Source organism: Peribacillus sp. NJ11 (assembly GCF_030348405.1).
Classification (GTDB): Bacteria; Bacillota; Bacilli; order Bacillales; family DSM-1321; genus Peribacillus.
Map to the genome: position 1 here is coordinate 3,344,169 of NZ_JAUCFO010000001.1, position 57,671 is coordinate 3,401,839.

The 57,671-nt window shown below is 36.2% G+C and carries 61 protein-coding genes, 8 pseudogenes and 1 riboswitch (2 of these 70 cut by a window edge); of the genes and pseudogenes, 58 read left to right on the forward strand and 11 right to left on the reverse strand.

Going from position 1 to position 57,671, the window contains the following annotated elements:
- Nucleotides 1-63 carry the 5' end (the start) of an acetyl-CoA carboxylase, carboxyltransferase subunit beta gene (accD, locus tag QUF86_RS16525; protein ID WP_289334899.1) on the reverse strand. It extends 765 nt beyond the left edge of the window, so 63 of the gene's 828 nt are visible here — the first part of the coding sequence; the start codon lies at nt 61-63; its stop codon lies beyond the left edge, outside the window.
- Between the two features lie 846 nt (nt 64-909).
- On the opposite strand from accD, the gene QUF86_RS16530 reads away from it, so the two are divergent.
- On the forward strand, nt 910-2,154 hold the full coding sequence (locus QUF86_RS16530; RefSeq protein ID WP_289334901.1) for an MFS transporter: 1,245 nt from the start codon (nt 910-912) through the stop codon (nt 2,152-2,154).
- 707 nt (nt 2,155-2,861) lie between these two features.
- Nucleotides 2,862-3,491: a fumarylacetoacetate hydrolase family protein gene (locus tag QUF86_RS16535; RefSeq protein ID WP_289334902.1), complete on the forward strand. Its 630-nt coding sequence runs from the start codon at nt 2,862-2,864 to the stop codon at nt 3,489-3,491.
- Nucleotides 3,492-3,647: 156 nt separating this feature from the next.
- On the opposite strand, the gene QUF86_RS16540 is transcribed toward QUF86_RS16535, so the two are convergent.
- Together QUF86_RS16540 and QUF86_RS16545 are read right to left on the reverse strand one after the other, a co-directional pair.
- On the reverse strand, nt 3,648-4,445 hold the full coding sequence (locus QUF86_RS16540) for a carbon-nitrogen family hydrolase (RefSeq protein ID WP_353957667.1): 798 nt from the start codon (nt 4,443-4,445) through the stop codon (nt 3,648-3,650).
- Between the two features lie 15 nt (nt 4,446-4,460).
- Nucleotides 4,461-5,372, reverse strand: coding sequence for an MFS transporter (locus QUF86_RS16545; protein WP_289334903.1), 912 nt, complete (start codon nt 5,370-5,372; stop codon nt 4,461-4,463).
- Nucleotides 5,373-5,724: 352 nt separating this feature from the next.
- On the opposite strand from QUF86_RS16545, the gene QUF86_RS16550 reads away from it, so the two are divergent.
- From QUF86_RS16550 to QUF86_RS16590, 10 genes and pseudogenes are all read left to right on the forward strand, one after another.
- Nucleotides 5,725-5,898 carry a hypothetical protein gene (locus QUF86_RS16550; protein ID WP_289334904.1) on the forward strand — a complete coding sequence of 58 codons (174 nt, stop codon included), beginning with the start codon at nt 5,725-5,727 and terminating at the stop codon, nt 5,896-5,898.
- A 613-nt stretch (nt 5,899-6,511) separates the two neighbouring features.
- Nucleotides 6,512-6,590: riboswitch (ZMP/ZTP riboswitch) on the forward strand.
- Between the two features lie 56 nt (nt 6,591-6,646).
- Nucleotides 6,647-8,239, forward strand: coding sequence for a glutamate/serine transporter AimA (locus QUF86_RS16555; protein ID WP_289334905.1), 1,593 nt, complete (start codon nt 6,647-6,649; stop codon nt 8,237-8,239).
- Nucleotides 8,240-8,941: 702 nt separating this feature from the next.
- Nucleotides 8,942-9,109 carry an asparaginase domain-containing protein gene (locus QUF86_RS28925; protein ID WP_483313921.1) on the forward strand — a complete coding sequence of 56 codons (168 nt, stop codon included), beginning with the start codon at nt 8,942-8,944 and terminating at the stop codon, nt 9,107-9,109.
- Nucleotides 9,085-9,354 (forward strand): annotated as a pseudogene (locus QUF86_RS16560) (hypothetical protein); the annotation flags it as partial. The gene QUF86_RS28925 and the pseudogene QUF86_RS16560, both read left to right, overlap by 25 nt.
- A gap of 97 nt (nt 9,355-9,451) precedes the next feature.
- Entirely contained in the window at nt 9,452-10,885 is a 1,434-nt protein-coding gene (locus tag QUF86_RS16565; RefSeq protein WP_289334906.1) for an alanine/glycine:cation symporter family protein, read from the forward strand.
- A gap of 130 nt (nt 10,886-11,015) precedes the next feature.
- Complete coding sequence (locus QUF86_RS16570) at nt 11,016-11,813, forward strand: fumarylacetoacetate hydrolase family protein (protein WP_289334907.1); 798 nt, start codon at nt 11,016-11,018, stop codon at nt 11,811-11,813.
- A 449-nt stretch (nt 11,814-12,262) separates the two neighbouring features.
- On the forward strand, nt 12,263-12,820 hold the full coding sequence (locus QUF86_RS16575; protein ID WP_289334908.1) for an isochorismatase family protein: 558 nt from the start codon (nt 12,263-12,265) through the stop codon (nt 12,818-12,820).
- 246 nt (nt 12,821-13,066) lie between these two features.
- Nucleotides 13,067-13,600 (forward strand): DinB family protein, encoded by a 534-nt coding sequence (locus QUF86_RS16580; protein WP_289334909.1) that lies wholly within the window; start codon nt 13,067-13,069, stop codon nt 13,598-13,600.
- A gap of 396 nt (nt 13,601-13,996) precedes the next feature.
- Nucleotides 13,997-14,332: a TetR-like C-terminal domain-containing protein gene (locus QUF86_RS16585; RefSeq protein ID WP_289334910.1), complete on the forward strand. Its 336-nt coding sequence runs from the start codon at nt 13,997-13,999 to the stop codon at nt 14,330-14,332.
- A gap of 305 nt (nt 14,333-14,637) precedes the next feature.
- Nucleotides 14,638-14,790 (forward strand): YfhD family protein, encoded by a 153-nt coding sequence (locus QUF86_RS16590; protein WP_155726546.1) that lies wholly within the window; start codon nt 14,638-14,640, stop codon nt 14,788-14,790.
- Between the two features lie 321 nt (nt 14,791-15,111).
- Here the strand turns inward: QUF86_RS16590 and QUF86_RS16595 are convergent.
- Nucleotides 15,112-15,240 (reverse strand): annotated as a pseudogene (locus tag QUF86_RS16595) (YhjD/YihY/BrkB family envelope integrity protein); the annotation flags it as partial.
- A gap of 316 nt (nt 15,241-15,556) precedes the next feature.
- Between QUF86_RS16595 and QUF86_RS16600 the strand changes: the two are divergent.
- From QUF86_RS16600 to QUF86_RS16630, 7 genes and pseudogenes are all read left to right on the forward strand, one after another.
- Nucleotides 15,557-15,804: pseudogene (locus tag QUF86_RS16600) on the forward strand (VOC family protein); the annotation flags it as partial.
- A gap of 405 nt (nt 15,805-16,209) precedes the next feature.
- Nucleotides 16,210-16,674 (forward strand): hypothetical protein, encoded by a 465-nt coding sequence (locus QUF86_RS16605; RefSeq protein ID WP_289334911.1) that lies wholly within the window; start codon nt 16,210-16,212, stop codon nt 16,672-16,674.
- Between the two features lie 339 nt (nt 16,675-17,013).
- Nucleotides 17,014-17,433, forward strand: a complete 420-nt coding sequence (locus QUF86_RS16610; RefSeq protein ID WP_289334912.1) for a VOC family protein — start codon at nt 17,014-17,016, stop codon at nt 17,431-17,433.
- A 653-nt stretch (nt 17,434-18,086) separates the two neighbouring features.
- Entirely contained in the window at nt 18,087-19,541 is a 1,455-nt protein-coding gene (locus QUF86_RS16615; protein ID WP_289334913.1) for a S8 family serine peptidase, read from the forward strand.
- Between the two features lie 558 nt (nt 19,542-20,099).
- Nucleotides 20,100-20,558 carry an NUDIX hydrolase gene (locus tag QUF86_RS16620; protein WP_289334915.1) on the forward strand — a complete coding sequence of 153 codons (459 nt, stop codon included), beginning with the start codon at nt 20,100-20,102 and terminating at the stop codon, nt 20,556-20,558.
- 163 nt (nt 20,559-20,721) lie between these two features.
- On the forward strand, nt 20,722-21,759 hold the full coding sequence (locus tag QUF86_RS16625; RefSeq protein WP_289334916.1) for a serine hydrolase domain-containing protein: 1,038 nt from the start codon (nt 20,722-20,724) through the stop codon (nt 21,757-21,759).
- 458 nt (nt 21,760-22,217) lie between these two features.
- Nucleotides 22,218-22,955, forward strand: a complete 738-nt coding sequence (locus tag QUF86_RS16630) for a polysaccharide deacetylase family protein (protein ID WP_289334917.1) — start codon at nt 22,218-22,220, stop codon at nt 22,953-22,955.
- Between the two features lie 507 nt (nt 22,956-23,462).
- Here QUF86_RS16630 and QUF86_RS16635 read toward each other — a convergent pair.
- A complete protein-coding gene (locus tag QUF86_RS16635; RefSeq protein WP_289334918.1) occupies nt 23,463-24,077 on the reverse strand; it encodes a cell wall hydrolase in 615 nt (204 codons plus the stop codon).
- A gap of 534 nt (nt 24,078-24,611) precedes the next feature.
- Here QUF86_RS16635 and QUF86_RS16640 point away from each other — a divergent pair.
- Nucleotides 24,612-25,097, forward strand: coding sequence for an SRPBCC family protein (locus QUF86_RS16640; protein ID WP_289334919.1), 486 nt, complete (start codon nt 24,612-24,614; stop codon nt 25,095-25,097).
- Between the two features lie 280 nt (nt 25,098-25,377).
- Here QUF86_RS16640 and QUF86_RS16645 read toward each other — a convergent pair whose 3' ends face one another.
- The 4 genes from QUF86_RS16645 to QUF86_RS16660 form a co-directional block, all read right to left on the reverse strand.
- Nucleotides 25,378-25,629, reverse strand: a complete 252-nt coding sequence (locus tag QUF86_RS16645) for a twin-arginine translocase TatA/TatE family subunit (protein ID WP_289334920.1) — start codon at nt 25,627-25,629, stop codon at nt 25,378-25,380.
- A gap of 59 nt (nt 25,630-25,688) precedes the next feature.
- The gene (locus QUF86_RS16650; protein WP_063593270.1) at nt 25,689-25,910 is read right to left on the reverse strand and encodes a helix-turn-helix domain-containing protein; all 222 of its coding nucleotides are present in this window, start codon (nt 25,908-25,910) and stop codon (nt 25,689-25,691) included.
- Nucleotides 25,911-26,035: 125 nt separating this feature from the next.
- On the reverse strand, nt 26,036-27,205 hold the full coding sequence (locus QUF86_RS16655) for a ZIP family metal transporter (RefSeq protein WP_289315985.1): 1,170 nt from the start codon (nt 27,203-27,205) through the stop codon (nt 26,036-26,038).
- 15 nt (nt 27,206-27,220) lie between these two features.
- Complete coding sequence (locus QUF86_RS16660; RefSeq protein ID WP_289334921.1) at nt 27,221-28,237, reverse strand: multicopper oxidase domain-containing protein; 1,017 nt, start codon at nt 28,235-28,237, stop codon at nt 27,221-27,223.
- A gap of 346 nt (nt 28,238-28,583) precedes the next feature.
- Between QUF86_RS16660 and QUF86_RS16665 the strand changes: the two genes are divergently transcribed.
- From QUF86_RS16665 to QUF86_RS16745, 17 genes and pseudogenes are all read left to right on the forward strand, one after another.
- Nucleotides 28,584-28,925, forward strand: a complete 342-nt coding sequence (locus tag QUF86_RS16665) for a metal-sensitive transcriptional regulator (RefSeq protein ID WP_289336242.1) — start codon at nt 28,584-28,586, stop codon at nt 28,923-28,925.
- Nucleotides 28,926-28,942: 17 nt separating this feature from the next.
- Complete coding sequence (gene copZ / locus QUF86_RS16670) at nt 28,943-29,149, forward strand: copper chaperone CopZ (RefSeq protein WP_289334922.1); 207 nt, start codon at nt 28,943-28,945, stop codon at nt 29,147-29,149.
- 97 nt (nt 29,150-29,246) lie between these two features.
- Nucleotides 29,247-29,486, forward strand: a complete 240-nt coding sequence (gene copZ / locus QUF86_RS16675; protein ID WP_289315988.1) for a copper chaperone CopZ — start codon at nt 29,247-29,249, stop codon at nt 29,484-29,486.
- A gap of 92 nt (nt 29,487-29,578) precedes the next feature.
- Complete coding sequence (locus QUF86_RS16680; protein ID WP_289334923.1) at nt 29,579-31,999, forward strand: heavy metal translocating P-type ATPase; 2,421 nt, start codon at nt 29,579-29,581, stop codon at nt 31,997-31,999.
- A gap of 25 nt (nt 32,000-32,024) precedes the next feature.
- Nucleotides 32,025-32,906, forward strand: a complete 882-nt coding sequence (locus tag QUF86_RS16685; protein ID WP_289334924.1) for a hypothetical protein — start codon at nt 32,025-32,027, stop codon at nt 32,904-32,906.
- Between the two features lie 25 nt (nt 32,907-32,931).
- Complete coding sequence (locus QUF86_RS16690; protein ID WP_289334925.1) at nt 32,932-33,267, forward strand: (2Fe-2S) ferredoxin domain-containing protein; 336 nt, start codon at nt 32,932-32,934, stop codon at nt 33,265-33,267.
- Between the two features lie 279 nt (nt 33,268-33,546).
- Nucleotides 33,547-33,849 (forward strand): four-helix bundle copper-binding protein, encoded by a 303-nt coding sequence (locus QUF86_RS16695; protein ID WP_483313958.1) that lies wholly within the window; start codon nt 33,547-33,549, stop codon nt 33,847-33,849.
- Nucleotides 33,850-33,966: 117 nt separating this feature from the next.
- Nucleotides 33,967-34,264, forward strand: a pseudogene (locus QUF86_RS16700) (tyrosine-type recombinase/integrase); the annotation flags it as partial.
- Nucleotides 34,265-34,841: 577 nt separating this feature from the next.
- Nucleotides 34,842-35,450 carry a uridine kinase family protein gene (locus QUF86_RS16705; protein ID WP_289334926.1) on the forward strand — a complete coding sequence of 203 codons (609 nt, stop codon included), beginning with the start codon at nt 34,842-34,844 and terminating at the stop codon, nt 35,448-35,450.
- A gap of 117 nt (nt 35,451-35,567) precedes the next feature.
- Nucleotides 35,568-35,915 carry a VOC family protein gene (locus QUF86_RS16710; protein WP_098311049.1) on the forward strand — a complete coding sequence of 116 codons (348 nt, stop codon included), beginning with the start codon at nt 35,568-35,570 and terminating at the stop codon, nt 35,913-35,915.
- A 487-nt stretch (nt 35,916-36,402) separates the two neighbouring features.
- Nucleotides 36,403-37,356, forward strand: a complete 954-nt coding sequence (locus QUF86_RS16715; protein WP_289334927.1) for a beta-propeller fold lactonase family protein — start codon at nt 36,403-36,405, stop codon at nt 37,354-37,356.
- Nucleotides 37,349-37,498: a hypothetical protein gene (locus QUF86_RS16720; RefSeq protein WP_289334928.1), complete on the forward strand. Its 150-nt coding sequence runs from the start codon at nt 37,349-37,351 to the stop codon at nt 37,496-37,498. Before QUF86_RS16715 ends, QUF86_RS16720 begins: the two co-directional genes overlap by 8 nt.
- Nucleotides 37,499-37,905: 407 nt before the next feature.
- Nucleotides 37,906-38,193 (forward strand): GNAT family N-acetyltransferase, encoded by a 288-nt coding sequence (locus QUF86_RS16725; protein WP_289334929.1) that lies wholly within the window; start codon nt 37,906-37,908, stop codon nt 38,191-38,193.
- A gap of 563 nt (nt 38,194-38,756) precedes the next feature.
- Nucleotides 38,757-39,395 (forward strand): glycosyltransferase, encoded by a 639-nt coding sequence (locus QUF86_RS16730; protein ID WP_289334930.1) that lies wholly within the window; start codon nt 38,757-38,759, stop codon nt 39,393-39,395.
- 98 nt (nt 39,396-39,493) lie between these two features.
- Entirely contained in the window at nt 39,494-39,760 is a 267-nt protein-coding gene (locus QUF86_RS16735; RefSeq protein WP_289334931.1) for a hypothetical protein, read from the forward strand.
- Between the two features lie 839 nt (nt 39,761-40,599).
- Nucleotides 40,600-41,796 carry an FAD-dependent monooxygenase gene (locus QUF86_RS16740; protein WP_289334932.1) on the forward strand — a complete coding sequence of 399 codons (1,197 nt, stop codon included), beginning with the start codon at nt 40,600-40,602 and terminating at the stop codon, nt 41,794-41,796.
- Between the two features lie 532 nt (nt 41,797-42,328).
- On the forward strand, nt 42,329-42,889 hold the full coding sequence (locus tag QUF86_RS16745; RefSeq protein WP_289336244.1) for a histidine phosphatase family protein: 561 nt from the start codon (nt 42,329-42,331) through the stop codon (nt 42,887-42,889).
- 302 nt (nt 42,890-43,191) lie between these two features.
- On the opposite strand, the gene QUF86_RS16750 is transcribed toward QUF86_RS16745, so the two are convergent.
- Nucleotides 43,192-43,335 (reverse strand): hypothetical protein, encoded by a 144-nt coding sequence (locus QUF86_RS16750; RefSeq protein WP_289334933.1) that lies wholly within the window; start codon nt 43,333-43,335, stop codon nt 43,192-43,194.
- A 321-nt stretch (nt 43,336-43,656) separates the two neighbouring features.
- Here QUF86_RS16750 and QUF86_RS16755 point away from each other — a divergent pair, with 321 nt between their 5' ends.
- The 21 genes and pseudogenes from QUF86_RS16755 to QUF86_RS16845 all read left to right on the forward strand — a co-directional run bounded on the left by QUF86_RS16755 (nt 43,657) and on the right by QUF86_RS16845 (nt 56,317).
- Nucleotides 43,657-44,814: a trans-sulfuration enzyme family protein gene (locus QUF86_RS16755; protein WP_289315995.1), complete on the forward strand. Its 1,158-nt coding sequence runs from the start codon at nt 43,657-43,659 to the stop codon at nt 44,812-44,814.
- Nucleotides 44,815-45,066: 252 nt separating this feature from the next.
- Nucleotides 45,067-45,291 carry a sigma 54-interacting transcriptional regulator gene (locus QUF86_RS16765; RefSeq protein ID WP_289334934.1) on the forward strand — a complete coding sequence of 75 codons (225 nt, stop codon included), beginning with the start codon at nt 45,067-45,069 and terminating at the stop codon, nt 45,289-45,291.
- A gap of 2 nt (nt 45,292-45,293) precedes the next feature.
- A complete protein-coding gene (locus QUF86_RS16770; RefSeq protein ID WP_483313922.1) occupies nt 45,294-45,557 on the forward strand; it encodes an AAA-type ATPase lid domain-containing protein in 264 nt (87 codons plus the stop codon).
- Between the two features lie 14 nt (nt 45,558-45,571).
- Nucleotides 45,572-45,625, forward strand: a complete 54-nt coding sequence (locus QUF86_RS28630) for a hypothetical protein (RefSeq protein WP_353957696.1) — start codon at nt 45,572-45,574, stop codon at nt 45,623-45,625.
- Nucleotides 45,626-46,029: 404 nt separating this feature from the next.
- Nucleotides 46,030-46,707 (forward strand): annotated as a pseudogene (locus QUF86_RS16775) (IS4 family transposase); the annotation flags it as partial.
- A 156-nt stretch (nt 46,708-46,863) separates the two neighbouring features.
- Nucleotides 46,864-47,685 (forward strand): amino acid ABC transporter substrate-binding protein, encoded by an 822-nt coding sequence (locus QUF86_RS16780; protein ID WP_289334936.1) that lies wholly within the window; start codon nt 46,864-46,866, stop codon nt 47,683-47,685.
- Between the two features lie 12 nt (nt 47,686-47,697).
- On the forward strand, nt 47,698-48,381 hold the full coding sequence (locus QUF86_RS16785; RefSeq protein WP_076370548.1) for an amino acid ABC transporter permease: 684 nt from the start codon (nt 47,698-47,700) through the stop codon (nt 48,379-48,381).
- Between the two features lie 20 nt (nt 48,382-48,401).
- Nucleotides 48,402-49,145 (forward strand): amino acid ABC transporter ATP-binding protein, encoded by a 744-nt coding sequence (locus tag QUF86_RS16790; RefSeq protein ID WP_289334937.1) that lies wholly within the window; start codon nt 48,402-48,404, stop codon nt 49,143-49,145.
- Nucleotides 49,146-49,331: 186 nt separating this feature from the next.
- Entirely contained in the window at nt 49,332-49,763 is a 432-nt protein-coding gene (locus QUF86_RS16795) for an aminotransferase class I/II-fold pyridoxal phosphate-dependent enzyme (protein ID WP_289334938.1), read from the forward strand.
- Nucleotides 49,764-49,894: 131 nt separating this feature from the next.
- Nucleotides 49,895-50,077 (forward strand): hypothetical protein, encoded by a 183-nt coding sequence (locus tag QUF86_RS16800; RefSeq protein WP_098177525.1) that lies wholly within the window; start codon nt 49,895-49,897, stop codon nt 50,075-50,077.
- A 28-nt stretch (nt 50,078-50,105) separates the two neighbouring features.
- A complete protein-coding gene (locus QUF86_RS16805; protein ID WP_289334939.1) occupies nt 50,106-50,687 on the forward strand; it encodes a cysteine dioxygenase family protein in 582 nt (193 codons plus the stop codon).
- A 41-nt stretch (nt 50,688-50,728) separates the two neighbouring features.
- Nucleotides 50,729-50,995: a Na+/H+ antiporter NhaC family protein gene (locus QUF86_RS28635; protein ID WP_353957697.1), complete on the forward strand. Its 267-nt coding sequence runs from the start codon at nt 50,729-50,731 to the stop codon at nt 50,993-50,995.
- Nucleotides 50,996-51,036: 41 nt separating this feature from the next.
- Complete coding sequence (locus QUF86_RS16810; RefSeq protein WP_289334940.1) at nt 51,037-51,252, forward strand: hypothetical protein; 216 nt, start codon at nt 51,037-51,039, stop codon at nt 51,250-51,252.
- A 166-nt stretch (nt 51,253-51,418) separates the two neighbouring features.
- Entirely contained in the window at nt 51,419-52,396 is a 978-nt protein-coding gene (gene trxB, locus QUF86_RS16815) for a thioredoxin-disulfide reductase (RefSeq protein ID WP_289334941.1), read from the forward strand.
- Between the two features lie 2 nt (nt 52,397-52,398).
- A complete protein-coding gene (locus QUF86_RS16820; RefSeq protein ID WP_289334942.1) occupies nt 52,399-52,740 on the forward strand; it encodes a thioredoxin family protein in 342 nt (113 codons plus the stop codon).
- Between the two features lie 241 nt (nt 52,741-52,981).
- Nucleotides 52,982-53,062 (forward strand): annotated as a pseudogene (locus tag QUF86_RS28640) (aspartyl-phosphate phosphatase Spo0E family protein); the annotation flags it as partial.
- 49 nt (nt 53,063-53,111) lie between these two features.
- Nucleotides 53,112-53,312, forward strand: a pseudogene (locus QUF86_RS16825) (biotin carboxylase N-terminal domain-containing protein); the annotation flags it as partial.
- A 307-nt stretch (nt 53,313-53,619) separates the two neighbouring features.
- A complete protein-coding gene (locus tag QUF86_RS16830) occupies nt 53,620-54,312 on the forward strand; it encodes an aspartate/glutamate racemase family protein (protein ID WP_289334944.1) in 693 nt (230 codons plus the stop codon).
- Nucleotides 54,313-54,506: 194 nt separating this feature from the next.
- On the forward strand, nt 54,507-55,013 hold the full coding sequence (locus QUF86_RS16835) for a hypothetical protein (protein WP_289334945.1): 507 nt from the start codon (nt 54,507-54,509) through the stop codon (nt 55,011-55,013).
- 168 nt (nt 55,014-55,181) lie between these two features.
- On the forward strand, nt 55,182-55,670 hold the full coding sequence (locus QUF86_RS16840; RefSeq protein WP_289336245.1) for a dihydrofolate reductase: 489 nt from the start codon (nt 55,182-55,184) through the stop codon (nt 55,668-55,670).
- Nucleotides 55,671-55,856: 186 nt separating this feature from the next.
- Nucleotides 55,857-56,317, forward strand: a pseudogene (locus QUF86_RS16845) (NUDIX domain-containing protein).
- A gap of 1,095 nt (nt 56,318-57,412) precedes the next feature.
- Here QUF86_RS16845 and QUF86_RS16850 read toward each other — a convergent pair.
- On the reverse strand, nt 57,413-57,671 hold the final stretch of the coding sequence (locus QUF86_RS16850; protein ID WP_289334946.1) for a cytochrome P450. Its footprint extends 1,127 nt past the window's final position; only the last 259 of its 1,386 coding nucleotides appear in the window; the start codon falls outside the window, past its right edge; the stop codon is at nt 57,413-57,415.

Below are 57,671 nucleotides of genomic sequence, written 5' to 3' on the forward strand. Positions count from 1 at the left end.
ACACGATTTACAAGTAAAAGAGTCCGATTCGATATTTTCTCTCTTTATTGGATACACCTTCATCAATCCTCCTATAACAAGTTACGCTCCCATTTATGTAAAAAAAGGAGCGCGATATTTTTATAAAACTTTTTAAAATCATAGTAATTGTAGAGAATGAAACTTTATTGTCGGTCCTTCATTATGATTTTACTTTTCCTGTATTAATACATTTACTGGGAGGAGGAAAAAGGTATGAATGAATCAGAAACACAGGGTTATATTGACGGGAATTACATAGGCTTGTACTTATAAAAGTATTAAAGACTTCTTTCTCTTTCTGAAAAGAGGATAGAGGTATCATATGCAATTACTAAAGTAAAGGAATGGGTTACGAAGTTCATTACAATTAAATGGACATATGTACCTAGGTGTCATGAGGGGGAAAATCATATAATTGGAATAAACTCCTATCGTGTGATTCACTATATATGAATCGTAGGGATTAAAATCCCAGGAATTATCACCGCACCAAAAATAATCGTACATTTTGCTCCAAAAGTGGGTAAAACTAAAAAGATGGTATGTAGTATGTCTAATTTTCAAGATAAAGTTGTCTTTATTACGCCTCCAGAGGCAATGGAGAAGCCGCATCAAAGGAGCTTGCATCTAAGGGTGCGAAGCTGGTATCGGTAGCTCGTCGCGAAGTTTGTTTAGAAAACTACAAAAAGAAATTCTGAATTATGGCGGTCACGCTGTTTATAATGTGATGGATGTCACCTAATTTGAATAAATCGAAGAGCCCTATGTGGCATCCAGTGCTTGAATTAGATTAATTGGGGGTTTCATGTATGAGAGCGGTATGTGCTCACGCTGCATTGATTTTGTTTGTGGGGAGGTTGAGGTTTAGACGGGAGGCGATACATAAAGATGAATAAACAAGAAAGCGGTTATAGATGGGTGGTATTTGGCACCGTTTTATTTGCTTACTTTTTAATTGTGAGCCAAAGAACGGCTCCTGGTCTGATTACCGATCAATTGATGAAGGATTTTCATGTTTCCGCCTCTACCATAGGTCTTATGAGCGGCATTCAATTTTTAGCTTATGCAGGATTACAAATACCGGTTGGTCTTTTATCAGACAGATATGGCCCCAATCGATTTCTTATTATCGGCACACTCCTTAATGGGCTGGGAAGCCTAATATACAGCCTTTCTCCCAATGAATATATATTGATTTTCTCCCGGTTATTAGTTGGAATTGGAGATGCCACCATTTTTGTCAACTTGGTTTTAATATTAAGCCAATGGTTTAAGGCACAGGAATTTGTAAAATTATTAGGCCTGGTTGCCATGGTTGCGAGCCTTGGTTCGTTATCAGCTACCGTTCCTTTTTCCATGTGGATTTCATTCGCTGGTTGGAGAACCCCATTCCTTAGCATAGGAATTATTTTAGTGCTTTCATCATATCTTCTGTATGTCGTTCTTGTATCGAAACCAAAACAACTATTTAAAGATGATTCCAAAGCCAAGGAAGTTCTAATTAAAGAACGGGAAGGTGTTTGGACGATTCTACGCCGAATATTTTCTACCCGTCAAGCCTGGGCCACTTTCTTTTGCCACTTTGGAGTGGTTGGCACATATATAGGATTCATCGGTTCGTGGGGAGTTCCCTATGGAATTCATGTGTTTGAAATGTCTCGTTCAGGGGCAAGCCAGCTTATTATGTATGGTCTTTTTGGAGCCATCATAGGAGGCCCTTTAATTAGCTGGATTACAAGCCGGATGGGTTCTATCAAAAAAGTCTACACCTTTATCCATCTAATTGTCTTATGCAGTTGGAGTGGGTTGTTCTTCTCCGGCGTAAAACCTCCATTTATAATGGTGGTGGTTTTACTATTTATCATAGGTTTTGGAAATGGAGCTAGCTCTTTGACTTTTGCAGTGGTACGGGAATCATTTCCTATTCAACAAGTAGGTGTTGTTTCAGGATTTGCCAATATGGGTGGATTCTTAAGTGCCGTTTTGTTGCCTAGTGTTTTCGGAAATGTACTGGATCTATTTCCTCGGCATTCTATAGATGTGGGCTATCATTATGGCTTTCTCATTCCTGTCATATTTTCTTTGATGGGATTGTTAGGTGTCATTTTGATCAAAGAGAAAAAAACGTTTTAATATATATAACAGTTATAAAGGTCCGAATTGTAAACGTCCAAGTTCTAAAAAGTAAGTTTGTTATAAAATTACCAGATATAGTTTCCTTTACATAGTTAAAACAATATGTAAGGAGACTATGTCCTTTTCACTTATAACAAACGAGTTAGCTATATAGAACTTATCAAAATACTATAAACAAACTGGGAGAGATAAATGCACTTGATGCCTATTCAACAGATAGTGAATTGCAAAAATATCATCTTACAGTTGATATACATGTAATGGTGGTTAAATATTTTAAAAAGTACTTTCCTAGTGACATAATACGAGTTTCAAAAACAGAGGCTTTTCCAAAATAAAGTTCCTGTATTGAGTAGGATTATCGAAATTGAAAGTAAAGTAAAGTAAAGTAAAGTAACAACGACTCGTTAGGAAGTATGTGATCTTTTAGAGAATCACTGTTCATACGTGTGCTGGGTTTGTGAAGAATTAATAGTAAGGAAGGTTGAACTTGGCCAATCTAGCACACTTAATAATTATGAAATCGTTTGAGATTGAATTTTATGCGAAAAAACTATTAATATTAAAAAAGTAGTTAAAGAAAAAACAAGGGCGTTAGTTCCATTTACTATTGAATCATTACAAAGTAAGATTTAATAAAAAAGAAATCTGAAATTTTTGGTAACAAAAATTTTATTCTTTAAAAGAAAAGAGTGGGTTTAATAATGAAAGACATTAAAAATATCTATTGTGTAGGTCGAAATTATGCTTTGCATGCAAAAGAATTAAATAATGAAGTACCAACTTCCCCTTTTTTATTTTCAAAACCAACTCATTCGTTAGTTGAAGCGAATGGTCAGTCAATTACGTTGCCGAGTAATCAGGGTTCCATTCACTATGAAACAGAACTTGTCCTTCATATCGCAAAACCGTACGAAACAGGAATGAAAGTAGATGAAATAGTAGATGCCATAGCCCTTGGTTTGGATTTAACACTTAGAGATGTTCAAGCACAGTTAAAGCAAAAACAGCATCCTTGGCTTTTGGCTAAAGGATTTAAAAATTCGGCTGTTGTAAGTGATTTCATTCCGTTTCAAGGTGTCGAAGCATGTAAACAATTAGATTTTTCCCTTTTTAAAAACGGAGAGCGTGTACAAGTCGGAAATATTAAGGACTTACTTTTTGATTTGCAAACAATTATAGATTTTACAGCAGAGCATTTTGGGCTTGGGAAAGGAGATATTATTTTTACTGGTACTCCTAGTGGCGTCGGTCCTCTTGCAGATCAAGACAAGCTTTCACTAAACTGGGGTGGAAAGGAAATTGGATCCTGTTCTGTCACACTACATCCATGATAAAGAGTAGTCATTTCCTTTTCTTATGCAACTATCGGGACAGTAGTTGCATAAGAAAATAAAAATTATCAATGGATTTTACGTGAAACATATGCTTTGTTGAATTAAACGTAAAAGCTACTCCTAAAGATTGGTATCTCTGGAGTAGCTCCTATTTTATAACTTTCTATACTTTTCTGGTACTCTGGAATCGAATATGGGAACATCTTTTCTTATTTGGGGTACTTTCTCTAAATTTAAAGTTGCCTTTAATTCACCAACTTCTTGATCCAATTTTTGAACAATGTCTCCCCATGGATCTACAATTTGTGAGCAACCTGCAAATTCCACCCCTAGCTTTGTCCCCGCCACATTTGATGCAACAACATACATTTGGTTCTCAATTGCGCGCGCACGAAGTAACGTATTCCAATGTGTTTCCCTTGCAAGTGGCCATTCTGCGACGATATGTAACACTTGAATACCTTGTAATGCTAAGTCACGAATAATTTCTGGGAATCGTAAATCGTAACAAATAATAACCCCCATCTTCACACCTTCAAGTTCAAATATTTCAACTTGATTATGGCCGCCCGTTAAAAACTTAGGTTCATCTAACATCGGAACAAGGTGCATCTTGTCATATGTGTGAACAATCACACCCATTCGATTTACTATAATCGCACGATTAAAGATATCTTTACCTTCTAATACGGCAATCGAGCCACCCACCAAGTTTACATTAAACTTCTTAGCCAGTGATTGTAAAAATTCAATGGATTGCTTTCCATCCACTTTGCAGATTTCTTTCAATTCCTCCAACGCATAGCCCGTAGACCACATTTCAGGAAGTACAACAACATCTACATCATCACTATAGTTAGCTTCTAACCAGCGTTCAATGATTTTCCTATTCTCTACAGGATTTCCAACCACTAAATCCATTTGAAATACTAAATAATTCAAATCGGTCACTCCTCTTAATAGTATTTAGTTTAGTAATGATGTATCTGGTTTCACAAACAACCATAATATAGCTGCAATAAACACAGGGATTACAGTTACTCCTAATGTGATATTCCAACCAAAGTTTTCTGCTAACCAACCACATAATAACGGTGATACAAAAGCTCCTAGATTTCCCCACAAGTTCATCCAACCTGAAACGGAACCTGAAAAGTTTCTCCCTAAGTCTGTAGCGGAAGCCCAAGAACACACTACTGTAAATCCTAGTGAACCCAAGCATAATGATAACCATAAAACATTCATATAAGGAGATAATGTCATAACGGCAAGGTACATTGAAATAATAAATACTATTAAACCTGATATAGCTAAAGAGGATCTTGATATTTGCTTTGAAAAACCTTTACGTACTAAGTAGTCGGAAAGAATACCACCAGTCATTACTGTTATCAGTATTGCTAACCAAGGTAGGCTTGCAGCAAGTCCCATTTTACTTAATGAGAATCCTCGATCTTCCAGTAGATATGTAGGTAACCAAACTAAAAAGAAAGTGATAATATACAAAACAACGAAATATTGCAATCCTAACGCCCAAAATCGATAGCTTTTCAGAAAAGTACTCCAAGGGGCTCTAACTTTAGCATTATCAACAATTTCTCTGTCTTCTAGAATATATTCTTTTTCTTGTTCATTCACAAGTTTATGAATTTCAGGATAGTCTCGGGCTATAACATACCATACACCTGCAATGATTATTCCTATTAATCCAAAAATATAAAATACAGCTTGCCAACCAAAATATTGATAGATATAAACCGTGACGATAGGGGCGATAACTGGTCCAAAATATGAACCTGCCAATAATGCACTGGATGCTCTGGCTTTTTCATCACTTCTAAACCAGTTTGTATTAAATACGTCATTAGCTGGAAACATCGGTCCTTCACCTATCCAAGTAAGAATCAGACCGATACAATAGACCGTGAGATTTAACTAAACCCGTCAAACCCGTAAATACTGACCACCATACTAGAGAAAAAGCGATCATTTTTCTAGGACCAAATTTTTCTGCCATAAGTCTTGCCGGAATTTGAACTAACGCCTAACCTAAAGAGATTAATGATGCAAGCATACCAAAATTTATAATCATAATTTGTAGAAAAATGTCGTTATTTACGAATATCTTATCTCCATTTCTGAGATATTATTATATTGTATTCACTTTAACACATTGAAGTGGTAATGCAACGTTTATGTCGGTGCTCAACTTAGTGAGTGGGGAAAATAAATGAGTGTAATCGTCGAGAAGAAACGAGTGGAAAGCTATACTCATATGGAAGATGTAATGTTGGTTGGGAAAATCCAAAATGGTGATGAAGATGCACTGGACTTTTTAATCAAAAAATACAGATGTGTCCTCCAAACTAATGCATTTGAGGTATTTTTTAAGGGGTGGGGATAAAGTAGACGTCTTTCAGGAGGGTATGTTTGAACATTCTCCGATCCCTTACTTGTAGAATCATGTTTGAGGCTGGTTGTATAACAAGCGAAGCTTTGGCACTACATGGAGGACTAGGGGTACTGGGTAATTCCTTTAGCTTTTTATTAATAATATCCAAAATTTAATTTATTCAGATTAACCTAATCAATGAAAAGCCAGGAAGGCACATTTTACATAGCACTTGCTTCTATTAGTATATTTGGAAATCCAATCTACGTTCATCACTCTAGCTATGCCGAGTGTGTTTCATGTGCATGGCTTTTTTTTGAGGAAGAAAAGAACAGTTTATGTAAATGTTGTTGGATATAATTTGTAAAATATGAACGGTTTATTTTGCGAATATAAGCTCTTAAAGATTTTTAAGTATAATGTTAAAGAGAGATGATTTTATTGATGTAGCGTGTGTTCCGGAAATCGAATGTTTGTTTTTTGGACTTTAATTTACCTAATTTTTTCAAATTAAAATGAATATTGATAGGGAATTACGAAAAATAAATAAGAATATATATAAAATATAAATATTTTTCAAGTGTTGTGAAATTTAAAATAATCCTATATACTATAAAAAAACTATTTTCCTATATGTAACTGGCGCAACATGGAGAACCATGGGGGAGCATATAGAGTATAAGCCGCGCGCCTGGGCAAACACTTGATCTATAAATAGATCAAGTGTTTTTTATTTTCCTAGGAAGAGGTGTAGGTAGAGATGAGTAATATGCATAGAAAGATGGGGACTTTTGCTTTAACTATGACAGGTATTGGTTCTATTATCGGCTCAGGTTGGTTGTTCGGAGCGTGGAAAGCCGCCCAGATTGCTGGGCCAGCAGCTATTTTTTCTTGGATTATCGGTATGGTTGTAATTTTATCTATTGCATTATCTTACGCAGAGCTTGGGGCAATGTTTCCTGAAGCTGGAGGAATGGTTAAGTATCCTCAATATTCGCATGGTTCTTTTATTGGATTTTTAGCTGCGTGGGCGAACTGGATTTCGATCGCTTCGACTATTACCGTTGAGGCCATTGCTTCGGTACAATATATGAGTACGTGGCCTTGGGAATGGGCCAGATGGTCTCATTCCTTAGTTGATAACAATATCTTAACGACCAAAGGATTATTCATAGCTTCTTTACTATTATTGTTCTATTTCTTCGTCAACTATTGGACAGTTAACCTTTTTGCTAAGGCAAATTCATTTATTACTATTTTTAAATTAATTGTTCCAGGTGTAATGGCAGGATCGTTATTTTTTGCTGGATTTCATGGTGAAAACTTTACAAGTTCTCAAGGAATCGCACCATATGGTTGGGCAAGCGTTTTAACAGCAGTAGCTACTTCTGGTATCGTGTTTGCGTTTAACGGATTTCAAAGTCCCGTTAATATGGCAGGAGAAGCGAAGTCGCCGAATAAGTCTATACCAATTGCTGTTATTGGGTCTATTTTAATTGCAGGTTTTATATACGTTATTTTACAAGTTGTTTTTATCGGTGCTGTCGATCCGTCTATGATTGTGAACGGATGGAGTCAACTGAATTTTAATTCACCTTTTGCAGATTTGGCAATTGCTCTTAGCCTTAACTGGTTAGCGATTGTATTGTATGTAGATGCGTTTGTATCACCATCTGGTACAGGTGCCACTTATACAGCTACAACTTCGCGAATGCTTTATGGAATGCAGAAAAATGGGTACTTACCGAATATCTTTGGTACATTACATCCACTATATGGTGTTCCTCGTCCAGCGATGTTATTAAACTTAGGCGTATGTTTTATCTTTTTATTTTTATTCCGCGGATGGGGCGTACTTGCTGAAGTGATTTCAGTTGCTACACTTATTTCGTACATCATGGGGCCAGTTGCATTGACAACATTAAGACGTACAGCTTCTCATTTTAATCGTCCATTTCACTTAAAAGGCGCTTCTATTATTGCTCCTTGTGGATTTGTTTTTGCATCGCTGACTTTATACTGGGCGCGTTGGCCATTAACAGGAGAAGTCGTTTTCATCATTGCCATTGGACTACCTATTTACTTTTATTATCAAGCTAAAAATAAATGGAATGGATTCAAAAAACAATTTTTATCAGGTGTTTGGATGCTTCTTTACTTAGGTTGTATGATTTTGATTTCTTATATTGGAAGTGAGAAGTTCGGCGGAAAAAATATTCTTACATTTGGCTGGGATATGGTGGTCATCGCATGTCTGGCACTCTGCTTCTATTGGTGGGGAGTTAAGAGCGGGATTAAAACAGAATACTTGGCTGAGGCTGAAAAAATCAACAAAGAATTTATTAATAAATAACTCTTAGTGTAGACACAGCTATATGAGTAAAAAGAAAACATGGTTACTTTATGACCATGTTTTTTTATTTATTAAAAAGTGTTCGCAAATTGGAACACCTGACAATATTAATGAAAAATTTAAACTTTTACCACACGTTTATAACCAACCTCTCTGGATAATGGATTGGCAGGAAGTACAAACATTTCATCTCCCAAGTCTAGTCGTATCGGATGAGAGAAAATGACTCCGTTATATACGAATGAGTGATATTCACCAAACTCACCACATGGATCAACATCCTCTGGTAAATCTTCCATAAATTTTTGGTCCGCAGCCAGTAAGTACATCGGACTTCGACAAGGCTCCGAAATGGCAAAACTGGAGCTGAAAACGCTTCTGGCTAAATATGAACATATAAACACGTTGATGTATATGGTTTTTAGGCTTAAACATCTAAGCTGCAATTAAGTATCTTAATGAAATAATTATCTTTTTGATATTTATCATTGTAATAACTCAGCTCAGATTCAGGAAGCAAACACCATTCTGTGGATTCAAAAAGTGGATGAGGTGTACGAGAATTGAATATTTTTATCTTGAATTATTATATTTATGTTACTATAATTACATGGAAAGTACGCGAATCGAATAAACATACGCGAATTGAATACTTTCTTTTAAAAAACTTATTGTAAAAAAGAGATAGAGGAGCCATTATCATTGAAAAAATTAATGTTGTTTACGACTGGTGGAACAGTAGCCTCACTTGAAGGAGAAAACGGACTTGTACCTGAACTGCATGCCGATGATCTATTAAGTTACATACATGAATTAAATGTACGTTGCCGTATTGATACGAAAGAGTTGTCATTACGACTCAATGTCTAGAAGAAGGAGAAGACATGGGTATATATGAAGTCGGTCGGAAAGTTGACCATAATCGTGTAGTACGTTCTAAAAATATGAACACAGAAGCAATCGTGCCGAAATTGATGTGGGTGCTAGGAAAAACAACAGATCCTAAAAAGGTAAAAGAAATGATGGAAGCATCGATTGCAGCAGATATTACATATTTTTTTGAGATACTGCTATCAAGGCGATTAACTCAAATTTGGGGGCTATATAACTCCTGACTTTGGACAGAATTCATCAGTTGATGAAGTTGATCTTTTTACAGTGAAAAAACTAGGTATCTTCTAAGCTAGTAAATTTCTTATAAGAGGTGATAGAATGCAACAATTATTACATGATGTAGTTGGCGTATCAAATGAATTCCTTTGGTCAAAATTATTAGTTATTATGCTTGTTTCTTGTGGGATTTATTTCACATTTAAATTGAAATTTGTACAGGTTCGAATGTTAAGGGAAATGGTCCGTGTTTTAATGGAAGGGAGAACTAGTTCTAAAGACAGCGTTTCCCCATTTCAAGCTTTCTGTATTGGTATGGCCGCTCGCGTTGGAACAGGTAATATCACTGGAATTGCGATTGCGATTGCATTAGGCGGTCCTGGAGCGATATTCTGGATGTGGATAATTGCTATTATTAGCTCAGCAACCAGCTTTATTGAAAGTACGTTAGCGCAAGTATATAAAGTAAAAGATAAAACTGGTTTCCGAGGCGGTCCATCCTATTATATGGAAAAAGGATTGAACAAACGTTGGATGGGAGTATTATTCTCCATTTTAATTACGCTTTCTTTCGGTCTTGTATTCAATTCTGTACAATCAAATACCGTTACAATTGCTTTTGAGAACTCATTTGGTTCAGATCGTTTAACTGTAGGGATTCTCATGACATGTGCTTTCGCTGTGATTATCTTTGGCGGTGTGAATCGTATTGCAAAAATTGCTGAATACAAGGTTATGATTCTAGGTGTGTTATACCTTGGAATGGCATTATTTGTCGTAGCAATGAACATAACCAAAATGCCGGAAATTCTTTCTCTTATTATTAATAACGCGTTTGGCTTTGAACAAATAGCAGGCGGTTCACTAGGCGCTGCGTTCATGAATGGAGTTAAACGTGGTTTATTCTCGAATGAAGCTGGTATGGGGAGTGCGCCAAACGTTGCCGCAACGGCAAAAACAAGTCATCCGGTGAAACAAGGACTTATTCAAGCATTTGGCGTATTAACGGATACACTGATCATCTGTACAAGCACAGCATTTATTATTTTACTTTCTGATGCTTATAAACAACCAGGGCTAACTGGCATTGCACTTACACAAACATCATTAAGTGAACACATCGGTTCCTGGGCATCAGGTTGTCTTGCTATCTTTGTTTTCCTATTTGCATTCGGTTCGTTAATTGGTAACTATTATTATGGGGAAACAAATATTCGATTTTTACACAAAAGTAAAGTGTTGTTGATTCTATATCGAATAGGCGCGTTCGCCATGATTGTATTCGGTTCGATTGCAAAGGTCGAGCTTGTATGGGATTTAGCAGATTTATTTATGGGCTTGATGGTTATTATAAACTTAATTGCCGTTCTCTTATTATCAAAAGTAGCTTTTGCAGCATTAAGTGATTATATGAAACAGAAAAAAGCCGGTCAAGATCCAGTTTTTTATAAAGACAGCATTAAAGGTCTTGAAAATCTTGATTGTTGGGAGCACTCTCAAGATGCTACCACTTTAAAAAAGGAAAACACCATGTAATAAAAAAGATTTTTAGACATAAGGGTTTGGCATTATCACCTACAGGGGGCTTGTTTGCGATTATGAGAAGAGCCGAAATTTATATTATCTGAGGTAAGTATATCTTACTCATCAAAGGAGTTTATTCATCATGCATGTACTACAAAAAACACAAAAAATAGTTCGCTATCAGAATCAACAGGGCAAAATACATTACGGTATTGTTGAGGATGAGATAATATTACAACTGTCTAGCAGTTTTGCTGAACTTGTCAACAAGGAAATAAAGTATGACGGGGTAGAGCTGAAATATAGTGACGTGAAAATTTTGGAACCTGTAAAACCTTCTAAAGTGGTTAATTTCGGCTGGACATATGCAGGTCATGCGAAGGAAACGGGCGGAGAGGCAAACCTTGTAGAACCATTTCTATTTTTAAAGCCATTATCTTCGCTTATTCCAGACAAGGAGAAAATTATACTTCCTCCAAACCAGCTAACCAACCAAGTGGAGCTTGAAGGGGAAGTGGCCCTGGTCATTGGAAAGCGCGGAAAGAACATTAAAGAAGAAGATGCGCTTGATTATGTGTTTGGTTGCACGATATTTAATGACGTCACAGCAAGGGATCTTACAAAAAAAGATCCACAGTTTACGCGGGGCAAAGGATTTGATACGTTCGGGCCTTTGGGGCCGTGCATCGTTACCGGGATAGATCCTACAAATTTGCGGATTGTGACCACTTTAAACGGCCGCGTTGTACAAGACGGGAATACCAATCAAATGTCTCTGAGCATTCCGTATCTGATCAGCTGGCTTTCGCAGGTGATGACACTGGAGCCCGGTGACATTTTGGCCACTGGTTCACCATCTGGCAGCTGCCCGATCAAGTCGGGGGATGTGGTCGTTGTGGAAGTCGAGAAAATCGGTAAGTTGTGTAATGATGTCCAGTAGAATGAGGCTGCATTCTTAATAACCAAAAATGAAAATATTCATAAATAGATGAGCCGACTTTTTAAAATGTTACAGGGGACATCGCAATAAAAGAAAGAAGAGTTTCTTTGTACTTGCATTCGCATGTGGTGATGCTAGAGAAACGGCAGTATTAAAAAAGCTTGGTGTCAATTTATTTGAGATAAATGTTAAACCTGATGGTCAATGGCTAATTATAGTTGAGTATTGAATCATTCCTTAATAAACTAACAGGTGCGTTAGCTGAAGATCGGAGCTGTCTTTAAGGCAGCTTTTTCTTATGGAACTAAGGGGCAGGATAGTTCAAGCAGGTATTAGTAAAGCATTTGACGAAAATATAAAGAGCTTAGTAAGAAGTGCTTACATACTATCTGATATTTAATAAATAACAGGAAAAAACTAACTGCTAATAACTTTAGGGGGGGGAAATATTGAAACAAACATTACTGATAATCGATGCTCAACAGGAATTAATAGAAGGTAATAAAGAAGAACAAGGAGTCTTTGAGAAAGAAAAAATCGTTAATAACATTAATACTGTAATTGAAAAAGCGATAAATGAAAGTGTCTCCGTTGTTTTTATAAGAGATTTAGATGTTTCAAATGGTGAAGGACCTGGATTCCAGATACACAGGGATATTAAAGTACCATCAACTGCTATCATATTTGATAAAGCTGCCACAAATTCGTTTTATGGCACTCCATTACACGAACATTTAAGTAAAAACAATGTAGACCATATTGTAATAATGGGATGTAAGACGGAACATTGTATTGATACAGCCGTTAGAACAGCAACAATCAATCATTTTGATGTAACATTAGTTGGTGATGGACATTCTACTTCTGATTCCAAAAACTTATCTGCAAAACAAATAATCCTTCATCACAATGAAATCCTTCACGGTCACTATAATGTAGACAATTTTTCACTTGTTAGAAATACTAATGAAGAATTGTTTAAACCTGTTCACAATAATTACCGATAATAATCATCTTCAACTAACAAGTACGTTAGCTGAGATCAGAGCTGTCTAAAAGGCAGCTCTTTTCTTATGCAACTTTAGGGGCAGTTTAGTGGAAGAGTCCTGTTTAATCTTTGTTCAGCAATCGGGCCATTTTCTTGAATAAAAGAGAAGGAATTATTTGTAAGTGAATCGAAGTTAATTCAGAAGATGTTATTTAGTTTAGCATTGGGACGTACTAAGAAAATTATAAAGAAAGTGGGAGAACTATTGGATACAAAAGAGATATTGAAGCGATTCGAACAGGTGGCTACATACTATATTGAAGAGTTAAGTAAATATTCGCTAGCTGAGTTTGCGAGGAAGCCTTCTGAGGATGAATGGTCATTAGGACAAATGTACAATCATTTAATAAAGGGCACTCTTTATCTTCATTTGAAAGCCATTGAGCAATGTGCTAATGGCACTGCTTCCGATGATGGTAAAAAAACAGAAATAGGCGAATCGATTTTCAAAGAAGGAACGTTTCCTCCAATCAGAGTAAAAGGTCCGGATACACCGGATTTCACACCACCAAATCCTACAGGAAAAGAAGAAGTAAAGGAAGGACTGCTTCAAATCATTGAGAAAATGCGGGAGATAGAAAGAAAGCTCACTGACATTCCGGCCAGCCAGAAAGTTCAGCACCGGTCAATGGGATATTTAAATGCAGAGGAATATTTTCAGCTAATCGAAATGCATTTCCGGCACCACTTACGGCAAAAAGAACGTATCGATCAGTTTCTTTTAAAAGTAAGTAAGTAAGTAAGTAAGTAAGTAAGTAAGTAAGTAAGTAAGTAATTTATCTTTATTGTTGAAGCAGCTTATTGACCGTCGGAATATCAGGAGGAGCCCAGTTGGATTTTCTTCGTTAGATAAATACATCGATGCTGAGAGAAATAAATCGGTTAGATATGAATTGTTGTTATCTTGAAACCATATTTTTTTATAAAGATAGTTATTAATTAATAAACTTTCTTGTTGATCAGCTAATAGAAGTTACTCAGTTATTCCATTAAAGGGCGCGATTGTGGAACAACATAGGTAGAAAATGATCAAACTTTTTTTATAAAAACCAAACTTAAATCTGCTGGAGAAGAATCCATTTTGAAATCTTTTTTCAAAATGGATTCTTTTTATATATGGGTCTGCGAGGTATTTTTGATCAAACTTTATTTCAAAGCTACAGAAATTTTTATACTTAATGAACTTTTAAAATTGATACTTATAAATAAGGAGCTCTGTAAAATCATTTTTAATGAAAAAAATAGCGCCTATGTACTAAATACAGTTTTGAATTCTGCTCATGATATAACAATTGCAGAAATAAAAAAACAGTTACCAAATGCTAATGAGACTCATTTAGAATATTTTTTCACTTATTCGACAGGAGGAATCATTGAAGTAATTCGAAAATGGATAAATGATGATATGAAAATTCCAACTGAAGAAGTTGTACAAATCTTAGAAAGTATGAACGTCACCAATTCTCAATAAACAGTAATTTAATATTATGAATAATTATAATTAATAGGTACAGATTCACTTTTAAAAAAGACCTCTTTACCCTTAAGTAATTTGCTTATCATTCTATACCGAATTAGTTAAAGAGATGGTAAACTTTTCGAGAAAATGTGAAGAGTTTCACTTAAACTAACTGGTGCGTTTGTTGTAGGAGAAGGAGCTGTCCCCAAAAACTGTTTTTAAGTTAAAAATGTTCGTTCATGAGCAAATCTAAAGATATATAAATGTGATTCTTAGCCATACTAATAAAGATTAAAATTTCGTTAGGAGGCAATATTATGGGAAGATCAAAAAATCAAAAACCATCTAGCAGTAAAAATTCATTACCTCAAACTCCCAAAAACTTAAAAATAGAACCGGATCGTGTGGATGAAGAGTTTTCTCGTGAGCTAGGTGAAAGTGGGAAAATAAGAGCTACAAGACCTAAATGAAAATACAAAAAAAGTGAAAAGATACGGATTGATTACACTCCTCTTTAAATTTTAGTAAAACAGATACAAAAGGGGCCACCCATAAGTCATTTCATTGACTAACGTACAAAAGGGAGCCTAAAAGGCTCCCTTTTGTATGCAGCTTAACTTTTTAATGATAGCCATTCTGCCCATTTGCAGAACCTGATGTTTTATGGTTCCCCTTTTTACCCTTATGCTTTCCTTTCTTACTCATGAAAGAATTCCTCCCCAATACTAGATGTTATATCTTGATTAGTGTTCGTTGAAGAGCTTTCAGGTATTACAGGAACAGAAGGAAGCTCATTCACATTTTGGATGATTTTCATTTATGAAGGCATTGATTTCTCCCCCTATAATGATGATGAACCCAGATAAATAAAAACAGATCATTAACACAATGATGCCACCAAGACTGCCGTATGTAGCAGACTTAAAGAAGTATTCGCAGAGGATTTTGATATCATTAGTTTTAGGGGAATGAAAAAGATTACTCAACCAAGTGAATTTTTCGGAGAAGAATTTTTGTGGACAAGCTTAATGCAAATGAAATAGTTGTTGAACTAACATGTGCGATACTTCAATAACGAAGTGTCGGTTTTTTCTTATAGAGCTAAAGGGGCGGTTTAGTTGAAGAACAAAAGCTTTATAACCATAAGGAAGACTTATGGTTATAAATAATAACTTTGGCGTAAAATTGGAAATAGCAAAAGTAATATCCATTTGAAGTCAGAGGAGAAGGTTATAAATGCCCTTTATTTTTAAATCAATTGACCATATTCAGCTCGCTGCTCCTAAAGGTAGTGAGGACACTGCAAGAAATTTTTTTAAGAATATTTTAGGTTTTGACAAAGTTGAAAAACCTGAAGAATTAAAGAAACGTGGCGGGGTTTGGTTTGAATTTGGAAATTATCAAATACATATAGGAATCGTAGAAAATTTTATCCAGCCAAAAAGGCACATCCTGCTTTTGAAATAGTGGACCAAGAAAAGCTAATTAAATTTCTAATTCAAGTAACGGGTGCGTTAGCTGAAGATCGGAGCTGTCTTTAAGGCAGCTTTTTCTTTAGGAACTAACGGGACAGGATAGTTGAATAAAGGAATTTAGTTTTCAAAAAATATAGGTTTTTTGAATAAATTAACGGGCACGAGTGCTCAACAAAGGTAGTCGATTCTTGTGCTAACGAAGAAGTTTTAAGTCAGCAGATAAGGTTGTCATCTCGGTTGAAGGATTAAAATCCGTTAATGAGTTAGAAGAGCATAGAGGAAATTTTCTCTGTGCTTTTTTTGATAAAAAGTAAGAGCAATTTGATTTTAAATTTGATCAATTGACAACTTTTAGGGGCGAAAATATAAATAAAACATAGAATATTTTAGAATTTTTAAAAGTGGGTGAATGTATTGAACTATTTTTTTCCCTACCGGCAAGACTGGTCTTCTGTATTGGAGTATTTAAACTACAGTCTGAACGGCGAACAAATGGTTTGTTCAATGACGACGCAATTATTTCATATTCCTGCCACTAAAAATCTAAAAGGACATGCAGAAATGCATAATCATCTTATTCCAGCCTCCTATCACCGGGTTACAGCATTAGGCTGTGCAAAACGATTGCAGAGTGGTGAATACCATGAGTCCATTATTAAAGCTCTGGTTGCATGTGTTAATAATGGGTTAAAGCAAGACAAGGAAGTAACGATATGGTTAAGGGTTATGAGGGAAAATGCTCCAAGTGAATATAAAGAGTTTATGGATTCTGTTATCAGCTGGCAGCAGAAGACAGAGCAAAGTTTAGCTTATACCCAGCAGTTGCTAAGGGGAATGGGATTTGACACTGAAACTGAAACCGGAGAGCCAGCTTACTAAATTACTTATTATGCTAAAGGGTGCTTTACTTCAATAAGGGAGTTGCTTCGGCAGCTCTTTTTCTTATTGCTAGAGGCAAGTTAGTTCAACAGTGCTGTTTGATCTTTGTTCAATAATTGGGTCATTTTCTTGAATATGAGAAGGGATTATTCGTAAGAAAATCGAAGTTAATCAAAGGAATAAATGTTCAAAGCACTTTTGAAAAAATATTCTTCTCCACTGACATACTTGTCAGCATTAGACGTATACAATAGCAATTGGAACAGCAATTAGGAAATTACCCGGCGACCCTAAATATGAAGTATAGTAATTTACTCAACATTGAGGAGGAAATCGATTATGAGCGACACAAAGACATTACGAGGACTCACCACAGTCAGTTTTTGGGCGGCTGATCTAGTGGCGGCAAAGAAGTGGTACGCTGAGCTGTTGGGTATCGCCCCATACTTCGAACGCCCAGGATATGCCGAGTTTCGCCTCGGGGACTACCAGCACGAGCTGGGTCTGATCGATAGCCGCTACGCGCCCGATGGTTCGTCGACGGGCCCGGCCGGTGGTGCTGTCGTGTACTGGCACGTCGACGATGTGACAGCAACTTTCGAGAAGCTGCTGTCTATGGGAGCGAAAGAACACGAGGCACCCACAGTTCGCGGTCAGGGGTTCATTACTGCCTCCGTGGTTGATCCCTTTGGGAACATCCTAGGCATTATGTACAATCAACACTATTTGGAGGTTCTGGGTTCGACCAGAAAAGCGTGATCCGGGCCACTGTCGGCATTCAGCTTAAAGCATGTCCAGTTTGTACTACTCGCATCGCTGGTTTGTTTACACAATTTATTTTACAGAATCATTTACTCGAAAAAATGATGATAATTAATTAGTATTCCTTGAAAGGGAGGGATTCTTTAATAAGAATCCCTTTTCTAACGGGTGCGTTAGCTGAAGATTGGAGCTGTCTTTAAGGCAGCTTTTTCTTTTGGAACAAAAGGGGCAGTTTAGTTGAAGAAGGAAAATAGAATTTTTGTTAATACATAAAATCGATGACGAAGTATCTTTGAGGTTATTCAATGTGGGTGTCGCTGAATAGTTTTTTAATTTGATCATTAGTTCAAAACCTTATCTCAAATAATGGCTTGGATGGCTTGATTACGTAGAAAAAGTAGAGGATACTGTTGAGACCATAAAATCTCGACTACAGAGCTTATTTAATATTATCTAAATAATACTGCGTTCATCACAATAATAATGAGAGGAGTATTCCGAGCTTTATCACGGGACGCTGCGCTTTATTTATTAAAAAATATTTATTCTTTATTTCAATAATATGAGATTTATTAGAAAAACTTGGAATTTAAGTTGTTGTATATTAAGATAGTATATGATGAATATTTTCCATATATAGGAGGGGACATATGAAAAAGAAAATTCTACATACGGTACTTTCGATTGCAGTAGGAGCAGGGATACTGTCCGTTGGTGGTGTTCCTACCCAAGCTAAGAGTCAAAAACAGGAGATGAATGACACATACGCAATAGCTTTTAAAAGTGGATTACCAGAGAATTATCAAGAGGTAATACGGAAAGCTGGTGGTAAAGTAACTAAAGTTCTTCCCGAAGTTGGAGGACTAGAAGCTCAATCTGACGAGCCTTCTTTTCTTAAAAACCTAAAAGGTAATTCTTCAATAGAAGCTGCTAACAGAGAAATTCCCTTAACCTTAGACAAATCAGCAGTCAGCCCTTATAACTATGAGTCTAGTATCATCAGCCAGCAAAATTCAGAGAGTTATTGGGACTCCCAATGGGATATTCAAAGGGTGACCAACGACGGGAAATCATATGATTTAGAAACAGGCGGATATAAAAATAAAGATGGTAGTATTACTCATAAAGCAGTGGTGGGAGTGATTGATACTGGAATTGATGAGTCTCATCCTGACTTAAAGAATAATATAATAGGTGGACGTAATCTTGTTCCTGCTGGAATGGATGAATCTGAAACAGGTGATCCTACTGATATAAAAGATCGCAATGGGCACGGTACTCACGTTGCCGGGATCATTGGAGCAAATGGTAAAGTAAACGGTGTAGGACCAGATTTAGGAATCCGATCCTATCGGGTATTATACTCAGAGCAAGCCCTTGGATTACCAGCTTGGATTATAGATGGAATTATTGCAGCAACAAATGACAAGGTAGATGTTATTAATATGTCTCTGCGTTTCTATAATAATACCAAAATGACAATTGAGGGAGAAAGTTATAAATCAGTCGCTGAAACGTTACTTTGGAAGAGAGCAATTCAATATGCAGTAAAGAATGGAGTAACTGTAGTAGCCGGTAGTGGTAATGAAAGTTTAAATTTAGATGACAAGAAGGAAGTAAACGAATTTTTAAATAAAATGTATGAACCATATGGAATGAGCGTGAAAGGGCCTGCAACTGTAGTACCAGCACAAATGCCAGGAGTTATTAATGTGTCTGCCTCCACAAAATGGTCAACTCAACAGCTTGCTTTCTACTCTAATTTTGGAAACAGTATTGACGTGGCAGCTCCTGGAGGAGATTATGGGCCTAAATATGCAGAAACCAATGATCCTGCGGCGGCTGATCCCAGTAACTTAATCCTAAGTACTTGGCCTACCTATTTAGGTACTTCATATGAGTTTAATGCTGGTACTTCTATGGCCACTCCTCAAGTAGCTGGAATTGCAGGAGTTATTAAGGCAGCTCATCCGGAGTATAAACCTGCCCAAGTAACAGCACATATTAAGCAAACAGCTCTTGACTATGGAAAGAAAGGACAAGATGCTTTATTTGGTTCAGGAGAAGCAAATGCTTATAGAGCATTAGAAAATATAAAGAAGTAGCTTATGTTTCTAAATAAGATGAAATATTAAAAGTACAAGGAAAGTAAATCATCTTTTCAAAATAAATATAGAGGCTACTGATTAGGTGAGTGGCCTCCATATAACTACTTACATAGAAATTCTTTGATGCTAATTCTGCAACTGAAGAATAGCATGCAGCGACTGAACAGATTTCTGAAGGCGCTCAAGTACTAGCAACCTTGGCCGAGAGTCTTAAAATGGAAGTGAATCATTTTAAAATTTAAGATATAAGAAGAATTAGGAAAAGCGAAACAGCTGTAAGGAAAGGTATTAACAGTTCAATAATTGGTCAATTTCTTGAAAAGAAGTATGGAATTAAAGAAGATAAAAAGTCTTTTCTTGATGATGATTTAGATAATGATAAATAAAACGGATTTTTCAGCTAATGGGTGCGTTAGCTGAAGATTAGAGCTGTCTTAAAGGCAGCTTTTTCTTATGGAACTAAAGGGGCAGGATAGCGGTAGAAGAAGGTAATCAGGTGTTAAGTAGAGGAAAAGGTAGCAATAAATATAAAATTAAATAACTGAGGCGAAAAGGATGGCTCATAATGGGATGGTTTTAGTAGTTAGTGTATCAATATTCAGAGATGATGAAGTCTTAATAATTAGAGAAAATAAACCAACTGCTATTGATAAGTGGAACTTTCCGAGTGGACGCATTGAATATGGTGAAGACATTCTCTATTCAGCTCGTAGGGAGGTAAAAGAGGAAACTGGCTTTGATGTAAAACTTAATGGTACAACGGGTGTATATAATTTTATCAGTAGTACAAACAATCAAGTTATTCTATTTCATTTTACTGGTGAGGTTAATGGTGGTTCATTAAATCTTGAAGAAGATGAAATTTTAGACAGTAGATGGATTAAGGTGAATGACCTTGAGAAATTTGATAATGAAGAACTACGTGAACCAAGGGTACTAAAGCAAATAATAGATAACTTATTAAAAGAGAGGGTACATTCAATTAGTATTTATAATGAACAATTAAGTAAATAATTTTTTATTAAGCTAACAGTTCTTTACTTCTTTATCAGGAGCTGATCAGCAGCTCCTTTTCTTATGCAACTATAGTGGCAGGTTAGTTTAACAAAAATATCAATTAAAGAAGAACATACATGCGTAATAGTTTTATACTAATGTTACTAATGGGAGGTCTCATATGAACCTAAAAAATATAAACATTAACGAGCGTATGGAGCATTATAATGTATCTGGTTTAAGCATTGCAGTAATTGATAATGGCCAAATCAGTAAAACAGAATGCTTTGGTTTACTTGAAGCAGGAACAAATAAAAATGTGAAGAGTAGTTCTGTTTTTAATGCTTGTTCAATCAGTAAGTTTCTAACATCAATTCTAGTTATGATATTAACAGAACAAGGTATTCTTGATTTAGACGAAGATGTAAACAAGAGGCTTTCATCATGGAAGGTCCCCGAAAATGAACTAACTAAAAATAATAAAGTTACACTACGAAATTTACTTAGTCATCAATCTGGAATTATTGACCCTGAAGGTAGTTTTACTGAACTTAATTCGATTAAAGGTTTTCCTTCAATGGTTGAACTATTGGAGGGAAGAACATCCTATTGTAGCGTACCTATAGAAGTGAAGTATAAACCAGAGAGCGACTTTCAATATTCAGATGCAGGTTTTGTCATCATACAACAACTAATAGAAGATGTGACTGGAAAACCTTTCAAGGAAGTTATGAATGAACTTATATTTCAGCCATTAATAATGAACAATAGCACTTTAGAAATGACAATATCAGAAGAGAAAAAAGAAGATTTTTCTTGTGGTCATAACAAAAATAGAGAATTAGTAAACGGGAAATATCCGATCTATCCTTATCCAGCAGCATCTGGACTATGGACAACACCTTCAGATTTAGCCATTTTGGTTATTGAATTAATGAATTCTTTAAAAGGTGAAAGTAAGATTGGACTTTCTGTAAGTAAAGCAAAATCAATAATTAACCCACAAGGTTGTAAAGAGTGGACTGGACTTGGATTATTTTTAGATGGCTCAGAAAAAGAAATTGAAATTTCATCACTTGGTTGGGGTGTAGGCTTTCAATGTATGATGGTGGCGTATCCTTTTTTAGAAACTGGAGTAGTCATAATGACAAATACTGATTTAGATGTTCATCAATTGAAAGGGATTATTGGTGAAATATATAACTCCCTTACCTTTTAAGTGATCCTTAATGAACTACCATGAAAATAAGTTTCTTTAATAATGAAAAATGACAATACTTAAGAAGACCCTGCTCAATCGTTTAAAAAAAGAGGAGAGCGTTTATTAATTAGTCTATAGATTAGGGTTGACTGGATTAAGGTCAGTATCAGTATTGACACTTCCTAACCATTTTCATTCTTTGTGGTGAATCGCCGATTTTGGCGATTCATGGATGGCTAACGGGTGCTTTACTTCATTAAGGGAGTTGCTTTGGCAGCTCTTTTTCTTATAGAGCTATTGTGGCAGTTAGTCCGATTCCTTAGTGTTTTAAGAAATTAGTTTTTCATTTGGGATTATCAAAGTCACTATTGGTCAATGGGAGATAGAATCAAATATGGGAGAAATCATAATAGAACTATGTTTTTGAGGCACAATAAATTGAAAAGATATAAAAAAGATGCAAAGCGAGGAATTTTATGAAAAAAGTTGTAATGTTTTTCCTATGTCTTCTTATCTTAATTCTTCCATCACAAGTTTTTGCTCAACGAAAAGTACCTATTTTAATTTATCATTCGATTGACGAGTTTACGGGGCAGGGTTCTAAGGAGCTATATGTAACTCCTGATAATTTCCAGAAACAAATGATTTATTTAAAAGACCATGGCTACACATTATTAACTTTTGATCGTTGGCAAGACATTTATAAAGAAAATAAACCCATTTTCATTACCTTTGATGACGGATACAAAAACAATCTGAATGCATTTGCTATCTTTCAAAAACTTGAAAACGAACGTTTTAAACCAAGTGGTACCATTTTTGTTATTTCTGACTTTATCGGTCGTTCAAACCGATTATCGAAATCGGATTTAAAAATGATGGCTGATTCGGGTATAATCTCAATCCAGTCTCATACTGCTACACATCCTGATTTGACGGAAATAAAAAATTATGAATATGAACTGAAAGGGTCCAAAGATAAAATTCAAAAAATAACAGGCAAACCAGTTAATGCTCTTGCGTATCCATACGGAAATTTCAATGACAAAGTCGTAGAAGAAACGAAGAAATATTATTTATTTGGACTTACGACAACTCCTGAACTATTTTCTGAGAAGGGCATTAAAGACGAACTTTATCTTTTACCACGAATTTATATCAAGTATTCAACTACTCTTGATGACTTTGCAAAGATAGTTGAAGGCGGTTCCTAAACCAGGTAATCGCTTTTTCTTTTGGAACCAAGGGAAAAGTACTTAATATTATTTATAAGCAAATGGGTACGGAAAATAAGGAAAACATCAAATATAATTCAAAAGTTTAAGGAGATAGATATTGAATTAATTGGGTGATTTATGATTGAAGTTCTTTAAAAACAATGGAGTTGATGAATACCACCTTTGTGTGTCACCAAGTAACAAGCAAGCAATAGCTTTTTAAAAAAAAAGCAATGCTAGAACTTAAATCTGAGTTGGGTGTGAAAGTAATTAGAATGAAAGGTACAATTTAACTTTCACTCTTTTCAACTAACGGGTGCGTTGGCTGAAGCTCGGAGCTGTCTTTAAGGCAGTTTTTTCATATGGGGGTGCCGCCAAGGGTACCGCCAAAAAGGTCGGGCAACTACTGCTCGACCTTTCAACTATACCCCACTACATAGTTAATGGATATTTATAATACGAAACTATAAAAATATCATTCCTCAATATGTATGTAGATTAGTTTTACTTTGCAAATAAGTGGTTGCCTATTCTAATGACTGTTTCCCTAGTGAAAATCCATTCATCTGTTGCCGAGGACGGATTATAATAATAAACAGAACCATGAGTAGGATCCCAACCTTGTAATGCATCAATAACAGCTCGATAAGAATAGCTATTTGGGGTCAAATAATATTGCCCATCATGTACAGCTGTAAAAGCATTTGTCTGGAAAATAACATCGTAAGTATTTTTAGGAAAACCTGGCGTTGACATTCGGTTCAAAATTACTGCAGCGACAGCTACTTTTCCTTCATAAGTTTCTCCTCGAGCTTCTCCATGAACAACCCTGGCCATCATTTCAATACTATGTAATTTTTGTTGTGTTTGGAATCCAAAAACTCCATCTGGTAATAGTCCAGAATCTAGTTGAAGTTGATTCACTGCATGATTAGTAATTGAACCATAATACCCTGTTGGTTGACTGTTAAAGTAACCCATTTTCTTTAAATTTTCTTGTAAGTCATAAACTGCTTGTCCTTGACTTCCATTGTGTAAAATTTCTTGAGCAAAGATTGAATTTGGTATAAAAAACATGAAACAAATAAAAACAAACGACATTTTTTTTACATTTAACATCAAATAATACCACATCCTTCGATTCATTTTCCTACTATTCTACTTTAACATACAATAAAAATAGATTTATCTTACATTATTCCTATTTTAAACCAAAAATCGAAAAAATTTTTTAGGCGAATTTGTCTGTTTATTGGGGTACCGCCTATCGCCATCGAGCTAAGAAAAAGGATTATATCCAAAACGAAAAAATAAGCTATTCTTTCTGTAAATGCTGCTGAAGATAGCTTTTTTCGTTTTGGGGTATAAAGAAATTTTAACTTGATGGGCATGCGGCAAGACGCCTTATGGAACTAAGGGGCAGGATAGTTGAAGAGTGCTGTTTGAACCTTTTTCAACAATTGGGCCAGATTGTTGAAAAACACGAAAATGATTTTATTATTTTTTTTAGTTATATAAATGTTTGGTAAAATAATAGCATGAACACAATTATGAGTATTGTTGATGATTTTTCTGAGCCTATACAAACTTTAATTTTTTTTGAATTAGTGATGAATCGCAAGACTTTAAGGATAAAAGAAGGAGGATGAAATGATGAACGAATATGGTACACTACATGAGTCAAACGGTCGTTATGCTTTAAGATTTGAACGATTTTTTCCTCATAATCCAGAAGATGTTTTCCTTGTCATTACGAATCCTAGTTACTTCTCCCAATGGTACCCTTTCGCAACAGGGGAGATGGATCTCAGACTTGGTGGCAAGATTGCCTTCGATGACGGTGAAGGAACGACATATATTGGTACCATTTCAGAGTTAGAAAAGCCATATTTATTTGGTTTCCGTGAAGTTGATGATCTGATAAACATTTCATTACAGGAAGAGGATAAAGGGTGTCGAATGATCTTTACCCATACTTTTAACGATGATTCATGGGCAGTTAATACCGCGGCAGGATGGCATAGGTGTCTGGATGTATTGGTCCAAATCGTCAATGGTAAACCAATTAAGTGGCACGATAACTCAACTAAGCTGCGTAAAATCTATAGTGAAGCATTTAATATGGAACGTAGAATATAAAAAGTTATTCCATTATAGGGCGCGATTCTGGAAGAAGATTCGCTTTTCTTAATGAACTAACAGGTGCGTTAGTTCATAAAGAAAAAGTAAAAAAGTCGATTCCTTAACGTAAAGGAGATCGACTTTTTATGTTAGAATTCTTTTAGCGTATAAAATTTCAGAAATGGGCGGTATAGCTTGCTACTACCGTTTGTAAACGTATACTTTTTTGTTGATATTCTAAAAATCAAAAAGCAGGAACGATTTTAAATTCTTAGGCATCACCTCATCTTTTTTACAATTAAAGGTGATCTTTGGTTGAATCAAAAAGTGGATCACCTGATTTAACCTGCTTCTTTTCATCTGTTGTTAACTCAGGATTTTCCCAATCTTCTTTATCTTCATCAGATACTAATCCCTTGGTTGCACCCTTGAATTCAGTTAAAGTACGTCCAAAGGCTCTACCGATTTCCGGCAGCTTTTTAGGTCCAAAAATAATCAAGGCAATGACAAGTATTAAAATTAAACCTGGTATACCTATACTTTGAAACATAATACTTCCCCCAAGTAATTAAATTTTGTAATTCCTTTTAGATCATTTTTAGAATAACTTCAGTAAAAAAAATCGTTTAAATCCATATTCTTATCAAGTTTTTTTAAGCCCTGATTTATTTTAATTACCGTTGAAATTTTTGGTCGATAGTTCGGATCGCTACATAATTTTGAAATTGTACCTCTACTTATATTTGATGCTCTTTCTAACTCTAATTCATTTATGTCTTTTTGTTTATCCACCCATCTACCAAAATTACTTCTTTTTTTCCCAAGTCTCATCACCAATGACGCTCCTTTTAATTAGTTTTAGCAGCGTTGGTTAATTTTTAATTCAACAATCTTGAACCCACAGCTCTACCAAGTTCGGGAATTGTTTATGGGTCCAAACAAGATTAAGGCATTCCTTAAAATTTCACAAAAAATGCAGTAAAGTACATGATTAATAGTCCAATCGCGAAACCAGAAAGGTTTAACCATGAAACAGATGCTTCATTATGATTTCTATGATCTTCAATGAGCATTTTTGTTATTACATAAATTACTTGAAGAATGGCCCCTGCTCCAATACCTAGGAATAAAGCTCCCCAAATTGGTGAGAAGATGAATCCGCCCACCCATGTACCTGCAATGGCGGGTGCACCTGCGATAACTCCAAGTAATAGAAAGTCTCTAAATCGAGGTGTGGCCTTTAATAAAGGAGCAGCGATTCCAATCCCTTCCGTGATGTTGTGAAGGGTAAACCCTATGATTAAAAAGGTTCCTAAAGCAGCTTCACCTAGTGCAAAGGAAGAACCAATTGCCAAGCCTTCTCCAAAGTTATGAAGTCCTATTCCGGTAGCCATCAACAAAGCCAGACCAAAAGGAGAATATCCTTTCTTTTCTTGTTTTCTTTGTTGATACTGATCAAAACCAATCAATAATAAGAAGGTTAAGGAAGCCCCAATTATGACAACCATATTCCCCTGAAAGACAGAAGGTGCTTCTGCACCAATTTCAAATCCATCAGCCAGAGTCCCAACAAATAAGAATAAAAGGAGCCCAACGGTAAGGGCAAGAATCCCATTTATGGATTTTCGGGAGAAACGTTTCATAAATGGGTACCACAACAACCCCAATGTGATCGGGACAATTCCAACGTAAAATCCGATTAAGCCGTAATTAAGAAAGTTGCTCCAGGTGGTTTCTGGAGTGAGTGTGGCAGCTGCAACTTCACCTTCGGTGATAATGCCATTCTCTGTGATTAACTTAATGGTATGTGGATCACCTTCCACCCATGGGTAAGAGATGGTCACCTTTCCCTCATCAAATCGTTCAAGCTTTGCTTGAGGAGAGACATTGTAATTCCACACCGAATCATTAACCATCACTTGAGAAATCGTTAAGGGTTTGGGTCCGGTATTACTAACCGATAATTCGAAACCGATTTTAGTTACCTTGATGCGTTCAATGTTCAAGACTTCTATCGGTGCTGCAGGATCTTTTTCTACACCTGCTCCATTCTTCAGCACCCATCCTAGCACCCCTATAAGTAATACTAACGGTATTAATACAGTAATTAACCATTTGCCCTTCATATTATCCCTCCTTTTTTACTCGACCTCAAAGAATCCCATCCAGCCTAATTCAGCAAATTCACTTACATGGGCATGAAACATATATGTTCCCTTGTATGGAAACCGAACTTCAATAATTCCACGTTCTCCCTGACATTGCATGATGGTATCAGTGAACTGAGAGGGGTTATCGTTTCTCCCGGTTGGATAATACGTAAAGTAATTCGCATGCAAGTGAAACGAATTTAATAAGTCGAATTCTGTTAAATTACTTAGATAGATCCTTACGAGTTGATCTTTTTTGATTTTAATAGGGTGATTCATAAATGCGAAGGCATAGCCATTCACCGTATAAAACTCGTTTTCGCCGTCTAAATCCAAATCAAATCCATTCATAACCATGTTTAACTCTAATGCCGGCTCTCTAGGCTTCTTTGGATCAATAATAAAATTACCGTATAAGCCTTTATGGATATGGCGGGCTAGGGGGAGTACATGGCAATGGTAAATTTGTAATCCGTATGGCTTCGCTTCAAATTCGTACGTGAATTTTTGTCCAGGATAAATGGAAGTTAAACCATCCATCTCTGGAGGATGGATTCCGTGAAAATGAATAGAGTGGGGGTGGCTGCCCTTATTAATAAAGTGAAACCGCAAAAGGTCCCCCTCGGTACAACGAAAAGATGGTCCTGGAATTGTTCCATTATAAGTCCAGCCTGGAAATTTAATTCCTTTGGCAATTTCGATTTCTTTATCAATTGCCACGACTTCATATTCCCGGAGTGTTTGACCGTTGGGCAGCTTGGTAACGTTTCCATAATCAAACTCAGTAAGGAGCCGTTCTGCCATTTTATAACCTGTGGTTTTTGTTTTATCACTCATATTTTCATGGTTTGAATGATTGCCATTCTTATGAGACGAATTATTGGATGCCTGAGCCATAGTTGGAAATTGTGCCATTTTATTTAAGTAATAAGATCCAGCTACTCCAAACGCACCAGCTGTCCCCATCTTTAAAATATCTCTACGGGAAACCTTTTTCTCATCCGACATTACTTGACCCCCTTCTAAAAAGTTTCCTCAAGGAAACTTTTTGTTGTATAAGCTATACTTTAAGTTAGGTACAAGTTTAATGTCAACTCTTTTTTTCAGAATACTTCGTATTCGATGATAATCAAGTATGGATCTGGAAAGGTGGATGAACAAAGATCCATCCGGACGGTTACAGATGATATATTGCTGCAATGGATCTAGTCCTTTGCTTATCCATAGGGAATCATCCAAGAGTTATAAAAAATACTATGTCCACTAACTATTTTTTAAGTATAAATAAAATGGGGTTTACATACCATAGAGGGGTATAGTATTATTTCGTTAAAGGAGTTGAGAAAAATTGTCAATGGATTCAGATGGTCTTGATAATATTATTGAAATTAATTCATGTTGCTCATCAGAAAGTAAAAGGAAAAGTCACCATTCAGATAATGTGAAAAGTAATTTAGTAACAAGATTAAATCGAGTGGAAGGACAAATCCGAGGAATAAAAGGGTTAATTGAAAAAGATACGTACTGTGACGATGTAATTACACAAATAGCTGCGACCCAGTCAGCTTTAAATAGTGTTGCCCGAATTTTATTGGAGGGTCATTTGAAAAGCTGTGTTCTAGAAAGAATTCAAGAGGGAGATACAGAGGTTTTGGATGAGGTACTGGTTACATTTCAAAAATTAATGAAAAAATAGAAGGAGATTGAGTTAGTATGGAAAAAAACACATTAAATGTAAAGGGTATGTCTTGTGGGCATTGCATTAATTCGATTGAAGGTAGTGTAGGGAAATTATCTGGAGTTAACTCTGTGAAAGTAAACTTGGATTCAGGAACTGTTGAAGTGGAATTTAATCCAAATGACGTAACCCTTGATTCTATTAAGGAAACAATTGACGACCAGGGTTATGATGTACAATAAAGAACGTGCTGATTAAAGCACGATTTCTTTCTGAAATTCATATACTATACCAGGGTATGGTTTTAAAATAGGTCATCTAACAAAGGAGGACAAAAAAATGGAGAATGTAAAATTAGCAGTGAAAGGAATGTCATGTGGGCATTGTATTAATTCAATTGAGGGGAACGTAGGAAAAATGAAGGGAGTTCATTTTGTAAAGGTTCACTTAACTGAAGAAAAAGTAGATGTATCATTTGATTCAAAAGTAGTTTCTTTAAAGGGAATTACTGACATTATAGAGGACCAAGGTTATGATGTAGAGCTGAGTAAATTACCTAAAGATCAAAGTTGTCACTAAGGAATTGAAAAAACGTGCTGTCTCGTCTCGGCACGTTTTCTTCCCTAATAAATATACCCCACTGTAGTATGTGGTGATAGGAGTGTAAGGTTATGAGCGATAAAAAAGAAACAACACTTCAAATAGCTGGCATGACGTGTGCTGCCTGTGCAGTGAGAATAGAAAAAGGTCTCAAAAAAATAGATGGAGTAGAGGATGCAAGCGTGAATTTTGCTTTAGAAAAATCAAAAGTAACGTTTGATCCATCCAAATCAAGTGTTACCCAACTTAAAGATAAAGTTGAATCCTTAGGGTATAAAGTGGTTAGTGATAAAGCTGAATTTGATATATCTGGTATGACATGCGCAGCATGTGCTAACAGGATTGAAAAACGTTTAAACAAGTTAGATGGAGTACAAAATGCAACTGTAAACTTCGCCTTAGAGTCAGCCCTTGTAGAATATAATCCTGATGAAGTTTCGGTCCCAGATATGAAGGATGTTATTAAGAAATTGGGTTATCGTTTAGAACAAAAGCAAGATTCTACAGGCGAAAAGGTTGATCATAGACAGAAGGAAATTGAGAAACAAACAGGAAAATTCATATTCTCTTCTATTTTGTCCATCCCTTTACTTTGGGCGATGGTCAGTCATTTTGAATTTACATCTTTTATTTGGCTACCAGAGATGTTCATGAATCCATGGGTCCAACTCGCACTTGCGACTCCTGTTCAATTCTTCGTTGGCGGTCAGTTTTACGTAGGCGCCTTTAAAGCATTAAGGAATAAAAGTGCAAACATGGATGTTTTAGTTGCACTTGGAACCTCTGCAGCTTATTTCTATAGTGTTAACTTAAGCATTTTGTCAATAGGGTCCGATGCACACATGGTTGAATTATATTTTGAAACAAGTGCAGTGTTAATTACTCTCATTATATTAGGTAAGTTATTTGAAGCAAAAGCAAAAGGGCGTTCATCGGAAGCCATTAAAAAACTTATGGGTTTGCAAGCCAAAACAGCCACAGTTTTAAGAGACGGTCAAGAAATGAATTTACCTATCGAAGAGGTAATAGCTGGAGATATCGTTTATGTTAAACCAGGTGAAAAGGTACCTGTAGACGGAGAAATATTTGAAGGGAGATCTGCCCTGGATGAGTCAATGATTACAGGTGAAAGTATTCCTGTTGATAAAACAGTAGGAGATTTAGTAATTGGCTCAACCATTAACAAAAACGGGTTTCTGAAGGTTAAGGCAACAAAGGTAGGAAAGGATACCGCCTTAGCTCAAATTATCAAAGTAGTCGAAGAAGCACAAGGATCAAAAGCGCCTATTCAACGCTTAGCCGATGTCATCTCAGGAATATTTGTCCCTATTGTAGTGGGTATAGCGATTATTACGTTTCTTGTGTGGTACTTTATTGTAAGTCCGGGAGAGTTTGCAGTAGCTCTTGAAAAGTTAATTGCCGTATTAGTTATCGCCTGTCCATGTGCTCTAGGCCTAGCTACTCCTACGTCCATTATGGCAGGGTCAGGTCGAGCAGCTGAATATGGGATTTTGTTTAAAGGCGGAGAACATCTTGAAACCACTCATCGGGTGGATACAGTGATTCTTGATAAAACGGGAACTGTAACAAATGGAAAACCAACACTTACAGATGTTATTCTCTCAAATGGGTTTGAAGAAAAGGAATTTTTAAAGTTAGTCGGAGCTGCAGAGAGAAATTCTGAACATCCGTTGGCTGAGGCGATTGTTGAGGGTATTAAAGAAAAAGGTATTGAACTAGGCAGCTCAGAACACTTCGAAGCCATTCCTGGTTTTGGAATCGAGTCTAAAGTTGAAACCAAATCCTTGCTTATCGGAACGCGCCGACTTATGAAGAAAAACAACATTGATGTTGGAAACATATTACCTAAGATGGAAAACTTAGAAAAGCAAGGTAAGACCGCAATGCTAGTTGCAATTGATCATGAATTTGCCGGAGTGATTGCAGTTGCAGATACAATTAAAGATACTTCTCAAAAAGCAATTGAAAGGTTAAAAAATATGGGTCTTGAGGTTGTTATGATTACAGGAGATAACAAGCAGACAGCTCAAGCAATTGCAAATGAAGTCGGAATTGACCATGTTATAGCAGAAGTCCTGCCTGAAGGAAAGGCAGAAGAAGTTAAAAATCTTCAAAAATCTGGAAATATAGTGGCGATGGTCGGTGATGGAATTAACGATGCTCCAGCGTTAGCTACTGCTGATATTGGCATGGCAATCGGTACGGGTACGGATGTAGCAATGGAAGCTGCTGATATCACCTTAATCAGAGGAGACTTAAATAGTATTGCCGATGCCATCTTTATGAGTAAAATGACGATTCGAAATATCAAGCAAAATTTATTTTGGGCCTTTGCTTATAATGCTATAGGAGTTCCAATTGCAGCACTAGGTTTTCTGGCACCATGGCTGGCAGGAGTAGCAATGGCATTTAGTTCAGTTTCAGTTGTTTTAAACGCACTCAGATTACAAAGGATTAAGTTAAAAGGATAATCTATTTAAAAGAGAGGGTTTTTTCATGAAACAAAAAAACATGTTGACCTGGGCGGTTTCAGCCATTGTGTATCTTGGATTAGTAATTGGCGGATATTCCGTATATGCAAGCTTGAACGGTAATAACGATCACACTGATACCCATGATGAGGCAAAAACAAATGGTAACGAGGAAAAAGAATCTATTAATGAGCAAGCACATAACGATAATCATATTAGCCAAAGTAGTGATGGTAAGGATTCAGGGCATTCAGATCATGTAGATCAATTAGAAAGTAAAGTGGTCACAAACGTAAAATATGAAAAAGGTTTAATTATTATAGATGTGAAGGATAAAGATCAAAATTCACCTGAATTAGAAATTTCACATGAAAAGATTATGCATTTAATTATTGTAAGTGCCGACTTAGAAGATTATTATCATGTACATCCTGAGGAAAAAGGAAAGGGCGTTTATATTCTGAAATTTGACCTACCTGAAAACTCTTATAAAGCGTTTGTTGATATTAAACCTAAAAACCTTGCCTACCAGGTTAGTCCGATAGGGCTGCACGTAGGGAAAGGTCATAGTGAACATAAGGAAAACCCACTTAAGGTTGATACAAACTTAACAAAAACAATCAATGAAAAAACAGTTGAATTAACAACTACAGAGCTAGGAATAAACAAAGATGTGACATTAAGTTTTGATACCAAAGGGATTACTCCAGAACCCTATCTGGGTGCTCTAGGGCATGTTGTTATTTTGGATGATAAGGGTGAGAAATTTGTTCATGTGCACCCTACATCAGAAGAAAAGACACTATTTGAAACAAAATTTGATAAGCCTGGGATCTACAAAGTGTGGGGAGAATTTAAATTTGATGGTAAAGTCAATAGCTATCCATTTGTTATAGAGGTCAAATAAAAACGAAGAACAAAGGGGAATTTTTATGAACTTAGATGAGGTTAGCAAACATCTATTAATTTGCAACGGGAAAACATGCACGAAGAATGGAGCAGAAGAAGTAACAGAGACCATTAGAGAAGAATTGAAAAACTTAGAGCTGCAAAAGGAGATTCACACAACAAAAACATTATGTAACGGGCAATGCAAGCATGGTCCGATCGCTGTTCTATATCCACAAGGAACCTGGTATAAAGAAATGAATAAAACAAAAAGTGAAGAACTTATTCGTCAATTGAAAGAAAACGATAATGTTCATTTAGGTTCTGAACTTTATTACCATGATGGGAAAACATTTAAGAACCATGAGAGTGAACTGTAACATTATAACTTTATCAAAAAGTCGTTGCTGTAATAACAGGGCGCCTTTTCTGGAAGAAAAAAATGTACGTTATTCAATAATCTGGCGGTGGTGGGATAAGGAAATTTTTATGGACTGATCGTTTTTACCGATCAGTCCATTTTCTATTAATAGGGTTTACTCCACTTATGAGAGTTGTACAATACTAAGTAATGATAAAACGTAACTATTTAGGGAATTATGAAAAATGATTTGATAATGAAAGGAGCTACTTAGATGCATGAAAAGTATCAGGAGTGAATTCAAGAATGTTTGCGTTGCATGCAGGTTTGCAACCATTGTTATGATGCCTGCTTGAAGGAAGAGGACTTAAAAATGATGGCGGAGTGCATTCGCTTGGATCTTGAATGCGCAGATATATGTGCTTATGCGGCAGAATCAATGGCACGTAATAGCCCATTTGTCCAACAGATTTGCCGGATTTGTGTGAAAATTCGTGAAGCTTGTGGAAATGAATGTAAAAAACATGATCATGTTCATTGGCAGCAATGTGCAGAAGCTTGTCTCATTTGTGCAGAGACATGTCGTAAGATGGCTAGTTAATATTTTAATCCCTCAACACCCTATTGATACTATTATTGATAGGCTGTTTGTATTTGTTTTATTTTTTTGTTGAATCGAAAGGTTATCAACTTGTATGGATTTATGTAGTCATAGGGATGCTCAATAATGTTATTATATTACCGACAGGAGGAAGCACTCTTTGTGACAACACGCGCCCCCCATCGAATGAGTATTTCTCAAGCGAGAAACGTTATAAAACTGTTAGCAAAGAGAACGGACATTAGAGCATTCATCCTCATCAGCTTAGACATAGTTACGTCACAAATTTATTGAATAATGGAGCTCCTCTGGAAGTGATTCAAATTTAATGGGCCATGAAAAAAGTGAAACCACAAAAATTTATGCATATCTAAGTGGTGCAATGCGGAGAGACTTGTATAGAAAGTATTTTTAAGGGACCAGGGGTCCTTTTTTTTGTTTTTAATGAACTAACGGGGCAGGTTAATTTAATAAGAAGAAAAAATAAGGTAAATTATTCCAAGTGTTATGCTATTATGAAACTAAAACTATTAATAAACTATAAAAATAGTAGGATGTGTAAAATATGATTGAATATAAAGGTGGTAAAGAATATTGGAACAGAAGTGAGTGTGATTATAATTTTGTATTTCGTACATTAGCAGATAGTTACCCTCAAGATTATGAGCGATATATAAATGAATCAATGGAATTCATAAAAAAACATACAGTTCTACTCTGCTCGACTTGTCATTATAAGTGGGTACATAATGAAACCCATATATCTACCGCACAATGTCCTTCCTGTAAATCATTGGAGTATCAAATATTATAAGCCCATAATAAGAGTTGAATATGTACGTTAGTAATCGTGCAAGAGTCACAAATCAAACTGTCATTTTGGCAGCTTTTATTGTTTCACTAACGGGCAGTTTAGTTTAATAAGAAAAGGTTATTATATGACGGATAGAGAACTAACAAAATTAGTGAATAACTGAAGGTAGTGAATTAAGATGAATTTTAAAATAATTAAGGGCCAATTTAGTTCTTTCAAACAATTAGTAGATGGTATAAATGAAATCTCTAAAAAACAATCTACACTCCTGATCGGGATAGACGGTTGTGGAGGTTCTGGAAAAAGTACATTTGCTGATAAAATAAAAGAAGAATGTTCTAATGTAACGATTGTTCATAAGGATGATTTTTACCTTCCTTCCTCTCAAATTATAAATACACATCCAACAAAAAAACCTATTGGTGCTGATTTTGATTGGAAACGTCTTTTAAATCAGGTGCTGGAACCAATAAGGCATGAAAAAGAGGGACATTATCAACGGTACGATTGGGAAACGGATAGCTTAGCAGAATGGCATACTGTTCCTTTTGGTGGCATTGTAATAATCGAAGGCGTATATTCTATTCGAAAAGAAATAGCAGATAAATACGATTTCAAAATATGGGTTGATTGTCCAAGAGAAAAACGTCTTTCAAGAGGTGTCGATAGAGACGGTGAAGAAGCCCGTGAAATGTGGGAAAATAATTGGATGATTTCAGAAGATATTTATGTGGAAAAACACAAGCCTTATGAAAGGGCTGATATTGTTGCTGATGGAACTAAATAAATGAGAAGTTTTTCAACTAACGGGCAGTATAGTTGAAAAAGGAACTTAAATTTAAATCTCGAATATCTAATGTAATCGGATAGCTAAAAATTTGATGACAGACAGGAGTTAGATACGATGATAAAAGGCTTCGGAGGAATATTTTGGAGAACTAAGAATCTTGAAGTTATAAAAAAATGGTACAGTGAAGTGTTGAAGATTGAAATAGAAAATTGGAATGGGACTGTGATAAAACCCCAATTAGGAAATGAGACTATCTTTTCTTTCTTTACCGAGAATGACAGTTATTTTCCAACAGAACAACAAGTGATGTTAAATTTCCAAGTACATAATCTAAACGAGACTATTAAGCATCTTGAACATATTGGTGTACCTCTTGCAAAGAAAAAAGAGATTAGTGAATTTGGAAAGTTTATTTGGATTGAAGATCCTGAAGGTCGACTGATCGAGCTTTGGGAGAAATAACGAGTTGTAATTCATTTGCTATTGAGCTACCATGAAAATAAGTTTCTTTAAAAATGAAAAATGACAATACTTAAGAAGACCCTGCTCAATCGTTTTAAAAAAAAGAGGAGGCGTTAATTAATTAGTCTATAGATTAGGGTTGACTGGATTAAGGTCAGTATCAGTATTGACACTTCCTAACCATTTTCATTCTTTGTGGTGAATCGCCGATTTTTGCGATTCATGGATGGCTAACGGGTGCGTTAGCTGAAGATCGGAGCTGTCTTTAAGACAGCTTTTTCTTATGGAACTAAAGGGGCAGGTTAGCGAGTATTTGTGAGAAAATCGTATTAAACTGAGGGAGTTTATTAAGTAAAGGAGTCAAGAAAAACAAGAAATCCCTCTTAAACTGCATTTTTGAGGAATTGATTCACTTATGCTAGTCCCATACGATAATCATATGAATATATTATATTGAATCAAAAATTAGTTTAAGGGGGCTAAGGAATTGAAATCAGAATTACATCACTCCGATTCCAAGCTTGTTGCCTATGTTGTAAGCTTTTTTGGAATGACTATAACAGTGGTAGACCTCATTAAGGACGAAATTATTGCAACCATTCCTGTTGGCAGAATTGCATTTGACATTGCCATTACACCCGATGGAAAGTTTGCTTATGTTACGGTTGCTTCGACTAATTCGGTCGAAGTAATTGATACAAAATCAAATACTGTTGTTAAGACCATTCCTATGGGAGAGGATCCTACTGATATTACGATTACACCAGACGGAAGGCTTGCCTATGTTACGGATTTTATAGAAAATAACGTGTATGTGATTGATCTCAAAACCAATATCGTTATCGATATCATCGTATCAGCAACCTTTAATGATCCTCAAGGGGTTGCGGTTACGCCAGACGGAAAGCGTGTTTTTATAATAAACACCGGAAATGATCTAGTATCTGTAATTGATACAAAAACCAATACCGTAATTGGAACAGTTGCTGTGGGGAATATTCCTCTTGATGTTGCGATTACACCAGACGGAAATTTTGCTTATGTAACGAATTTTTTTAGTCGATCTGTATCCCTAATTAATACAAAAAAGATTACCGGTGTTGATACGATCCGTGTCGGAGATGGACCTGATGGGATTGCCATTACACCCAACGGAGAACGTGTGTATGTTGTTAATGAATTTGAAGATACAGTATCTGTGATTGATACCGACAAGAATAAAGTTATAGAAACAATTCAGGTAGGAGATGAACCCGTTGAAATTGACATAACTCCTGACGGAAAACTTGCTGTTGTTACAAATTTTAATGATGGCACCATATCTGTCATAGATACGGAAAAAAATAGAGTAATCAAGACACTTCCAGCAGGAGACTCCCCAGTCAGTGTGGCTATTTTAGCTAAGGGCAAAGAGGATGAGGAGGATGAAAGTGATGACTAAGGAAGAGTTGCTTTCGATCATTCGTACAGAGTTAAAAAACAATCCGAAAGAGTCTAGTTTAAATATTGCCAAAAAGAACAAAATCCCGATTAACATTGTTGAACTTTTTAAAAGAAGAATAACAAAGGAACAAAATCAGTAATCAAAAGTATGAAAATAAGGATTCATCTCCTTTCAGATTGATGTTGAAGATGGAGTCGGCTTAGCGACTCCATTTAAATTTTGTTGAGCTTTTAGGTAAGGGTTAACAAAAAATGACATGGTAATTCTGCTCCTATTGAGCTAACAGGTGCTTTACTTCATTACCAGGAGCCGATCAGCAGCTCCTTTTCTTATGCAACAAACGGGGCAGAATAGTTACAGAAGGAATACATAATTTTGCAGCGAAATTAAATGCTTATAAACTTTAATTAAGGGGGGAGAATTATTGAAATTCATACCAATTGATATAAGGAAGCATAAGGAGTATATAATTCCTTTTCGTAGGGATTCTTTCGTTGTTAGTTTTGGTACAGATAAAGATTTTGGAGATGAAAAAAATTATCTAGATTGGTTACAACAACAGTCAGCCAAAACCCTAAAGGCTTTATTGTACTAGAAAACGAGGAACCAATCGGTCAACTTGAACTAACTTTTAAGGAATATGAAGGAAGAGAAATTGGTTATATTAATCTTTATTACAGTATTCCAGAAAAACGGGGAATGGGGTTAGGTTCACTTTTACATGACTATGCAATTAATTTCTTTAAAGCCAGTTGCGTTAGTGAATACCATCTTCGTGCTTCCCCATCAAACGATCACGCAATAGCATTTTATAGGAAAAATGGAATGAAATAGATTAAATCTGAAATGGAGGGTAAAGTAATTAGAATGTCTGGAATTATTTAAAGACTGAGTTTTTCAACAATAAAGGTGCCTAATAACAACCTTTTTTATTTGGGAAAAGTTTGTGAAGAAATGTACTTAAACTACCATGAAAATAAGTTTCTTTTAAAATGGAAAAATGACAATACTTAAGAAGACCCTGCTCAATCGTTTAAAAAAAAGAGGAGAGCGTTAATTAATTAGTCTATGGATTAGGGTTGACTGGATTAAGGTCAGTATCAGTATTGACACTTCCTAACCATTTTCATTCTTTGTGGTGAATCGCCGATTTTTGCGATTCATGGATGGCTAACGGGTGCGTTAGCTGAAGTTCAGAGCTGTCTTTAAGGCAGCTTTTTCTTTATGCAACTATCGGGGCAGGATAGTTGCATAAGGAATAACTTGGTTTTTTTCTCCTTCATTTAAAAGCCACTTATTTACAGATCAACAGGGTATAGAACCATTATTATGAATATTAAAATTCCATATTATCAATAATAAAAAGGTGCTTTTTAACTTTGGAAGGAGATGGTTTTATGAAAAAAATATTATTGATGGGATTTATTTTATTATTTCCTCTAAACATGGTGGCTGGAACAACCAGTGCATATGCTAAACCGGAAGTACAACGTATTAGCCAATCTGAGGTAAAGTTCGAAAATGAATTCAGGAGACTTTGGATTGATCATGTATTGTGGACAAGTAATTATATTACAAGTGCAACAACAGCTGGAGCGGAGGATCAAAAACAGGTACTGGCTAGGCTTCTGAAGAATCAGGAGGATATTGGTAATGCTGTAAAGCCAGTATACGGAGAGAAATCTGGGAACAAACTTACGGATCTGCTTAAGGAGCATATTGTTATTGCGGGAAAGATTGTAGATGCGGCTAAAAGCGGAAATAATGCCTTGGTGCAACAGCTAAACAAAGAATGGTATAGAAATGCAGATGAAATAGCAGCTTTCCTTAGCAGTGCCAACCCCTATTTGAAAAATGAAGATCTAAAAAATTTGCTGTATATGCATCTGAAATTAGTGACAAATGATTTAACTGCAAGCTTAGCAAAAGATTGGAACGCAAGGATCGTTTCAATTGACGATGGGGTCACACATATAATCCAAATGGCAGATACTATCTCTGCGGGAGTTGTAAAACAGTTTCCGGATAAGTTTTAAAAAAATCTTAAGAATCCTCCAGCATTCTGTTGGAGATTCTTTCATTATGAGGGGCATTTGCTTATGTTTATACAACTGGTTCATACAAATAAACATTAATGCGTCATCTATCAACCTTAGCTCACTGGAAAAAAGAAAATAAATATGGAAAACCTAAATTTGAGAACGGAAATGTTCCTAATGCTGTTTTTCTAGTTAATGGTGCAGGTGGTTCAACATTGTGTAAAGCAGAAGCAATACCTGTAAAGGTTACAAAAGAAAAGGATCTACTGCCACATAGTATTGGATGTAAATGCAACTTATCTTTTTGCGGGAAACCAGAACGCTTACTAGATATGGATAAAGAAAAATATACTTTAAAGTAAACGTTTTTTTACTAAGTTGAGGCTTTAACTGAAGATAGGAGTTGACATTGTGGCAGCTCTTTTCTCATAGCACTAACGGAGCAGTTTAGTGAAAGAAGGAGATAACCCTAATTTGGATGTATTTATAAGTAATCAAAGTCGATCTCTTTTCACCCCTTTCACTTATATAACTCCTAGAATTTAATTACGTTACAAAAATATTTAAATATTTTACACTAGGCAATTATGTTATTTTCTCGATTACCAATCTCCAAATGATTCAGGATCAACATAATATATTTAATTTTCATCAAAATAAAAATAGGCATATTCAAAAGAATATACCTCATCCTTCTTTAACTTCTTCTATAATTTAAGCACAATATCATTACCAGAAGGATCAATTTTTCTTCAGATTCTTCCTCCATTAAATGGCCCTTTAACGGAATAACTTATTGTCACTCAACAGTTCCTTAATCTATCTTTCAATTCAGATGTTCTTTTCCTTTTCACTATAAAAACACCCCTTTAGATAACCATCTAAAGGGGTAGAGTATCGCAACAATTTTATAAACGTCGCGACTTTATTTTAAATCCACAACGGAGGCGTTAATTAAAGATTATTGAGTTGCATAGGCAGCTCTTTTTTTCTTTATTGAACTAACCTGGAGTTAGTTTAATAAGAACTATACTAACTCCAGGTTAGTTGAAGAGTGCTGTTTGATCTTTATTCAACAATTGGGCCATTTTGTTAAATAATTAAAGTCCTAATATTTTACTGTGGTAAATAAGTTAAATAGGCCGTGAATATACTGTGGATATGTTAAGACTTTAATTAGGATAGGAGTGAATAAGCTATTATGAAACAAACGATGCGCGTTCTTATTTCTGGTGCGAGCATTGCCGGTCCGGCACTTGCTTACTGGCTTCACCGCCACGGATTCGACGTGACTGTAATAGAACGTGCACCAGCATTGCGCACGGGTGGGTACGGGGTTGATATCCGTGGTGCAGCCATTACGGTGCTTGAGGGGATGGGTATACTCGATCAAGTTCGTGAAGCTGACACGAACATGACTGGTGTTTACTTCGTGAATAGCAAAGGCAAGATCGAAGGTCAAATAAGCGAAGCGAGTATGGGGAACCACCTGGGTCTGGACATCGAAATCATGCGTGACGATCTTTGTCACATTTTGTACGATTTAACTAAGGATACGGTCGAATACATTTGGGGCGATTCGATTACAGCAATACATGAGACTGAAGCTGGTGCAGAAGTTCAATTTATTAATTGCAAGCCGCAGACTTTCGATCTGGTAATCGGAGCGGACGGTCTCCATTCTAATGTGCGCACCTTGACTTTTGGCGACGAAGCACAGTTTAAACGTACGCTTGGCTGTTATATCTCAATTTTCACCCTTGAGAATTTCCTCAACCTCGACCACCGCCAGCTGTTTTATACGATACCAGGCAAAACTGTAGGTATGTATAGCGCCCGTAACAATACCGAAGCAAGGGGTATGTTCTTGTTCCAATCAGATACATTGAAATACGACCGCTATGATACAGAATCTCAAAAGAAACTTGTAGAAAGTGCCTTCGTAGGCCATACGGGTTGGGAGACCTCGAATCTACTCAAAACCATGAAAGATGCGAAAGACTTTTATTTTGACGAGATTTGCCAGATTCACATGCCGACATGGTCAAAAGGTCGGGTTGCATTGTTAGGAGATGCGGCGTATGGCCCATCACCCCTATCGGGTCAAGGGTCTAGCCTGGCGCTTGTCGGAGCTTTTGTATTAGCCGGTGAACTCAAAGCTGCAGATTGCGAGTACACCCGTGCCTTTGTTGCCTACGAACAAAAAATGAGAAAGTTTGTTGAGAAAAATCAAAAAATAGGACTAATGGCTGCTGGGAGTATGATTGAAAGATCAAGCTTCAAAATCTTTCTACGCAATTTAATGTTTCGCGTACCCATCCTTATGGTCGTATCGTTTAAGATGATTTCGAAAATGATAGCGAAAGCTGCCAACGGGATTGAACTGAAAGATTATTAATATGAGTTTCAACCAGTCTGTAAAAACTGATAATTTCTTTGCTTGTGTGTTATTATCACCACTTTTTATTATCAGTAACAATACAAAACCCGAATAAGTTTCTGCCTGCTCTTAAGTCTTTAATAATATTGTTGATTTTCCGCAATCGGGAGCGATTCTTTAATAAGGTTCGCTTTCCTTATAGAACTACCATGAAAATAAGTTTCTTTAATAATGAAAAATGACAATACTTAAGAAGACCCTGCTCAATCGTTTAAAAAAAGAGGAGAGCGTTAATTAATTAGTCTATAGATTAGGGTTGACTGGATTAAGGTCAGTATCAGTATTGACACTTCCTAACCATTTTCATTCTTTGTGGTGAATCGCCGATTTTTGCGATTCATGGATGGCTAACGGGTGCGTTACTTCAATAACAGGGGTTGCTGCGGCAACCTTTTTCTTACGGAACTAACGGGGCAGGTTAGTTAAACAAGGAAATTAAAGAGAATAGTAAAAATAAGTTTTTACTACTAAATTGGGGGATACTTATATGATAAAAAAGATTTATGTTGTGAGACATTGTGAAGCACAGGGTCAACCTTCGGAATCACAACTAACAGAAAAAGGATTGAAGCAAGCCAATTATTTATCTGAATTTTTCTCTAATACTAAAATTGACCGAATCATATCAAGTCCATTTTTACGTGCTATTCAATCAGTAGAATCACTAAGTGAGAAAATAAACTTAAAAATAGAGATTGATGAACGTTTGTCAGAACGTACACTAAGTACAACGGACTTACCTGACTGGTTTGAAAAACTTAAAGCAACGTTTAATGATATGGAGTTGAAATTTGAAGGAGGAGAGTCGAGTCAGGAAGCAATGAACCGAATAGTAAACGTTGTAGATGAAGTTTTTAAAAATAAAACTGAAAACACAATAATCGTTACTCACGGAAATTTAATGTCTTTACTGCTAAAGAATTATAATAATAACTTTGATTTTGAATGTTGGAAGAATCTTAGTAATCCTGACGTCTTTCAATTAACTTGTACAAAAAATGATGTAAATATGGAACGTATATGGCAAGAAGAAACAATAATAAATATTTGATTAGCCGTATTATTTTGTTCAACTAACAGGTGCTTTACTTCTATATGGGGCTGGAAACAGCTCCATTTCTTATGCAACTAAAGGGGCAGGATAGTTGAAGAGTACTGTTTGACCTTTGTTCAACATTTTGGCCAGATTGTTGAGGAAGAGCAGCAATTAACCATATATTAGATGCAGGTCAACCACTATATGTAGTGGTTTTGGGGTAAAAAATTAGCAAAAATCGGGCCGAAACGTGCATTTTCCGGCCCGATTTTTTGAGGCATTTTATAGATGACATTCGCTATCCTGCTATTTTAAGATCATTTTCTGTAAAGCCTGTTTTGTGTCTCATCAACGAGCGGCAGCATCTTTTTCAGCTTTAATTTTTTTTCTTCCGTAAGGCTATTGAGATAAGCTCTCATCTTTTCGACTAGCTCTGGTGTTAAATAATTACTTTCATTCATTTGGATCAACTCCATTATTTTTAATAATTGGTCTGCACTTATATTTTGGTTTAATGATATTAGTGTTTGTAGCTAAATTCTTCTCAATTTTAGAAAAATATTATCAATATTGCTAAATTGGTAATTTCGATAATTACTATGTTTTGCAGTGCACCTTGCCAAAAATGTAAATAAATAAAGAATTTTAATATTAAAACTGTAGATTTTATAAGGGTTTACAGAATTGGCATAATTTTTGCATATAAAGACTTGCATACAACTAATGGGAAGAAATAAAAACGGCAGCATTTCAGATTACTAAAATTAGGAGGCATAATAATAATGAACTATTCATCAAAGCTAGTAAAAGTAAATAAAGATCCAGGGCATGGCTCACACATCTCACCTGTTTATATGACTTCAACATTTGTTTTTGATAATGCAGAAGTAGGAGCACAACGCTTCGCAGGAGAAGATCCAGGATTTATGTATTCACGCCTGGGAAATCCAAATGTAAGAGAACTGGAAGAGAAGGTAACGGCATTGGAATTTGGTGAAGGTTGTTTGGCTTTCTCATCTGGAATGGCTGCCATAACTGGCTGCCTTTTGGGTGTTTTGCAGGCAGGAGATCACGTTGTTGCACACACAGCGTTGTATGGGGCGACGCACGCATTTCTATCCAAAACAGTAAAGAAATTTGGAATTGATGTAACATTTGTACCGTTTAAGACAGGGGAAGAGCTTGAACCACACATTACAGATAGAACGAAAGTGGTCTACTTTGAAACTCCTTCTAATCCCACGCTTTCCTTAGTGGATATGAAGAGTGTAGCGGCGATCGCTAAGCAAAAGGGTATCTTGACTATTGTTGATAATACGTTTTTGTCCCCATATTTACAAAATCCTATTCTATGCGGCATTGATATTGTTGTCCACAGTGCAACGAAATATTTGTCGGGTCATGGATATCTTATTGGCGGACTAGTGATTTCCAGCAAGGATATTATTGATCCGATGAGAAAAGAAGTGCAGAAGACTATGGGAGCAAATTTGGCCCCTATGGATGCCTGGCTTCTCTTTCAAGGGATTCGTACATTGCACATTCGCATGGACCGCTCACAAGAAAATGCACAAATTTTGGCTGAACGCTTGGAAAAACATAAGGCTATAGAGAAGGTTTATTTTCCAGGGCTAGCAAGTTTTGAAGATAAAAATATCATGGAGAAACAAATGAAAGGTCCTGGAGCAATGATTTCTTTTGTCTTGAAGGGGGGATACGAAACAGGTGTTAAAGTTATGAATTCTGTAAAACTGAGTACTTTAGCAGTTTCCCTAGGAGATGTAGGTACCTTAATTCAACATCCAGCTTCGATGACACATGCGATAATCCCTAAAGAAGAAAGAGAAAAAGCAGGTCTTTATGATGGACTCGTTCGTTTTTCGGTTGGAATTGAAGATGTAGAAGATATATGGAAAGATCTCGAAATGGCATTAGAATAACTGTACGGCTGGAGGATTTGTCAATTATATTGCGGTTAAAGGAATAATAATGCTGGCATGAATATGCAAATTAATATTCATATTTAAGAGATTATATACTGGGCGGTGAAAAAGTCAAGGTTGTGCCGAATGGGACAGACTTGATGAAAGAAATGCAACAAGTAGCGAAAGAGGTAACAGAAGAAGGACATATACCCTATATCCCTGCAGCCTAAACTTCTTAGGGTATTACAGGAAAAAGAGTTTGAAAGAGTGGGAGGAAACAAATCACTGCCTGTAAATGTTCGTGTGATAACAGCAACACATCGCAATTTAGAAGAAATGGTTCAAAACGGTACATTCCGTGAGGATTTATATTATCGAATCAATGTGATCCCGCTGTATACAAAGTTATTGAAGGAGAGGAGGGACGACATTCCCTTCTTTCTCCAGTACTTCATTTGTAAGTATTGTTCGAACTTAAGTCGTCGTAATTAACTATGGATCCACAATTAGAACAATGGCTAATTCAATATGATTGGCCCGGGAATATTAGACAGTTAGAAAATGTTGTGGAGTATATGGTGAATATGGCAGAATCGGATGTACTTGGCTTTCATGATCTTCCGGATTATTTGTACCGATTTCAACCACCTATTCATACCAGAGGGTTAAGTTTAGATGAGATGGTGGCCGAATATGAAAAATCCATTATCCAAAGTTTCTTTTTAGGTGGTCAGATCGAAAAGATAAGGAAAAAGTAGCGGAAGAATTAAAAATTAGTTTATCGACACTTTATCGTAAGCTAGAACGATACAATCTAAAAGTTTGATCCACATTACCTAAGATTGCAAATTTTATTTCCAATCCTTTTTCGTCTCCGTAGGGATATTTCGCATATTTGGAAATAATTTTTCCGAATTTGGGAACCGAAAAACAGTACGGAGCGGTAGGTTATCACTATATTCGTCGCGGAAATGGGAATTTTTCAACTAGTTCGATAGTAGGGATGTTGAATTAACAAGGATTTTATTATGGCACAACTCTTGCATAATATGATAACGAAAAGGAGGAGGTGGAGTCCATTTGGAAAATATAGACGAAATTTAAAGAATATTAGAATTATACAGAATAATGAAACTAGAAATCTTCAAATCATCCATTTTTTTAAAAATATAGGGGGGAACACTAGTGTTGTGTTAATTTAAATTAAATATTCAAAATATTCAATTTAATCATTTTGTGAAACTTGTGATGCCATTAAAAAACATCGATTAAAGCACTTTGCCACTCAATTTGACGAATCATAAATGGGCAGAAATCCGCAAAACAAAGGCGGGAGTGAAGTTGCATCTGTTTCTTGTGTTTATGGAAAAAGGAATTTCCTATCCTGAAAAAGCCGTTATGACAACTGCCAAAGAACATGACCGCGGCCAGCTTGAAATCATGGTAGATGACAAAAAATGCATGTATCTGTTTGACCGTGGTTACCTAGATTATGAACGTTTTGACCGAATGACCGATGATGGCTACTTCTTTCTTTCAAGGCTGCGGAAAAACCCTGTAATACGTGAAATTTACAACTTTAAACTTCCTAAAAATACGTCTGTTTTATCGGATCAAATGGTGTTGATTGGTACGACACAAAACCATGCTGAAAATTATTTTCGCCTATTAAAGGTCTTGGATTCAAAAGGTAATGAGCTCAATTTAATCACCAATCGGTTTGATTTAAGTGCAGACGAAATTTCAGAAATGTACAAATCACGCTGGGCCATTGAATTGTTTTTCAAATGGATTAAACAACATCTCAGCATCAAAAAGTTCTACGGTCAAAGTGAATTGAGGGCTGTATTATGGAAAAAACCAGCGTATATCTGGCTTCGAAAGATTGAAGGAAAAGCCGTCCCTTAATGAGCAATTCTGTTGTTGTCGCACAGGTTTATTTGTAAATGAATTTCCAAATGGACAGAACCACCTTTTATAAGGTATTTACCTTTTTGGCTCTAAACAGATAGAACAATTAAACTGAAAATTATGACACTATTTATACAGAGGGGGGAATTATTTATGAAAAAGAGTTTCATCATCATCGCTTTTTCGATACTTGTAGCACTTGTATTATCTGCATGCGGAAAGGCCGAAAATCAGGCAGCAAGTCAACCAGGCAAACAGGCCGATGAGAGCAGGGATATGCTAGAGCAAATTAAATCGAGCGGGACCATTAAAATTGGAACAGAAGGAACCTTTGCACCTTTTAGCTACCATGATTCTTCAGGCAAGTTAACCGGTTTTGATGTTGAAATCGCGGAGGAAGTAGCAAAAAGACTTGGTGTGAAACCAGAATTCATTGAAACCCAATGGGACGGTATTTTCGCAGGACTCGATTCAAAGCGGTTCGATATTATTGCTAATAATGTAGGAATTACTCCTGACCGCCAGAAAAAATACGATTTTTCAGTGCCGTATATTATGTCAAAACCTTTCTTAATTGTTCACAAGGACAATAATACGATTAAATCATTTGAAGATTTGAAAGGAAAAAAATCAGCTCAGACTTTAACTAGTAACTATAAAGATATAGCAGCATCTTATGGTGCTGAGATCGTTGGAGTAGAAGGTTTTAATCAATCCATTGATTTATTACTTTCAAAACGTGCGGATGCGGTTGTAAATGACGGACTATCCTACCTAGATTTCAAAAAGCAAAAACCTGATGCACCGGTTAAATCTATCGCAGAACTTGATGATCCGGCAAAAATGGGGGTCATGATGAGAAAAGGGAATAAAGAATTGGTAGAGGCCGTAAATAAAGCGCTTTCCGACATGATGAAGGATGGTAAATATTTAAGTATTTCACAAAAATATTTTGGAAAAGATGTTTCAAAATAGGGAGGGTTCTACATGTTTGCTGATGAAAGAATGGACCAAATTGTTGACATCATTGTAAATTCCTTTTTCCCGATGTTAAAAGCTGGGGTTGCGTTTACGGTTCCCTTGACATTAGTATCCTTTTTACTGGGACTCCTTCTTGCTTTACTTACGGCATTAGCTCGAATCTCGGGAATTAAACTCCTAGACGCTGTTGCAAGATTTTATGTATGGGTGATTAGGGGAACACCGCTGCTTGTTCAGTTGTTTATCATTTTCTATGGCCTTCCGAGTATAGGCATTACGATTAGCCCCCTTCCTGCTGCGATTATCGGTTTTACGCTTAGTGTTGGCGCCTACAACTCAGAGATTATTCGTGCGGCTATACTCTCCATTTCCAAAGGTCAATGGGAGGCGGCTTATTCTATTGGGATGAGCTATCCGCAGGCATTAAAAAGAATTATTCTCCCTCAGGCAACAAGGGTATCTGTCCCGCCTTTGGCAAACAGTTTTATTAGCTTGGTAAAGGATACATCGTTGGCTGCTACCATTACGGTGACTGAAATGTTTAGAGTTGCTCAGCAAATTACCGCAACAACCTATGAACCATTGGTACTCTATTGTCTAGCAGGATTTATTTATTTGATTTTCAGTACCGTTCTTTCGAATGCACAAGGACAGATGGAAAAACGACTCGATCGTTATGTGACGGGCTAATTTGATAGGGGGAAATATACATGATTGAAATAAAGAACCTGCATAAACAATTTGGACAAACAGAGGTTTTAAAGGGAATCGATCTAAAAATTGAGGAAGGCAATACAGTTTGTATTATTGGGCCATCGGGTTCAGGGAAAACAACCTTGTTACGTTGCCTGAATTTATTGGAAGCGCCTACAAAAGGGACCATTAAGCTTGGAAAGTTTTCTTTGGATTTTCAGGATAAAAAACCAGTTCCAAAAGATAAGGTGATTAAGTTCCGTCAACAAACGGGTATGGTTTTCCAAGGTTACAATTTGTTCCCTCATATGACTGCACTTGAAAATGTTATGGAAGGTCTTGTTTACGTTCGTAAACAAGACAAGGAAGCCTCTCGTACGAAGGCTCTTCAATTGCTGAAAAAGGTAGGATTATCGGAACGGGCGAACCACTATCCATCCCAGCTATCCGGTGGACAACAACAACGTGTAGGAATTGCACGGGCGATGGCTATGGAACCTGAAGTTCTGCTTTTTGATGAACCTACTTCCGCGTTAGATCCTGAGTTGGTTGGTGAGGTTCTAAAGGTCATGAAAGAACTTGCTAAAGAAGGAATGACCATGGTTGTAGTGACACATGAAATGAATTTTGCGCGTGAAGCAGCGGATAAAGTCGTATTTATTGATAACGGTGTAATCGTTGAAGAAGGAACACCTCAACAAATTTTTGAACATACAGGGCATGAACGGACATTACAATTTTTAAATAGACTTTGTTCATAGGTAAGGGCCGGTACCCCAAGCTGCGGAAGAATGGAAAACTCGTTACTCGGCACTTTCCCGCAGGTTAGAACGACAGAATCTTATAACTTACCATAGGATTGCAAATTTCAATTGCAATCTTTTTTTGAATAATTAAGAAAATATTTTCAAACTTGGGAATCGAAAAACAGTACGGAACGATACACGATGGATTTTGTAAATTTAGAGGCCCAGATTGATTCTTCCGTTAAAATGTTAATCCTTTGCAGCCCTCATAATCCGGTGGGAAGGGTCTGGACACGAGAAGAGCTCACACGTCTTGGGGAAATCTGTCTTAAAAATAATATTTTGATTGTTTCGGACGAAATTCATTTTGATCTCGTCTACAACGAATATAAACACATACCAATCGCCTCTATTTCAGAAGCTCTGGCTATACAAACCATCACCTGTTTTTCTCCAAGTAAGACTTTCAATATTTGGGGAGTACAAACATCTGTTGTTATTATTCCAAATCGTGATTTGAGAGAACGCTATAAACGTGAAATCAACAGTATGGCGATTGGCTGGGCAACCCCGTTTGGTATAGCAGCTTTGGAAAGTGCCTATCGATTCGGGGAAGAATGCTGGCTGGATTAGCTTATTGATTTTTTAAAAGGAAGTGTTGATTTTGTTCAATCATATTTGAAAAATCATATCCCTCAAATCAAACTTGTCGAACCGGAGGGACTTACCTGCTATGGCTGGATTTCCGGGAACTTGGATTTAGTATGGAAGAATTAGATCAGTTTATGCTGCAAAAAGCAAGATTGGCCTTGAATGAAGGTCACATTTTTGGTCTAGGGGGAGAAGGCTTTATGAGAGTGAATATCGCATGTCCCCGCTCTACTATGGAAAAAGCTCTACTTCAGTTAGAACAAGCAGTCAAGCAACTTTCCCATACAGGAAAGTAAAACATAAGAATATTGGGGAGGAATTAAAATGGAACACACGAATGAATATGATTTCAAAAATTTTGTTCAAGATATGACGGTTATGGTGGAACGGAGTCAGAATGATAACGAATGTGTTGTGGAAGCAGAAAGGTTAGTTGGTAAATTAATTCAATCCCAATCATGGCTACCTTCTGAGAAAAGAAGACCAAGTGAGGAAGGGTACTCGCGGCATCTGTTGTATTGTGACCCAGAGGATCGTTTCGAAGTGATTGCGCTAGTCTGGAAGCCCGGCCAGAAGACCACTCTTCATGATCATGATGATTCATGGGGAGCAGAAGGAGTTGTCGCGGGTAAGGTTAAAGTGACTAATTATATACGATTAGAGGAATTATCTGGGGGCAATATTGTTAAGTTACAGCATACTGATACCATCATTGTAAACGAGCAGAATACAGGAAAGCTACTGCCTCCAGCAGACTGTCATATCTTGGAGGGGGTAGGTAATAAACCAGCTATCACGATCCATGTTTATGGAAAGCAATTGAGAAAATTTCGGGTATTCACCCCTTTAGACGAAGAGGGGCTATATCTTGCAAAAGAAAAGCGGGTTGAATACTCCCCTGCTTAGAATCGATTAAATAGTGAAAGTGTGGTCCGGTCTGTCCTTACATCCTAAGCAGAGGCGGGCTCTACAGTTTAATGAGCTCATTCCTTGTTGTCCTTTTAGCCATATGTGTAACGGGAATTCTGGAACAATCTGGGATTCTCAGTTCTTTAGTGGAGCCATTAGTCAAACGAACCCTCGGCTCTACATTTAGAATAACACTAGCTACAATGGTAACCGCATTAATCACAAATATGATTGGCTCATCGATGTTATTAACTTCAATTGTAGCGGGTTCCCTTATGAAAAATGTCTTTAAAAATAATAATTAGGCCCAGAAAATCTTTCGCGTAATATCGAGGATGTTGGGATCATGGGCGCACCGGTTATTCCGTGGAAATCCAACGCAAGCTATTGTTCGCAGATGTATGCCTATTTCCCATATGTCTTTCTAGCCTTCTTTGTCCCATTATTCGATTTAGTTTATGGTGCCACTCGATTTGCAAATATTGTTCAAGTAGTTACAACAACTATCTTGTATCTTTCCTTTAAAACTTTCTTGGCTTTTAATCCACCGTTTGAAATTTGAGTTGGTACATGTTTTCTTGTTCTTGAAAAAATTTTTCTCAAACGTGATAGGAAATAGGAATGATTAACCTATAAGAGGCTGAAAAAATAGTGATTTTGCAAGGAATTAAAGATTGGCACGAATATTGCAAATTAATATTCATGACTAAGAGATAAGGAGGTAAGCGATGTATAAAGCCGTTATTCTAGGGACTGGACCTGCTGGGTTAACCGCAGCAATCTATTTAGCACGTGCTAACATAAGTCCTTTGGTCATTGAAGGGCCTGAACCAGGGGGGCAATTGACATTGACAACAGCTGTCGAGAATTTTCCTGGTTTTCCTGAAGGGATTATGGGACGAGAGTTGATGCAGAACATGCGAAAGCAAGCTGAGTTTTTTGGAGCAAAGTTTAAAAGAGGCTGGGTTAAAAAAGGCGACTTTTCCAATAACCCTTTTACCTTAACGGTGGAAGGAATAGGGGAGCTTAAAACGCAATCTTTAATCATTTCAACGGGAGCTTCAGCGAAACTTTTGGAGATTCCAGGGGAAAGAGAAAATATTGGGCGTGGGGTAAGCACCTGTGCAACATGCGATGGATTTTTCTTTAGAGGAAAGAAAATTATCGTTGTCGGGGGCGGAGATTCTGCTATGGAAGAGGCAAATTTTTTAACGAAGTTTGCTTCGGAGGTTCAGGTTGTCCACCGCAGAAAGGAGCTTCGCGCTTCCCAAATTATGCAAGACCGTGCCAAAAAGAATCCAAAAATTACCTGGAGCTTAAATTCCATTCCTGAAAAAGTGATCGCAGGGGATCGACACGTTACTGGTTTGAAAGTAAAAAACAGTGAAACAGGAAAAGAGGAAGTTCTGGAAACTGATGGTATTTTCATTGCCATTGGGCACAAACCAAACACAGCATTTTTAGACAATCAAATCAAAACGGACGATATGGGATATATCATGGTGAATCCTGGTACAACCGAAACGAATATCCCAGGTGTATTCGCCTGCGGGGATGTTCAAGATCATAAATACCGCCAAGCCATTACAGCTGCGGGAAGTGGTTGTATGGCTGCTCTGGATTGCGAAAAATATCTTGATGCAAGTGAATTATGTAGTGGAAACAATCAATCTATCAAAGAGAACCAAATATGGGGAGGATTTTAATAATGAAAGAGATTAAAACAAAACAAGAGTTTGAAGAGGCGATTTTATCAACAAAACCAGTTATGGCCAAATTCTATGCCGAATATTGCCCAGACTGTCAGCATACCGATTTATTTATGCCCATCTTGGAAGAAGCGTATAGAGAAAGAGTAGATATGATTGCATTAAATCGTGAACATTTTCCAGAGGTATTAGAGAAGCTGGATGTGTACGGAATCCCAAGCTTTATTGCTTTTAAAGAAGGGAAGGAACTGAACCGCTTTGTAAGTAAACTTGGAAAAAGTCAGGAAGAGGTTGAACAGTTTCTTAATCAAATTGTAGAGGCAAGTGGAAAACTAGGATAGAAAATCCTTGCCCGGAGCCAATAAATATTGAGCAGTCACTCAATATTTATTGGCCATCTTTTTATTCTCAACAATCTTATCAACTATTTTTTCATAGAAACTATACAGCTTTTAGAGTTCGAATAACACGCCGACTTTGTGCATTTAGTAGATGATTATTGTAAGACCTTTTTTGCTTCAAGGGGGATAAGAAATGGAACTTTTGAAATATGTGAAGTAATAAAATGATCTAAAATCCAAAATGGAGACATCAGCATTAAAGTATGGCCTATGTGATTCAAGAACGATTGAATATAGCCAGGAATTAGATCTATTACTTAATAAAGTTATGAAAATTAGATATACAGGATTAAAACAGTTTAAACGTCTTAATGGTTTGTCAGGAGGAACAGAGGAGGAAAACAACAAAACGATTCCAAAAAGTACTAGTCGCAAACCGTGGAGAAATAGCTGTCCGTATCTTCCAGGCATGCACGGAGTTGGGCATCAGGACAGTTGCCATATACTATGAACAAGATAGCGTATCCCTACACCGGTTTAAAGCGGATGAAGCATACCTCGTTGGAGAAGGAAATAATTGATTTTTGGATTGAGACCATATTTTAGTTATTCCATTATAGGGCGCTTTAATGAAGTAACGAAAAAAGCCCACTCAATCATAGCTGTAATCTGTTTGGGTATTTCTGGATTAATATACTTTGTATAATAATACTTTGCTCTTCAACTAATGGGTCTTTACTTCAATAAGGAAGGTTGCTGAGGCAGCCTTTTTCTTATGGCACTAACGGGGCAGGTTTATTTAATAAGAAAGATATTGTACTATGTCTATTAAATTTATATAAAATTTTTAGTATATTTCAAATGGAAAGGGGAATATTTATGAAAACTATTGGTCTTATTGGTGGAATGAGTTGGGAGTCATCGTTAGAATATTATCGTATTATTAACGAAGAAGTAAAAACCAAATTGGGAGGATTGCATTCAGCCAAGTGCATTTTATATAGCGTAGATTTTGAAGAGATCGAACGCTATCAAGCTGAAGGCGATTGGGAAAGTTCTGGTAAACTATTAGGGGATGTTGCTCAGTCTTTGCAAAAGGCTGGTGCAGAAATTATTGTAATTTGTACAAATACGATGCATAAAGTGATTAGATATATTGAAGAAAAAGTTAGCTTACCTATTTTACACATTGCTGATTCAACAGCAAATCAAATTCAAAAGTCCGAAATAAGTACGGTTGGTTTACTTGGTACTAAATATACGATGGAGCAAGACTTTTATAAAACACGAATAGAGTTTAATGGTATTAAGGTTTTGATACCAAATGATGAGGATAGAAAAGTTATAAATAAAGTAATTTATGAAGAGTTATGTTTAGGGGAAATCCAACAATCATCAAGGGATTATTACAAAAAGGTTATCAAGAGTTTAGTTGATGATGGAGCAGAAGGAATAATATTAGGTTGCACAGAAATTGGATTATTAGTAAAACCTGAGGATTCAGAAGTGCCATTATTTGATACAACAGAAATACATGCTATTGAATCTGTTAATATGGCATTAGAAAAATAATTTGATTAGACACTGTACTTCAATTCGAGGTAAATCTCTTTTTCCTTATTCATCTAACAGGTGCTTTACTTCAATACCAGGAGCTGATAAGCAGCTCCTTTTCTTAATGAACTAAAGGGGCGGGTTAGTTCACTAAGCATGGATACTTTTTCAATTTACATATATTGTAGAAGGAAGAAATGGAGGGATGGAATTTGAGATTTTTCAAGATGTTTACTATTTGCATGTTAATGATAATATTCTTAAATGCTTGTAGTTTAGAAACTACAAAAACGAAAAGTGAAGTTTTAGAAATACCTAATGAAGATGAATATACAACTTTATTAGTGCAAGGTGTTGATGAGGACGGTGTATCTTCCGAGTCAACTTCAAAGGTCATTACAGATATTAATGAAATACAAGCTTTTATAGAAAAAGTGAACAAAATGGAAGTTGTGCAACCTCCTAATAAGGAGTTATTGGAGAAGAGTAAAGAATTAAATAAAAAAGGGAATTACTTTTTTATATTATCCGATAAAGAAACCATGGATAACAAAGTATACACTATAAATTTTTTTAGTGATGGAAGGATTATGTTTCAAGAACCGAACGGAAAGAAGCAAGATGTAAATGGAGCAGGACAGAAAATGATGTATTTATCAAAAGAAAAACATTCTGATGTTCTTCTTGAAATGAAAGAATTATTAAACATTAAGTTTTAATTAACCATTCTCCAACTAAAAGGTCGATAGTTTAACCAAAGGGTTGCTGCGGCAACCTTTTTCTTATGGCACTAACGGGGCAGTTTAGTTGAACAAGTAATAAAGATTGTAGCAACAACAAACAAGATTTAAAATGGATTAAAACCGAGTATAAAGGCTGTGAAGATACTGATTATTTCTCTTATAGTAGCTATGGACAAAAATAGGGTTATTGGTAAAGATAATAAGCTTCCGTGGAAATTGCCAAAAGAATTGCAATATGTTAAGAAAACTACTATGGGACATTCGCTCATCATTGGCAGAAAAAACTTTGAATCAATTGGAAGAGCATTACCTAGAAGAAGAAACATCATCTTAACAAGAGATAAAAACTATTCAGTTGAAGGCTGCGAAATTGCTCATTCTACTGAAGATGTATTTAAATTCTGTGAAAATGAAGAAGAAATTTTCATTTTTGGTGGTGAACAAATTTATAAATTGTTCTTGCCATATGCTAATAAACTGTACGTTACAAAAATTGATTTTGAATTTGAGGGAGATACATTCTTCCCTGAATTAGATTTTGAAAAATGGAATGAGATTTATGTAAAAAAAGGGATTACTGATAAAGAAAATCCATACCTCTATTATTATCACATTTACGAAAAAAATGAGTAATTGTTGTTGAACTATCGGGTGCTTTACTTCAAAAAGGGAGTTGCTTTGGCAGCTCTTTTTCTTATGTAGCTAAAGGCAGGTTAGTTCAACAGTACTGTTAGATCCGTTCAACAATTGGGCCTGATAATTAAAAAAGATTTAAGTTATTTTATAGTAAAATGTAGGAGATATATAGGAGGGGTACATATGAGTATTAGAAACTCAGCAAAAGCTATTATAATTAGTGGAGATAAGATTTTATTAACAAAAAATCAAGATAATGAGGGGTATTTTTATCTTTTCCCTGGCGGTGGACAAGAACACGGCGAAACAATTCATGACGCATTATTAAGAGAGTGTATTGAAGAAGTTGGAAAAGAAGTAGAAATCGGAGAGCTGCTTCATATTCGTGAGTATATAGGAAAAAACCACGAGCATTCTTCATTCGATTTTAATGTTCACCAAGTCGAATATTATTTTGTCTGCAACCTAGTAAATGGGAATAATTATAAAACACCTACCAATCCAGATAGCCCCAAGTAGGGATAGAATGGATACATATTAATGATTTACTACAGTATAGGATATATCCCAAAGAACTAAGAAAATATATAATAAATCATCTTAATAATCAAAAGTCTCCAGTTTATTTAGGGGATATTAATTGAAACCTTGTTCAACAAACGGGCGCGATTGCTGAACAATGAGCAGTCGCTTTTTTACTTGGCGGATCCGAATAGTTCTATAAATAATTAGATGTAAATAATTAAGAAACCCAGCTAATCTTCTCATGTGAAGGTAGCTGGGTTTCTTAATTTACGTCCAATAACCTAATTTGATTGTCGTCAGCTGCCACCTTCTTCTTGGCTTCATCCTCTAACTTCTGATTCTGAGTACAAGCTACTTTTAATACTGTTATTGATATCTCCGTGATAAAGAACTATCTGAAACTGAAAAAAATAAAATTATTTCAGACTGTAAAGAAGTAACTAATGATAAATTATCGCATTTTTCTTTATATAAAAAGCCAGAGGGGAGTCCAGAACATATTGATATAGATAATTTTCCTCAAGCTTATGGTGGAATGGAAGAAGTAATAAAATACGGATATTCAAGTGAGTGGTTCTTTGCTAACGAAAATAAAAATTGGTACGCTTAGGTTGGATATAATGGTTCACAATCATTAGGAACGCTTTTTGCTATTCCTTATAGTTTTTTGATTATCTCTGCTATTCTAGGTCTATTAGTTTTTATAAAAACAAAATTCAAAGCGTAAAATGCTAAATATTTTTTTAAAAGATTAATCTACTATTCTTGTTCAACTAACGGGTGCTTTAGCTGAAGATCGGAGCTGTCTTTAAGGCAGCTTTTTCTTTATGCAACTATCAGGTGCGTTAGTTGAATTACAGGGCGAAAACGGGCTCCATAATATAAGGGAAGTTGTAAGAGGGTACGGTGATGTTTCTACAATTTTTTTACAAATCAAGATAACCAATAATTCACAATAATAGTAAGCTTCATTTTGTTATATACATCATTTTTCAAGGGATGGTGCAAGGGATACTTAAACGAATAATAACAAGGTACGAACACGAAGGTCTGACCCCGGAGGATATTGTGCATTTAAATACTATAAAAGGACAAAATCCTTATGGGATGCTAACTCTATTATAAGGTCTAGCATCCTTTATTTGGAACTAAAAGGGAGGGATCTTCCTTAGGTGTAGAGTGACAATTTTTTCATTAATACAACTTATATTCATTTAAATTTCAGAAGCTTCTGGTTGGAAACCTCCTATATTTCTATCTTCGACTACCATGCGCAATCCACGCTTCGGTCTGAGTGTAATAGACGGAAGTGGCTTTACTTCATGATGGTCAGGCGCCAGCCTTATCCGATATCGTTGAGCAATGCATGCTAGGACAAGCACAGCTTCCATCACTGCAAAATGATTACCGATACAAACTCTCGGACCTCCGCCAAATGGAAAGTAAGCGAACGGAGGTAAGGTTTTCATAAAG

What these genes read in the sequence shown, in the direction of transcription:
- copZ (WP_289334922.1), top strand. Translation starts at nt 28,943, where the DNA reads ATGGAAAAAAACACATTAAATGTAAAGGGTATGTCTTGTGGGCATTGC.
- QUF86_RS16550 (WP_289334904.1), top strand. Translation starts at nt 5,725, where the DNA reads ATGAGTGTAATCGTCGAGAAGAAACGAGTGGAAAGCTATACTCATATG.
- QUF86_RS16630 (WP_289334917.1), top strand. Translation starts at nt 22,218, where the DNA reads ATGAAAAAAGTTGTAATGTTTTTCCTATGTCTTCTTATCTTAATTCTT.
- QUF86_RS16665 (WP_289336242.1), top strand. Translation starts at nt 28,584, where the DNA reads ATGGATTCAGATGGTCTTGATAATATTATTGAAATTAATTCATGTTGC.
- QUF86_RS16530 (WP_289334901.1), top strand. Translation starts at nt 910, where the DNA reads ATGAATAAACAAGAAAGCGGTTATAGATGGGTGGTATTTGGCACCGTT.
- QUF86_RS16565 (WP_289334906.1), top strand. Translation starts at nt 9,452, where the DNA reads ATGCAACAATTATTACATGATGTAGTTGGCGTATCAAATGAATTCCTT.
- QUF86_RS16645 (WP_289334920.1), bottom strand. Translation starts at nt 25,629, where the DNA reads ATGTTTCAAAGTATAGGTATACCAGGTTTAATTTTAATACTTGTCATT.
- QUF86_RS16570 (WP_289334907.1), top strand. Translation starts at nt 11,016, where the DNA reads ATGCATGTACTACAAAAAACACAAAAAATAGTTCGCTATCAGAATCAA.
- QUF86_RS16810 (WP_289334940.1), top strand. Translation starts at nt 51,037, where the DNA reads ATGGGCGCACCGGTTATTCCGTGGAAATCCAACGCAAGCTATTGTTCG.
- QUF86_RS16680 (WP_289334923.1), top strand. Translation starts at nt 29,579, where the DNA reads ATGAGCGATAAAAAAGAAACAACACTTCAAATAGCTGGCATGACGTGT.
- copZ (WP_289315988.1), top strand. Translation starts at nt 29,247, where the DNA reads ATGGAGAATGTAAAATTAGCAGTGAAAGGAATGTCATGTGGGCATTGT.
- QUF86_RS16590 (WP_155726546.1), top strand. Translation starts at nt 14,638, where the DNA reads ATGGGAAGATCAAAAAATCAAAAACCATCTAGCAGTAAAAATTCATTA.
- QUF86_RS16640 (WP_289334919.1), top strand. Translation starts at nt 24,612, where the DNA reads ATGAACGAATATGGTACACTACATGAGTCAAACGGTCGTTATGCTTTA.
- QUF86_RS16650 (WP_063593270.1), bottom strand. Translation starts at nt 25,910, where the DNA reads ATGAGACTTGGGAAAAAAAGAAGTAATTTTGGTAGATGGGTGGATAAA.
- QUF86_RS16830 (WP_289334944.1), top strand. Translation starts at nt 53,620, where the DNA reads ATGAAAACTATTGGTCTTATTGGTGGAATGAGTTGGGAGTCATCGTTA.
- QUF86_RS16625 (WP_289334916.1), top strand. Translation starts at nt 20,722, where the DNA reads ATGAACCTAAAAAATATAAACATTAACGAGCGTATGGAGCATTATAAT.
- QUF86_RS16785 (WP_076370548.1), top strand. Translation starts at nt 47,698, where the DNA reads ATGTTTGCTGATGAAAGAATGGACCAAATTGTTGACATCATTGTAAAT.
- QUF86_RS16730 (WP_289334930.1), top strand. Translation starts at nt 38,757, where the DNA reads ATGAAAAAAATATTATTGATGGGATTTATTTTATTATTTCCTCTAAAC.
- QUF86_RS16790 (WP_289334937.1), top strand. Translation starts at nt 48,402, where the DNA reads ATGATTGAAATAAAGAACCTGCATAAACAATTTGGACAAACAGAGGTT.
- QUF86_RS16770 (WP_483313922.1), top strand. Translation starts at nt 45,294, where the DNA reads ATGGATCCACAATTAGAACAATGGCTAATTCAATATGATTGGCCCGGG.
- QUF86_RS16555 (WP_289334905.1), top strand. Translation starts at nt 6,647, where the DNA reads ATGAGTAATATGCATAGAAAGATGGGGACTTTTGCTTTAACTATGACA.
- QUF86_RS16685 (WP_289334924.1), top strand. Translation starts at nt 32,025, where the DNA reads ATGAAACAAAAAAACATGTTGACCTGGGCGGTTTCAGCCATTGTGTAT.
- QUF86_RS16750 (WP_289334933.1), bottom strand. Translation starts at nt 43,335, where the DNA reads ATGAATGAAAGTAATTATTTAACACCAGAGCTAGTCGAAAAGATGAGA.
- QUF86_RS16710 (WP_098311049.1), top strand. Translation starts at nt 35,568, where the DNA reads ATGATAAAAGGCTTCGGAGGAATATTTTGGAGAACTAAGAATCTTGAA.
- QUF86_RS16795 (WP_289334938.1), top strand. Translation starts at nt 49,332, where the DNA reads ATGGATTTTGTAAATTTAGAGGCCCAGATTGATTCTTCCGTTAAAATG.
- QUF86_RS16655 (WP_289315985.1), bottom strand. Translation starts at nt 27,205, where the DNA reads ATGAAGGGCAAATGGTTAATTACTGTATTAATACCGTTAGTATTACTT.
- QUF86_RS16690 (WP_289334925.1), top strand. Translation starts at nt 32,932, where the DNA reads ATGAACTTAGATGAGGTTAGCAAACATCTATTAATTTGCAACGGGAAA.
- QUF86_RS16705 (WP_289334926.1), top strand. Translation starts at nt 34,842, where the DNA reads ATGAATTTTAAAATAATTAAGGGCCAATTTAGTTCTTTCAAACAATTA.
- QUF86_RS16800 (WP_098177525.1), top strand. Translation starts at nt 49,895, where the DNA reads ATGGAAGAATTAGATCAGTTTATGCTGCAAAAAGCAAGATTGGCCTTG.
- QUF86_RS16660 (WP_289334921.1), bottom strand. Translation starts at nt 28,237, where the DNA reads ATGTCGGATGAGAAAAAGGTTTCCCGTAGAGATATTTTAAAGATGGGG.
- QUF86_RS16740 (WP_289334932.1), top strand. Translation starts at nt 40,600, where the DNA reads ATGAAACAAACGATGCGCGTTCTTATTTCTGGTGCGAGCATTGCCGGT.
- QUF86_RS16780 (WP_289334936.1), top strand. Translation starts at nt 46,864, where the DNA reads ATGAAAAAGAGTTTCATCATCATCGCTTTTTCGATACTTGTAGCACTT.
- QUF86_RS16720 (WP_289334928.1), top strand. Translation starts at nt 37,349, where the DNA reads ATGACTAAGGAAGAGTTGCTTTCGATCATTCGTACAGAGTTAAAAAAC.
- QUF86_RS16735 (WP_289334931.1), top strand. Translation starts at nt 39,494, where the DNA reads ATGCGTCATCTATCAACCTTAGCTCACTGGAAAAAAGAAAATAAATAT.
- QUF86_RS16610 (WP_289334912.1), top strand. Translation starts at nt 17,014, where the DNA reads ATGAGCGACACAAAGACATTACGAGGACTCACCACAGTCAGTTTTTGG.
- QUF86_RS16805 (WP_289334939.1), top strand. Translation starts at nt 50,106, where the DNA reads ATGGAACACACGAATGAATATGATTTCAAAAATTTTGTTCAAGATATG.
- QUF86_RS16635 (WP_289334918.1), bottom strand. Translation starts at nt 24,077, where the DNA reads ATGTTAAATGTAAAAAAAATGTCGTTTGTTTTTATTTGTTTCATGTTT.
- QUF86_RS16535 (WP_289334902.1), top strand. Translation starts at nt 2,862, where the DNA reads ATGAAAGACATTAAAAATATCTATTGTGTAGGTCGAAATTATGCTTTG.
- QUF86_RS16620 (WP_289334915.1), top strand. Translation starts at nt 20,100, where the DNA reads ATGGCTCATAATGGGATGGTTTTAGTAGTTAGTGTATCAATATTCAGA.
- trxB (WP_289334941.1), top strand. Translation starts at nt 51,419, where the DNA reads ATGTATAAAGCCGTTATTCTAGGGACTGGACCTGCTGGGTTAACCGCA.
- QUF86_RS16615 (WP_289334913.1), top strand. Translation starts at nt 18,087, where the DNA reads ATGAAAAAGAAAATTCTACATACGGTACTTTCGATTGCAGTAGGAGCA.
- QUF86_RS16545 (WP_289334903.1), bottom strand. Translation starts at nt 5,372, where the DNA reads ATGTTTCCAGCTAATGACGTATTTAATACAAACTGGTTTAGAAGTGAT.
- QUF86_RS16755 (WP_289315995.1), top strand. Translation starts at nt 43,657, where the DNA reads ATGAACTATTCATCAAAGCTAGTAAAAGTAAATAAAGATCCAGGGCAT.
- QUF86_RS16820 (WP_289334942.1), top strand. Translation starts at nt 52,399, where the DNA reads ATGAAAGAGATTAAAACAAAACAAGAGTTTGAAGAGGCGATTTTATCA.